The following is a 56,494-nucleotide window of genomic DNA, read 5'->3' as shown; positions in this document are numbered from 1 at the left end:
GCGTGCACCAGGCTCATGAATCCGTCGACCGGGGTGGGGAACGGTGGGGTGGTGTTGGAGGTGCCGGTGGCGTGGTCGCGTTTCCAGTCGGCGACCAGGGCGTCGCGGTGGGAGTGCAGGGCGGCCTGGAATTCTGCGGCTTCATGGTGGGGCAAGGTGATGTGCCAGGTGACCGACTGGTCGTCGCTGGTGTGGGTGATGGACCGCTTGGGTTGCCGGCGTGGCGGTTCCGGTCGTGACTCAGGCCCGGGTCTCGGTTCGGGCGGGGGTTCGGGTGAGGGCTCGGACGTCGATCCCGCTGTCAATTCCCAGGGCGCGGGCTGTGATTCCCAGGGCTCGGGTTGGTACTCCGGTTCCGGCTCGGGTTGCGGTTCGAGGGTGGGTGTGGGTTTGGATTCCAGGTTCACCGCATGGCGGAGTTGTTCGACGGTGGCGTGGGGGATCAGTTGGGCGTAGTGCTCATCGGAGCCGTTGGCGGCGCGCTCGGCGATGACCCCCATTTGATCCAGTGACACCCGGCCTTGCCGCACCATGGCCGTGCAGCGGGGGAATTCGGCGAGACGTTGCGCGATGGTGGTGAAGATGTCGGCGTTGCGCGGTGAGACCCCGAGTTTCCAGGCCACCAGTGCTGGTATGGATTTGGCGCCGGTCATACCGGCCAGTCCGTCACGGTCGATCTCGGCGATGATCTCCACGATGCGGCCGTCGATCGCATTGCGCTGTCCGGCCAACTCTGCAAACTCCTCGAACAACACATCGAGCCGCTCCTTGGGTGACACCTCCGGAGCGGCGAAAGATGTTGCGGTCGAGGACATGCCACCATCAAAGCAGAAGGGTACGACAAAAAACCTAGCGCTCCAAGGTCAGATACGCGTCGCGGCCGGCCAGGCTGACCGCCACGTCGGCGATCAGCGGATCGAAGAACCGTTGCCGATACAGGGGATCCACCGAGGTGCTCACGGTGAAGTACAGCCCGGACAACACGGACACGAACAGCGACGTGTGCACCACGGTCTGGGGAACCGGCACGTGCACGCCGAACCACGTTCCCGCACAGGGTGGCTCGCCTACCGGGCAGCTCTCCTGCGACGACCACAGCACCGTCACGTCATCGGGGACGGCGATGATGCCCAGCGCCAGGAAGAACGCGAAGATCCCGGCGGTGAAGAACACCACCTGGATCGCCTGGGACACCACCATGACGGCGACGACGTTGATCTGCTCGGCCACCGACAGTGGGGTGCGCTCGGAACGGCCGGACAGGTCCGCCAACGGCGTATCCACCAACAGCGCGGCCGGGTCGGACTGCTCGGAGCGGTCCTCGCGCAAGGCGCGCACCTCGTCACGAATCGTGGTGACCATGAACAGAAGTGCGATGATCGCCAGGAATCCGACTGTCTGCCAAAGTCTCTCGCGGCTCATGCGGGCGGCGAGCTGCCACAGTTCGCCGGTGAAGTACACCACCACGGTCAGCATCAGCACCGGCAGCGCGCGGCTCATCAGGTTCCCCAGGGCACCCAGCTGAATGGAGGCGAACCGGAAGGCCCACAACGCAATCGACCCGAATCCCAGGTAGGTCAGCCAGATCGTCAGCAGTGTCACCAGCAGGAACACCGGCGCTTCAGCCACCGCCGCGGCCGACCAGCCGTCGACGGTCACCGGCATCACCACCACGAACATGGCCATGACCAGCAGCGCGGCCGTGCGCCTGCCCCGCTCAGAGGCGGCAGTGTCGCGCTGGTGCAGCACATTCAACACGAACGGCGCCGCGATCAGCAGCACCGCGATGATGCCCAGCCGCACGATGTACCCGTAGTCCGGGTCGTCGCCCGTCCAGCGCGCCAGCGCCATCGCGGCCGCGGTCAGGGCGCCCACCCCGGCCACGGCGGGGGCCGACCGCTCGATCAGCGCGTGCGAGCGCACCCGCCGGGTCAGCACCAACGGCAGCCCCCGGTGCAGGAACCAGTCGTGCACGCGCTGCATGTCGGCCACGGCCATATTGTGTCAGCGCTCCGCGGTGACCGTCCGGTAGCGGTCGCGCGCCACCATCGTCAGCCGCAGGTCTTCGACCAGCGGGTCCAGAAAGCGGCTGCGCTGATCGGCATCGGCCACTGCACGGGCGCTGATGTACATGAACGTCAAGGCGCCCAGGAACATCGCGGTCTGGATCAGCGCATCCGGTGCCGGGATCGTCATGCCCAGGAACTGCCCGTCCGAGGTCCCGTTGCGTGTCCACGCGGCCAGCAGTTCCGGGCTCAACAGGATCAACCCGAGGGTGAAGAAGATCAGCGCCGTCACGATCGACACCGTCAGCACCTGCACGATCTGGCTCAGCGCCAGGACGAAGCCGACATTCAACCGTTCGGCACGCGACAGCGGCACCCGCCGCGGCCGGTCCGGCATGTCCTCGAACGGGGTGCCGACCAGGCTGGCGGCGTCCTCGGCTTTCTTGGCGTTCGGGTCGAGGATGGGCCGCACCCGCTCCATCGTGCTGGACACCAGGAACACCGCCGCGACGGCGAACAGGAACAGCAGCGCCAACCACAGGCGTGGCCGACTGACCGTCGACGCCATCACCCACACATAGGAGTTGAAGAACACCAGGACGGTCAGCAGCACCACCGGTAGAGCCCGGACGAACAGGCTGCCCACCGACGCCAGGTTCTCCATCGTCACCCGGGCCGACCACGCCAGGATGGCACCGACTCCTGTTGCGGTACAGACCAATATCAGGGCGACGACGATGGTGTCACCGATGATGTTGACCGGTTCGTGTGCGCTCACTCCACCGAAGAACGCGCCGGCATAGATCACCAGGATCGACAGGCCCGACGCGACGGTGCGCCAGCGAAAGTCCAACCGCGAGACCAGCCATCCCACCAGGGCGGCCACCGGCACCACGATCAGCAGCAGTCCCAGGACAAACCATTCGGTGCGGGTGGGCGCGCCATCGATGTCGATGGTGTGTTGCCCCGTGACCGCAACCACCAGTACCGAATTCGCCATGAGCACCGCGAAGCCGCTCAGCGCCGGCGCCGAACGCGGCCACACCCGGCGTACCAGCGAGCCCGGGCGAAGCACCGCCGGCAGGCCATGCCGCAGAAACCAACTCTCGGCGGCCACCCGCTCAGGGTTGTCTGTCATCAGGGCACCGTGAATCCGCCGCGGTTGCTGGCCGGCCGGCCGTCTTTGATCACCAACAGGATGTTCTCCGGCATGCCGAGGGAGTCGATGTCCTGGAGTGGATCACCGCGCGTCACAACCAGATCGGCGAGCTTGCCCGCGGCAACCGTGCCCAACCGGTCGGCGACACCGCACAGTTCGGCGGAGGCGCTGGTGCCCGCCACGATCGCCTGCATCGGGGTGAGCCCGCCGAACCGCACCAACAGTCCCAGCTCGGCGAGGTTGGTGCCGTGGGCAGGTGAGAGTCCGGCATCGGTGCCCACCGCCACGCGAACGCCGGCCGCCACCGACGCAGCCAACGAATCATGGGCCAGAGCGTGCCATTTGGCGCTCTTGGCGGCACCCTGAGGGGACGCCGTCACCGGCGTCATGGTCTCCAGCAGGGTCGGCACCAGGAAGGTGCCCTGCGCCACCATCTGGGCGCGCAGTTCGTCATCGATTTCGTAACCGTGCTCGATGCTGTGCACCCCGGCTTCCACCGCCGCGCGGATGCCGGCGTAGCCGATGGCGTGGGCGGCCACCGGCCGGCCGCCGAGGTTCTGCCCCTCTTCGACGATCGCGGCGATCACCTCGCGGCGCATACCCAGCCAGGACGGATCGTCGTTGGGGGAGGAGACACCGCCGCTGGAAGCCACCTTGATCACGTCGGCGCCGGCCCGGATGAGTTCGCGGGCACGAAGCCGGGCCGCATCCACCGAATCCACGAGGCGGGCGCCGATCAGCGGGCCCAGATCGAGACCTGACGGCAGATGGAGGTCCGCGTGCCCGGCCGTCTGCGACAGCATGTTGATCGCCACCAGCAGCCGCGGTCCTTCGATGAGCCCGTCGGCCACCGCCTCCCGCACGCCGGGGTCGATGCCCATCAGGTCACGGGCGGTGGTCACCCCGTTGTGCAGCGTCACCCGCAGTCGCTCGAGCAGACGGAACAGCTCGTACGAGGGCGGCTTGAGGGCATGCTCCAGTGGTGAGCCGCCGGCACCGGGCAGTGCGAAGTGCACGTGGCAATCGAAGAACCCGGGGCACACGGTGTGGCCGCCGAGATCAACCCGGGTGACGGGCTCCGCCGAGGTGTAGGTGGACTCGGCCCCGGCCCAGCCGATCCGACCGTCCTTCACGAGCACCGCGGCCTGCGTCACCGGGTCGGCGCCGGAGCCGTCGATGAGTGTCATGTTGTGCAACAGGTACGTGGTCATAACGTCCGTAACTGCACCACACAATCGCCGCACGAGTAGGCCCCTCGGGTAATCAGGGCCGGCCCTTCCTCCCCCTCGTACCTCGGGCTCGTCGACCGGCCTGGGTGCTTTGGGGCCGGCCCTTCCTCCCCCTCGTACCTCGGGCTCGTCGACCGGCCTGGGTGCTTTGGGGCCGGCCCTTCCTCCCCCTCGTACCTCGGGCTCGTCGACCGGCCCTAGGCTGGTCCCATGCAAAGGATCATCGGAACCGAGGTCGAGTACGGCATCTCGTCGCCGTCCGACCCAACGGCCAATCCGATCCTCACGTCGACGCAGGCGGTGCTGGCGTATGCGGCCGCCGCCGGAATCCAGCGCGCCAAGCGCACCCGCTGGGACTATGAGGTGGAGTCGCCGCTGCGTGACGCCCGCGGATTCGACCTGAGCCGGGCCTCCGGCCCGCCGCCGGTGGTCGACGCCGACGAGGTGGGCGCGGCCAACATGATCCTCACCAACGGCGCCCGCCTGTACGTCGACCACGCGCACCCGGAGTACTCCGCACCCGAGGTCACCGACCCGATGGACGCCGTCATCTGGGACAAGGCCGGGGAACGGGTGATGGAAGCCGCCGCCCGCCACGTCGCGAGCGTGCCGGGGGCCGCCAAACTGCAGCTCTACAAGAACAACGTGGACGGCAAGGGTGCTTCCTACGGCACCCACGAGAACTACCTGATGAGCCGCCAGACCCCCTTCTCGGCGGTGATCGCCGGTTTCACCCCGTTCCTGGTGTCGCGCCAGGTTGTCACCGGCTCGGGCCGGGTGGGTATCGGCCCGTCGGGCGACGAGCCCGGTTTCCAGCTGTCTCAGCGCGCCGACTACATCGAGGTCGAAGTCGGCCTGGAGACCACCCTCAAGCGCGGCATCATCAACACCCGCGACGAGCCGCATGCCGACGCCGACAAGTACCGCCGTCTGCACGTGATCATCGGCGATGCGAACCTGGCCGAGACGTCCACCTACCTCAAAGTCGGTACCTCGAGCCTGGTGCTCGACCTGATCGAAGAGGGGATCGACCTCTCTGATCTGGCGCTGGCCCGCCCCGTGCACGCGGTGCACGTCATCAGCCGCGACCCCAGTCTGCGGGCCACCGTCGCCCTGGCCGACGGCCGGGAGCTGACAGCGCTTGCGCTGCAACGCATCTACCTGGATCGGGTGGCCAAGCTGGTGGACAGCCGCGACCCTGACCCGCGTGCCTCGCACGTGGTGGAGACGTGGGCCAATGTGCTCGATCTGCTGGAACGTGACCCGATGGAGTGTGCGGACCTGCTCGACTGGCCGGCCAAGCTGAGGCTGCTGGAGGGGTTCCGCAACCGCGAGAACCTGGCCTGGTCGGCGCCGCGGCTGCACCTGGTGGACCTGCAGTACTCCGATGTGCGCCTGGACAAGGGGCTCTACAACCGCCTCGTCGCCCGCGGGTCGATGCAGCGGCTGGTCACCGAGCAGCAGGTCCTCGACGCCGTGGACAACCCGCCGACGGACACCCGCGCGTATTTCCGCGGCGAGTGCCTGCGCCGCTTCGGCGCCGACATCGCGGCGGCCAGCTGGGATTCGGTGATCTTCGATCTGGGCGGCGATTCGCTGGTCCGGATCCCCACGCTGGAGCCGCTGCGCGGTAGCAAGGCCCACGTCGGTGCGCTGCTGGACTCGGTGAACTCAGCCGTGGAGCTGGTGGAGCAGCTGACAAATTGATTTCACGGTGATCCGGGATGCCCGGCAATCCGGGCGCTGACCGGTACTGTGGAGGAACCTAGTTAGAGGAGGCAGCGATGGCTCAGGAGCAGACCAAGCGTGGCGGTGGCGGCGGCGATGACGACGATTCCACCGGCAGCACGGCCGCGGGCCAGGAGCGTCGCGAGAAGCTGGCCGAGGAAACCGACGACCTGCTGGACGAGATAGACGACGTCCTGGAGGAGAACGCCGAGGACTTCGTCCGCGCATACGTCCAAAAGGGCGGCCAGTGACCTGGCAGTTCAACAACCGCTTGAATACCAGTTCCCCCATCTCCGATCTCTCGTCTTTTTCTGACCATCTGCGCCGCGAAGCGCCGCAGTTGTTGCCGACGGGCGGTGTCCAACCGGTTGGCAGCGGTGCTGATCTGCCGCACGGGACCACGATCGTCGCCCTGAAGTACCCCGGTGGGGTGCTTATCGCCGGTGATCGGCGCGCCACCCAGGGCCACATGATCGCCAGCCGCGATGTGCAGAAGGTGTATGTCACCGACGACTACACGGCCACCGGCATCGCGGGCACCGCGGCCATTGCCGTGGAGTTCGCCCGGCTGTACGCGGTGGAGCTGGAGCACTACGAAAAGCTCGAAGGTGTGCCGCTGACGTTTGCCGGCAAGGTGAACCGCCTGGCCATCATGGTCCGCGGCAACCTCGGGGCCGCTCTGCAGGGCTTCGTGGCGCTACCGCTGCTGGTGGGCTTCGACGTCGACGACCCGGACCCGGCGGGCGCCGGGCGCATCGTGTCGTTCGACGCCGCGGGTGGCTGGAATCTCGAGGAAGAGGGCTACCAGTCGGTGGGCTCGGGCTCGATCTTCGCCAAGTCGTCCATCAAGAAGCTGTACTCGCGTGTCACCGACGCCGAATCGGCTTTGCGGGTGGCGGTCGAAGCGCTCTACGACGCCGCCGACGACGACTCCGCCACCGGCGGACCGGATCTGGTGCGGGGCATCTATCCCACCGCGGTGACCATCGGTGCCGAAGGGGCCGAGGAGATCACCGAGGCGCGGATAGCCGAACTGGCTCGCGAAGTGATCGCAAGCCGTTCCCGCACAGACACTTTCGGACCCGACGCCGGTGAGGCCCCAGTTTCATGAGTTTCCCGTATTTCATCTCGCCCGAACAGGCGATGCGTGAGCGCAGTGAGCTCGCCCGTAAAGGCATCTCTCGCGGTCGCAGTGTTGTGGTGCTGGCATACGCCGACGGTGTGCTGTTCGTCGCCGAGAACCCGTCGCGCTCGCTGCAGAAGGTCAGCGAGCTCTACGACCGGGTGGGCTTCGCCGCCGTGGGCCGGTTCAACGAGTTCGACAATCTGCGTCGCGGTGGCATCCAGTTCGCCGACACCCGCGGCTACGCCTACGACCGCCGCGATGTCACCGGCCGCCAGCTGGCGAACGTGTACGCCCAGACGCTGGGCACCATCTTCACCGAGCAGGCCAAGCCCTATGAGGTGGAACTGTGCGTCGCCGAGGTGGCGCACTACGGTGAGACCAAGGCGCCCGAGCTGTACCGCATCACGTATGACGGATCCATCGCCGACGAACCGCATTTCGTCGTGATGGGCGGTACCACCGAACCCATCGCCACCGCGCTCAAGGACTCCTACGCCGAGAACGCCAGCCTGGGCGACGCGGTGAACATCGCCGTCAACGCGCTGCAGGCCAGCGGCGCCAACGGTGAGCAGCGCACCCTCGGTCCGTCCACCCTCGAGGTGGCGATCCTGGACGTGAACCGACCCCGGCGTGCGTTCCGCCGCATCACCGGGGCCGCGCTCGATGCGCTTCTGCCGCAGGCGGAATCTGCCGAGTAGTCGGTCAGGCCGCTTCGGCCTTGTGGTCGGGCTTGTCGGCTGACTTGTCGGCGCGCGCCCGCTTCGAGGGCCGGTCGTTGTGCTCGTCGGAGCGCGATCGCTTCTGGGTGGCATCCGAGGTGGAATTGCGCTCGGCCTTGCGTTCCCCGGCGCGCTTCTTCACTGTCCGCTCAACGTCGTCCTCGTCGGAGTTCGCCTCGGCCGCCGGAGCGTCGTTACGCGAATAACCCGCGTCCACGATCTGTTTGAGCGGCTGCTCGATGGCCGACACGATCCGCTCGTCGACGTTGAGGTCTCGCAACGGTTGCAGCAGCGGAAGGCGGTCGTTCTGAATGAAGTACGACGTGGTGGTCCCGCCTAGGCTGTTGACCGTCTCGGTGACGTCCCGGTCCGGTATCGCCGAGAGATCGGCGTCGGGTCCGTAGGAGATGGGGTGCACGTAGACGATCCCGGCCAGCGCGTTGAGCGTGGCGATGAGATTCAGCGGACGGTCCGGGAAATCGGCCAGGCCGTCGTACTCACGAGTGACGATGATGGTGTCGTACGGTGTGTCCGGTGCGGGCAGGAACGTCACGCCGATGAACGGGACGTGCAGTCCCGGCAGCCTGCCGCCGATGCCGGTGGCCGAGCTGGGGTCGCCGACGGCCACGAACACCACGTCGTCGGCTGCTGGTCGGTCCTGCTCGTCGAGCGCCATGAGCGCGCGTTTGGCGTCGGCGATCGCGAGCGCGCCCTGCGATACACCGGCAATGCGCACCGGGCCGTCAGCATTGCCGAGGATGTCGACGATCGCGTCGGCGCCGACGTCGATGGAGGCGTCCATGTGGGTGTAGGCGCGGGGATAGGTGACGTTCTGGGCGCCGGTGAGGTAGCCGTCCAGCAGCCAGTTGATGTCACCGTCGGTGACGGTCCCGGTGCCGGAGAAATCCGTGCCGCCCAAGAAGTAGGTGGGTGTCGGGGGAGCGCTGACCGGGCTGAAAACCAACGCGGTGGCCAGGACGGTTGCGGCAGCGGACATCAGCATCTCCTGAATGTGTTGTGCGGCAGCCTCGTTGGCGGACCGCCGCGACCTTTCACGCCGACTCTAAGGTCGGGTGCAGCGCAAGAAGAGGACGTTAGCGCTCAGGTTTTGTGACCCAACCGCTCATTGGCCGCCGCGGTACGAGCTGGGCGGGCTGCCGGTCCACCGGCGAAACGCCCGACGGAACGCGCTGGGCTCGGAGAACCCGAGGCGTTCGGACAGGGCGTCGACGGTCTCGCGCCCACCCACCAGGCTGGCCACCGCCTCGTCCCGCAGCACGTCCTCTTTGAGCCGGCGGAACGAGGTGCCCTCGTCGTGCAGCAGCCGCCGCAGGTGCGGGGTGCTGACGGTCAGCAGTTTGGCGGCGGTCTGCAGGGAGACGGCTCCCGGTGTGCTGCTGTGCTCCAGGATCCTGCGGACCCGGCTGGCGGCGCTCGAACGGTAGTGCTGACGAAACAGCAGAGCACTGGGCGATTCTCGGATCAACTCGCGCAGGGTGTCTTCGCTCTGGACCACCGCCGAACGCAGGTACCGCTCATCGAAGGTGAGTGCCGCCGTCTCGGCGCCGAACTCCGGCGCCACGCCGTAAACCGATTGGTACTCCGCTGATTCGGCTGGACCGGGTCCGGGCAGTCGGATACTGCTCAGTTCGATGTGCTCGCCGATCAGCCAGCCGGCGAAGCGGTGCACCACTGCCAGGAATATCGCCGCGACGGGTTGGCTGAGGTGGGGGTGGGCCCGCCCCCCGAGCACCAGCCGGGCACCACCCTCGATTTCGACGAGCCCGACCTTGAAACCCATTCCGATACCCACGAATTCGGCCAGGCGTCGGAGCGCGTCGCCCAGTGTCGGGGAATGGATCAGACCCAGGGTCATCATGCGAAAGGTGCCGCGCGGAACGGGTTTCGGGCCGGCGCCCACCAACTCGTCATCCGAAATGTCCCACAGCGCCTGGACAAGGCGCGCCGCCTGCGCTTCGGTCACCCGGGCCGCGTCGGCGCTCACCAGTTCCGCCGGGATGGCGGCGATCTCCAGCGCCTCTCGCGCGTCGTACCCACCCGCGCGGGCCAGGTCCAGCGCGGCGCGCACGAACTGGATAGCGACGGTGCGGCCCCCCACGGTCGTGAAGTTATCACCCGGCAACGGCGCCGGTCAGCGCGCCAGATTGACCCCTTCGACATCAAGTGCTTTCCAGTCGCCGGTGATCACCGCCAGGATGTTGTGCCACGCATCCGACGGTTCGTTGATCACGGCGCTGTGCGCGGCGGGCCCGGCCATCGGGCTGCCGTCGAGGCGATAGCCGGTGTCGAGGCGCACCACACCAGGCATGGTGTCGGGATCGGCGCCGTGTGGGCTCAGCGGAAGTCCTTGTACCGCCTCGATCCAATCCCCGGGTGCGGTCATCGAGAACCGTTGCACCTCAGGGTTGCGGTTGTGCCAGTCGTCGGGGCCGTCGACACCGATACCCGCGCCGGCGGCAGCGACGTAGACCGTGCGATCGGCGGTCAGGCCCAACTGCTCGGCCGTACCCAGGATCGACCCGCCGTAAGAATGCCCGATATAGGTCACCGGGATGTCTCGGCCGGCGGCCGCCACCGCCCGGTGGACATCCTCACTGAACGCCACCAGTCGTGGGGCCATGTCCAGGGCATATGTGGGCTTTCCGGCGTCGATCACCCCGGCGGCCCAGGCACCCGTGGGGAACGGTCCACCCAAATAGGTGAGCATCGCGACGTCACCGCCGCCGGCCGCGACGAACCGCCGTGAGGTCTCGGTATCGGCTGCCGATCCCGCGATGGTGGTGTTCAGACCCGGAACCACCACGCCCACACTGGTGGCCGTGCTCAGATCGCCGGTGAGTTCCACGAAGGACGCGCGGTCGGGGTCGAAGGCGATGAGCTGACGGGGTACCTCGGCGCCGTCGCGGTTCGTGGGATCGGGCACATCGGCCAGCAGCCCCTCGTAGAAGTCGATGCGGGCCGCCGCTTCCCGGTCGTGGGTGGCCACGATCGCCGCCCGCACGGCGGGGTCGGCATGGGCGGCCAGCCACAGCCGTTCGGCACTGCCGTCGTCGAGTCCCAGTCCGGCGGCGAACATCCGGCGTACCTTGTCTTCGGCGGGTATGTCCACGATCCGGCGTTGCTCGAGGATGGCGTCCGCGACGTTGATCCGGTTGGCCGCCATCCGCATCGGCCACGGCACACCGTCGGTGTTGCCCACTTCTCGTGGCGCATCGATGACCAGCTGCTCGCGCTGCGCTGCGGGCATGGACGCCAACTGTTCGGCGATCCGGTCCTGGCTCATCCCGGACCACGCTCCTACGATCTCGCGCGGTGTCATGGTCCAGGCGCCGGCCGGCACCGTGGCCGCCGGCGGGGGACCGTGGGTGAACGCCACGTCGATCTCGCGTGCGGTCTCGCGGTCGGCAGCGCCGAGGCGATGCAGCGCTGTCACCAGTTCCCGGGTGAGTTCGGTTGCGCGCGTGGCCATCATCTCTGCCGCCACCGTCTCCGCCCCGCCACACAGCAGCCGCAGTAGCTCCGGCGCAGCGGCCGGAGCCGTCACCACCCCGTCCTCGGCCACGCCGTAACCTTCGGCGGCGGCGCTGTCGGCGATGTGCAGCGCATCGCGGCGGGCCTGCCCGATCTGCCGCGCACCGTCGCGGGCGGCCGCCGCCGCGGCGATCAAGGCGCGCGCGGCCCGGCGGCCCGGCGCCGTGAGCTCCTCGACGCGGGCACGGGCTTCCTCGGCCGCCGACCCCGACCAGAACTCCGTCGTGCCGAGCGCTGTGCGGGCCACCTGATCCAGGTGGATCTGCACCCCGCCTGCGGCGTGATCCCACGCATCGGCAAGGTCGGCGAGCGTCTCAGGCTGCCATGCGCGGGCCTGCGAAACCGACGGTCTTTCCGGCATGGCGCATGGTGGCACCGCGACCGGAGGGCAGGTCGACACTCATCCACAGGACGCGTCGACCGAACCGTTACGGCGTGCTTGCCCACCACCGTGACCGACCAGCTTGTACGCTCGAAGACGTGCAGCGACGAATCATGGGTATCGAGACCGAATTCGGTGTTACCTGCACCTTTCACGGCCACCGGCGGCTCTCGCCGGACGAGGTGGCCCGCTACCTCTTCCGCCGGGTGGTGTCGTGGGGCCGCAGTTCCAACGTCTTCCTCCGCAATGGCGCGCGCCTCTACCTGGACGTGGGCAGCCACCCGGAGTACGCCACCGCCGAATGTGACAGCCTGATCCAGCTCGTCACCCATGACCGTGCAGGTGAACGGGTGCTCGAGGACCTGCTGATCGACGCCGAACAGCGCCTGGCCGACGAAGGCATCGGCGGCGACATCTACCTGTTCAAGAACAACACCGACTCGGCGGGCAACTCCTACGGCTGCCACGAGAACTACCTGATCGTGCGCGCCGGCGAATTCTCCCGCATCTCCGATGTGCTGCTGCCGTTCCTGGTCACCCGCCAGCTGATCTGCGGTGCCGGCAAGGTGCTGCAGACGCCGAAGGCCGCCACGTTCTGCCTGAGTCAGCGCGCCGAGCACATCTGGGAGGGTGTCTCCAGCGCCACCACCCGCAGCAGGCCCATCATCAACACCCGCGACGAGCCGCACGCCGACGCCGAGAAGTACCGCCGGCTGCACGTCATCGTCGGTGACTCCAACATGAGCGAGTCCACCACCATGCTCAAGGTGGGCACCGCCGCGCTGGTGCTCGAGATGATCGAGGCCGGGGTGCCGTTCCGCGACTTCTCCCTGGACAATCCCATCCGCGCCATCCGCGAGGTCAGCCACGACCTCACCGGCCGGCGCCCGGTGCGGCTGGCCGGTGGCCGGCAGGCCAGTGCCCTGGACATCCAGCGCGAGTACTACGCCCGCGCCGTCGAGCACCTGCAGACCCGCGAACCCAACCCGCAGATCGAGCAGGTGGTCGACCTGTGGGGCCGTCAACTCGACGCGGTGGAGAGCCAGGATTTCGCCAAGGTCGACACCGAGATCGACTGGGTGATCAAGCGCAAGCTGTTCCAGCGCTACCAGGACCGCTACAACATGGACCTGTCCGACCCGAAGATCAGCCAGCTCGACCTGGCCTACCACGACATCAAGCGTGGTCGTGGGGTGTTCGACCTGCTGCAGCGCAAGGGTCTGGCGGCCCGGATCACCACCGACGAGGAGATCGAAGAAGCCGTCGAGACGCCGCCGCAGACCACGCGCGCCAAGCTGCGCGGTGAGTTCATCAGCGCCGCGCAGGAGGCCGGTCGCGATTTCACCGTCGACTGGGTGCACCTCAAGCTCAACGACCAGGCGCAGCGCACGGTGCTGTGCAAGGACCCGTTCCGGGCCGTCGACGAACGGGTCAAACGGCTGATCGCGTCGATGTAAGCCTGGCGCGGGGCAGACCTCTAAGGTCTCATCCGTGGGGATCTCCAAAGTCGAACGCCTGATGAACCTCGTCATCGCGCTGCTGTCGACTAACGGTTACATCACCGCGGAGCGGATCCGCCGCAGCGTCGCCGGGTACAGCGACAGCCCCAGTGACGAGGCGTTCTCGAGGATGTTCGAACGCGACAAGAACGAACTGCGCGACCTGGGCATCCCACTGGAGACCGGTCGGGTGTCATCGTTCGACCCCACCGAGGGGTACCGGATCAACCGGGATGCCTACGCGCTGCCCGATATCGAGCTGACCGCCGACGAGGCGGCCGCGGTCGCGGTGGCCACCCAGCTGTGGGAGTCACCCGAACTCGCAACCGCCACCCAGGGTGCACTGCTGAAACTGCGCGCGGCGGGGGTGGCCGTGGAACCGGAGACGGCCGCCGGCGTCGCCATTTCCAGCGCCGCTGGACTGCCCGGTTTGCGGGGCTCCGAGGACGTGCTCGGCGTGCTGTTGGCGGCGACCAATTCGGGTCGCGCCGTTCAGTTTCCGCACCGGGCGTCGCGCACCGACCCCTACACCGTGCGTACCGTCGAGCCGTGGGGTGTGGTCACCGTCAACCGGCGGTGGTACCTGGTCGGCCATGACCGTGACCGCAACGCCACCCGTACCTTCCGGCTGTCCCGCATCGGAGATGACGTCAAGGCCGTCGGCCCGGAGGGCGCGGTGACCAAACCCGACGGAATCGATCTGCGCGCCATCGTCACCCAGGTGGTCGGTGAGGCGCCCAGCGGCCTGCTGGCCCGGGTGTGGGTGGCCGACGGCCGCGCCACCGCGTTGCGCCGGGCCGGAACCGCGGTCGGACCGCACACACTCGGGGGCCGCGCCGGGGAGATCGTCGAACTCGACATCGGGTGGCGGGACCGATTGGCCCGCGACGTCGCCGGTTACGGCCCCGACGCGGTGGTGCTGGAGCCGGCGTGGCTGCGCGAGGACGTGATCGAACGACTGAAAGCGCAAGTGCCCCTAGCAGGAGCGGATCGCCCATGAGCAACGTGTCGACTCGGTTGGTCCGGCTGCTCAACATGGTCCCGTACTTCCAGGCCAACCCGCGGATCACTTTCGCCGAAGCGGCCAGCGATCTCGGCGTGACCACCAAACAACTGCGTGACGACATCAACCAGCTGTGGATGTGCGGCCTGCCCGGTTACGGCCCGGGCGACCTGATCGACTTCGCCTTCCCCGGCGAGGACACCATCGAAGTGACGTTCTCGGCCGGCATCGACCAACCGCTGCGGCTGACTTCCCCGGAGGCCACCGGCCTGCTGGTGGCGTTGCGCGCGCTGGCCGATGTGCCGGGTGTGGTGGATCCCGAGGCGGCCCGCAGCGCCATCGCCAAGATCGAGTCGGCGGCCGGAGCGGTGTCGCACGGCGTATCGGCCGAGGCGGAACCCGCACCCGCGGAGAGCCGTGCTGCCGCGACCGTCCGCGAGGCGGTGCGCAGGGAGAGAGCTCTGGTCATCGAGTATTACTCGGCCTCGCGGGACACGCTGTCGAGCCGGCTGGTCGACCCGATCCGGATCCTGCTGGTGGGAGACCACAGTTACCTGGAGGCGTGGTCCCGCGAAGCCGAAGGGGTGCGGTTGTTCCGCTTCGACCGGATCGTCGACGCCACCGCTCTGGAGGAGCGGTCGGCGCCGCCGGAGCCGGTGCTGCAGAACCCGCCGGACACCTCGCTGTTCAGCTCCGACGCGGACTCGACGCTGGACCCGAGCCTGCAGTCGGCGACACTGCGGATCGCACCGGCAGCGTCGTGGATGTTCGAGTACTACCCGCTGCGCTCGATCCGGGAGTTGCCCGACGGTCATTTCGAGGCCGAGATGACCTATGGCAGCCCGGAGTGGATGACGCGGCTGGTGCTGGGTCTCGGGGACGTGGTGACCGTCCTGGCGCCAGCGGAATTGGCGACGCAGGTGCGTGACGCCGCGGTCGCCGCACTGGGCGCATACGCGGCAGCGGGGTAGCATCGCAAGCGCACGGCCCGAACAATCTGGAGGTAACCGAAGTGGGTGCTCTGCAACCCTGGCACTGGATCATCTTGATCGCGGTGTTCGTGCTCTTGTTCGGCGCGAAGCGGCTGCCGGATGCGGCTCGCTCGTTGGGCAAGTCGATGCGCATCTTCAAGTCCGAGGTCAAGGAACTTCAGAACGACAAGGAGCAGCCGACGGTGACGCCGCAGCCTCCGACGGTGACGCCGACTGTGGTGCAGTCCGAGCGGGTGGACACCCCGCAGCCTGCCCCGGCTCCGAGCCCCACCGACGCCCGCCCCGCCTGACCACTGCGGACACCAGCCAGCCCACCCTCGGGTGCGGCTGGCTGACCGTGTCTTGACGACGCGAAAAGCTTGAGACTGTGAAGACCCCCGGCGTGTTCAAACGGCTCGACCCTCGTCGACGTCGCGCCAAGACGAACCCCGACGGCACGATGTCGTTGGTCGACCACATCCGGGAGTTGCGTACCCGGATGCTGATCTCGGCTGCCGCGGTGGTGGTCACCACCATCTTCGGGTTCTGGTGGTACAGCCACGGTCTGTTCGGCTTGGACAGCCTGGGTGAGTGGTTACGCGGCCCGTATTGTGCGCTGCCGGCGTCGGCGCGCGCCGAGATCACCCCCGACGGCGGGTGCCGGCTGCTGGCGACGGCGCCGTTCGACCAGTTCATGCTGCGGTTGAAGGTCGCGCTGCTGGCCGGCATCGTGCTTGCCTGCCCGGTGTGGTTCTACCAGTTGTGGGGTTTCATCACGCCGGGGTTGTACGCCAAGGAACGCCGGTTCGCCGTCGGGTTCGTGGTGTCGGCCGCGGTGCTGTTCATCGGTGGCGCACTGCTGGCCTACTTGGTGCTGTCGAAGGCGTTGGCCTTCCTGCTGACCGTCGGCAGCGACGTGCAGGTGACCGCGCTCTCCGGTGACCAGTACTTCAGCTTCCTGATCAACCTGCTGCTGGTGTTCGGTGTGGGTTTCGAGTTTCCGTTGCTGATCATCATGCTCAACCTGGTCGGTGTGCTGCCGTACGAGAAACTGAAGGCGTGGCGGCGTGGGCTGATCATGGCGGTGTTCATCTTCGCGGCGTTCGCCACGCCCGGTTCGGACCCGTTCTCGATGCTGGCGCTGGGGCTGTCGCTGACGCTGTTGATGGAGTTCGCCATCCAGATCGGCCGCATCCACGACAAGCGCAAGGCCAAACGGGAGGCCCGAGAAGAGCTGGCCGACGACGAAGCGTCCACCATCGGAACACCGAGCCCCGTCGAGGCGCCCACCCCGGTGCCCGCCCACGATGACATCACCTGAGGTGGCCACGCCCGGCGAACTGGCGAAATTCAGCGCGGAACTGCCTTTTCCGCTCGACGGTTTCCAACAGCGTGCGTGCGTGGCTCTGGAGAACGGTCACGGCGTGCTGGTGTGCGCCCCCACCGGTGCCGGCAAGACGGTGGTCGGTGAGTTCGCCGTCCACCTGGCGTTGGCGGCGGGCCGGAAATGCTTCTACACCACACCGATCAAAGCGCTGAGCAACCAGAAACACACCGACCTGGTGCGCCGCTACGGTCCGGAACGCATCGGGCTGCTGACCGGCGACGTGTCGATCAACGCCGACGCGCCCATCGTCGTGATGACCACCGAAGTGTTGCGCAACATGCTGTATGCGAATTCTCATGCGCTGCAGGGTCTTTCGTACGTGGTAATGGACGAGGTGCACTTCCTGGCAGACCGGATGCGCGGCGCGGTCTGGGAAGAGGTGATCCTGCACCTGCCTGACGAGGTGCGGCTGGTCAGCCTGTCGGCGACGGTGAGCAACGCCGAGGAGTTCGGCGGCTGGATCCAGACCGTGCGCGGCGACACCACGGTGATCGTCGACGAGCACCGTCCCGTGCCGCTGTGGCAGCACATGTTGGTGGGCAAGCGGCTGTTCGACCTGTTCGACCTCGACAAGCACCGGCCCGAGGTGAATCAGCAGCGCCTGCTGGTCGATCCGGAGCTGGTCCGCCACATCGCCCATCGGCGCGAAGCCGAGCGGCTCACCGATTGGCAGCCTCGCGGCCGTGGTCGCTCGCCCCGCGACCGGGACCGGGGCCGGCCCAGCTTCTTCCGCCCGCCGAGCCGGCCCGATGTCATCGCCACGCTGGACCGCGAAGGCCTGCTGCCCGCCATCACCTTCGTGTTCTCGCGGGCCGGTTGTGATGCCGCGGTCAAACAATGCCTGCGTTCGTCGCTCCGGCTGACCACCGACGAGGACAGGGCGCGCATCGCCGAGGTCATCGACCGGCGCTGCGGTGACCTGCCCGACGCCGACCTGGCCGTCCTGGAGTACTACGAGTGGCGGGAAGGCCTGCTGCGTGGTCTGGCCGCCCACCATGCCGGGATGCTGCCGATCTTCCGGCACACCGTGGAGGAGTTGTTCACCGCCGGCCTGGTCAAGGCGGTGTTCGCCACCGAGACGCTGGCGTTGGGCATCAACATGCCGGCCCGCACGGTGGTGCTGGAGAAGCTGGTCAAGTTCAACGGTGAGCAGCACGCGCCGCTGACACCGGGGGAGTACACCCAGCTGACCGGGCGCGCCGGCCGCCGCGGTATCGACGTGGAGGGCCACGCGGTGGTGGTGTGGACCCCGGAGGTGGAACCCGCCGAGGTAGCCGGCCTGGCGTCCACCCGCACCTTCCCGCTGCGGAGTTCGTTCGCGCCGTCGTACAACATGACCATCAACCTGGTGCAGCAGATGGGGCCCGAGCAGGCCCGTCGGCTCCTCGAGAAGTCGTTTGCGCAGTACCAGGCGGACAGGTCGGTGGTCGGTCTGGTGCGCGGTGTCGAACGCGGCGAACGCATGCTCGACGAGATCGCTGCCGAACTCGGTGGTCGCGACGCGCCGATGCTCGACTACGTCCGGCTCCGCGGTCAGATCTCCGAAAAGGAGCGCGCGCAGGCCAGGTCCTCGCGGCTGCAGCGCCGCCGGGCCGCCAGCGACGCCCTGGCCTCGTTGCGCCGCGGCGACATCATCACGATCACCGGGCGGCATGGTGGTCTGGCGGTGGTGCTGGAATCCGACAAGGACAGCGACGAACCCCGGCCGCTGGTGCTCACCGAACATCGGTGGGCCGGTCGCATCTCGTCGGCCGACTACGCCGGCGGTCCCGGTCCGATCGGCACCATGGCGTTGCCCAAGCGCGTCGAGCACCGGCAGCCGAGGGTCCGTCGTGACCTGGCGTCGGCGTTGCGCTCGGCGGCCGAGGGGTTGGTGATCCCCGGCGGGAAACGAGGCCGCGGCCAGGCCGCTCAGGAACGTGATGTCGACCCCGAGCTGATCGAGTTGCGGGAACGGATGCGGCAGCACCCGTCACACGGTGCCGGCGATCGCGAAGCCAGGACACGGGTCGCCGAGCGGTATCTGCGGGTCGAGCGGGACAACGCGCTGCTGCAGAAGAAGATCGGCGTTGCCACGAATTCCCTGGCGCTGACCTTCGACCGGATCGTCGGGCTGCTCACCGAACGCGGTTTCATCACAGAAACCGGCACCGACGCTGCCGATCTGAACGTCACCGAGGACGGCCGGTTGCTGGCCCGGATCTACAGCGAGAGCGACCTGCTGGTCGCCGAGTGCCTGCGCACCGGGGCGTGGGACGGTCTGGCGCCGGCCGAACTGGCCGCGGTGTTGTCCGCGGTGGTGTTCGAGACCCGTGGAGGTGACGGTCCCACGGCACGGGCGTACGAGGTGTCCAGCGCGGGGGTGCGGCGCGCGCTGGCACAGACCCGCCGATTGTCCGGGCAGCTGCGCGCCGACGAGAACCGGCACCGGATCGCGCCGTCGCGGGAGCCCGACGAGGGCTTCGTCAACACGATGTACCGCTGGGCCACCACCGGTGACCTGTCCTCGGCGCTGGCGGCTTCCGATGAGGCCGCCGCAGGTTCGACCTTGTCTGCGGGCGATTTCGTGCGGTGGTGCCGGCAGGTCCTCGACCTTTTGGACCAGGTGCGTAACGCCGCCCGTGAACCCGCGCTGCGAACCGCGGCAAAACGTGCGATCAACGACGTGCGGCGCGGCGTCGTGGCTGTTGATGGCGGGTAGGGTGTTGCCAGCGATACGGTTGGATGCGGCAAGCCGAGCGCCTGGCGGATGGCTATGTCGAGCGCCAGTGGAAGAGGATGAGGAGAGACGATGACCGGACCTCAGGGAACCGATCCGACGCAGCCCTGGCAGGGGCAGCAAGGTCAGGATCAGCCCTCCAGTGGTTCGTCCGACCAGCCCACCGGCGACGCCCCGCATTGGCAGCAGCCGTCGAACGAACAGCCCACCACGGCCACTCCCGCGTGGCAGCCGCCCAGCGGCGGGCAGTCGGTTCAGCCCACCCAGCAGGCGCCCAGCTGGCAGCCGCCGGCGTATCCGCCTCCGCAGCAGCAGTATTCGCCGTATCAGTCGCCGGCCAGCGGCCAGACCTCGGGATACAACCCGCAGCAGTACCCGACGCAGGGCCAGCCCGGTTACCCTCAGCCCGGCGCCTACCCGCAGTACGGGCAGCCCGGCCAGTACGGCCAGCCCGGGCAGCAGCCGCAGTACGGCTACCCGGGCCAACAGCCGCAGTACGGTCAGCCCGGCCAGCCCCAGTACGGTCAGCCGGGGCAACCGCAGTACGGCCAGCCCGGGCAGTATCCCTACGGTCAGCAGCCCGGTGACGAGGGTTCGAAGAAGTCGATGGCCGCGGTCGGCACCATCCTGGGCGTGCTCGGCGCCATCATCGTGGCCGTCGTCCTGGTACTCGGCTTCTGGAAGCCGGGCTTCTTCGTCACCACCAAACTCGATGTGACCAAGGCTCAGGAGGGTGTGCAGCAGATCCTCACCGATGAGGCCAATGGCTACGGCGCCACCAATGTCGAGGACGTCACCTGCAACGGCGGCGAGAGCCCGACGGTGAAAAAGGGCGACACCTTCGACTGCGAGGTGAGCATCGATGGAACCAAGCGCCAGGTGACGGTGACGTTCCAGGACGACAACGGCACCTATGAGGTCGGCCGGCCCCGCTGATCCCGCTAGTCCAGCTGGTCCAGCGCCTGCTGTAGCCGGCCGATCGACGAACTGACCCCGTACGCCTTCGCGAGGTCGGCCACCTTGCGGGGATGTGCGGCGGCCAGCGGCAGCGCATCCGTGTCGGTGGACAGCGTGACGGGTGCGTCGGTGGCCACCCGCACCACGGTCCCGGCCACCTCCAGATAGTCGGCAGCCGCCTTCAGCTTGGTCCGAACACCTTTCGGCACAGACGATTTCGGGTCTTCGGCGGCACTGAGAATGCCGTCGAGGGACTTGTGCTGTGCCAGCAGTGTCGCCGCGGTCTTCTCGCCGATGCCCGCAACGCCGGGCAGTCCGTCGGAGGGGTCCCCGCGCAGCACCGCCAGCTCCGCGTAGGCCGCACCGGCGCGTTCGGCGGGCAGCGCGTACTTGTCCGCCACCTCTTTCGGACCCCACAGCACCGCCTTGGCCAGCCCCTGGCCGAGATAGAGCACCCGCACCGGCACCGGCTCGTCGGTGACCACCTGCAGTAGATCGCGGTCGCCGCTGACCACCACCACCGGATCGCGACGTTCGCGGGCAGCCAGCGTGCCCAGCACGTCGTCGGCTTCGAACCCCGGCGCCCCCGCGGTGGCGATCCCGAACGCGTCGAGCAGTTCCATGATCATCTCGACCTGCGGGGTCAGCTCATCGGGAACCTCTTCGACATCCGGTGTGCCGTCCGGGTTTTCCTGCTCGACGCGGTGCGCCTTGTAGGACGGGATGAGGTCCACCCGCCATTGCGGCCGCCAGTCCAGGTCCAGGCACACCACCAACCGTCCCGGCCGCTGCTGGGTCACCAGGGTGGCTATCGCGTCGAGGAATCCGCGCACCGCGTTGACCGGGCGGCCGTCCGGGGCCTTGATCGAGGAGGGCACCCCGAAGAAGGAGCGGAACCACATGCTGGCGCCGTCGAGCAACAGGACCGGAGAGGAAGTGGCGGGCACGCGCTCATCCTGCCAGCCGGGTTCGGACGCCATCTACGGTTCTGGTCAGTAGAAGTGCCACTCGGCGGGTTCCATAGGTTAGCCTTGCTTCACACTCAACCCGGCCCAGCGGCTCGAGTCCTCGGAGAAGGGAACTGCGATCGTCACCGTGCTCAAACGCGTGTGGCTGCCGCTGGTGTTGGTGGTGGTTCTCGCTCTCGGAGGATTCACCGTGTCACGGGTACGGGGGATCTTCGGCTCAGAACAGTTACCGACGTACGCCGGCAGCATGGTCGATGCCGGCACCAACTCCGACCCCAAACGGGTCACCTACGAGGTGTTCGGAAACCCCGGCGCCACCGCCGACATCAACTATCTGGACCCGGACGGCGAACCGGTGCAGGTCGACGGCGCGACGCTGCCCTGGTCGATCGAGCTCGAGACCAACGCGCCGTCCATGGCGGCCAACATCGTCGCCCAGGGCAGCTCCGACTACATCGGCTGCCGCATCACCTCTGACGGCAAGGTTCACGATGAGCGGAGCACCAGCGCTGTGAGCGCCTACGTCTATTGCCTGGCGAAGTCCACCTGATGCGTCGAGCGCAGCAGAATGTGAACGCCGAACCCACGGCGCTGGCACGCTGGATCAGGCGCCTGGCCGTCCCGATCGTGATCGGCTGGGTGGCGCTGGTCGCGGCCGTCGCGGTGCTGATCCCACCGCTGGAAACGGTGGCCGCCCAGAACTCGGTGCCGCTGAACCCCACTGACGCGCCGTCGCTGCAGGCGATGACCCAGATGGGCAAGGTGTTCGAGGAGTCCAACTCCGACAGCATCGCCCTGATAGTCCTCGAGGGCACCGAACCCCTCGGTGAGGATGCCCACGAGTACTACGACGGACTGATCGAGCGCTTGCGGGCTGACACCGCTCACGTCCAGAACGTCCAGGACTTCTGGGGCGACCCGCTGACCGAATCCGGCGCGCAGAGCACCGACGGCCGCGCCGCGTACGTGCAGTTGTTCCTCGCGGGCAACATGGGCGAGACGCTGGCCAACGAGTCCGTCGACGCGGTGCGCGCCGCCGTCGAAGCCGTCCCGCCGCCGGCCGGGGTCACCGTCCACGTCACCGGGCCCGCCGCGTTGCAGGCCGACCTGAACCACGCCGGCGAACGCACGGTCCTGCTGATCACCGTGGTGACCTTCTCGGTCATCATCGTGCTGCTGCTGTTCTTCTACCGCTCCATTGTCACCGTGGTGATCGGGCTCGTCGTCGTCGGAATCCAGCTCGCGGCGGCCAGCGGTGCGGTCGCGACGCTGGGCCATTTCCAGGTCATCGGATTGTCGACGTTCGCGGTGAACCTCGTGGTGGCGATGGCGATCGCGGCGGGAACCGATTACGTGGTGTTCCTGGTGGGGCGCTACCAAGAGGCGCGCGCGGCGGGCGCCGACCCCGAGGCTGCGTACTACGAGATGTTCCGCGGTACCGCCCATGTCATTGCGGGTTCCGCGCTGACCATCGCCGGTGCGGCGTTCTGCCTGAGCCTGACCCGGATGCCGTACTTCCAGAGTCTCGGTATCCCATGTGCGGTGGGCATGCTGGTCGCGGTCTCCGTCGCGCTGACCCTGGGCCCGGCCGTCATCACCATTGCCAGCCGGTTCGGTCTGTTGGAACCCAAGCGGGCCATGCGAATCCGGTTCTGGCGCCGCATCGGCACCTCCGTGGTGCGCTGGCCGGTGCCGATCCTGCTGGCCTCGCTGGCCGTGGCCCTGGTCGGTTTGGCGGCGCTGCCGTTCTACCAGCCCAGCTACGACGACAAGCAGTTCATTCCGCAGGACATTCCCTCCAACGAGGGCTATCTCGCCGCCGACGAGCATTTCTCGGCCGCCCGGATGAACCCCGACATCCTGTTGATCGAGGCCGACCACGATCTACGCAACTCGGCGGACTTCCTGGTGCTCGACAAGGTGGCCAAGGCCGTGTTCGCGGTGCAGGGGATCTCACGGGTGCAGGCCCCCACCCGGCCGCAGGGCACGCCGATCGAGAACACCTCGATTCCGTTCATGATCAGCATGCAGGGCGTCGGCATGGCACAGAACATGGAGTTCATGTTCGACCGGCTCGACGAGATGAAGGCTCAGGCCGAGGATCTGGGCAACACGATCCAGATCATGAAGAACATGCAGAGCATCATGACGCGCATGTCCGGGATCACCACCGACATGCTCATCGACGTCAACGATCTGCAGGACACGGCCAAGGAACTGCGCGACACCATGGCCAATTTCGACGACTTCTTCCGGCCCATCCGCAATTACTTCTACTGGGAACCGCACTGCTACAACATCCCGTTGTGCTGGTCGCTGCGTTCGGTTTTCGACAGCCTGGACGGGATCAGCGTGATCACCGATCAGATGGACCGGATGGTGCTCGGCTTCACCGACATGAACGCGCTGATGCCGGAGATGCTGGCGCAGTTCCCGCCCATGATCTCCACCATGGAGAACATGCAGCACATGATGCTGACCATGCACCAGACCATGTACGGCATGTACTCGGCCATGGACGAGGCCGGCGAGGGCGCCACCGAGATGGGCAAGGCCTTCGACGCGGCCAAGAACGATGACTCGTTCTACCTGCCGCCCGAGGTCTTCGACAATCCCGACTTCCGGCGCGCGATGGACCTGTTCGTCTCCCCGGACGGCAAATCGGTGCGGATGATCATCTCGCATCGCGGCGATCCCGCCACCCCCGAGGGACTGTCCCGGGTGGAACCCATCAAGGTCGCCGCGATCGAGGCCATCAAGGGCACCCCTCTGGAGGACGCCCGGGTGTCCTTGGGCGGCATGGCCGCCACCTACAAGGACCTGTCCGAGGGCTCCAAGTACGACCTGTTGATCGCCGGGATCGCCTCGGTGTGCCTGATCTTCGCCATCATGCTGTTGGTGACCAAGAGCCTGGTCGCGGCGATGGTGATCGTCGGAACGGTGCTGACGTCGCTGGGTGCCTCGTTCGGACTCTCAGTGGTGTTGTGGCAGTACATCATCGGGCTGCCACTGCACTGGATGGTGGTACCGATGGCGGTGATCGTGCTGCTGGCGGTCGGTGCCGACTACAACCTGATGATGGTGGCCCGGTTCAAAGAGGAGATACCGGGCGGGTTGAAGACGGGCATCATCCGCGCCATGGGCGGTACCGGCAGCGTCGTCACGATCGCCGGTGTGGTGTTCGCGTTCACCATGGCGTCGCTGGTGGTCAGCGATCTCAAGACCATCGGCCAGATGGGCACGATGATCGGCATCGGCCTGTTGTTCGACACCTTCGTGGTGCGCTCGTTCATGGTGCCGTCGATCGCCGCGCTGCTGGGCCGCTGGTTCTGGTGGCCACTCAATCCTCCGACCAGACCGGCGCGGGAGCGGCAAGCTAGCCTGACTGGATGAGCTCCAGTCGCTTCGCATCCACCGTCTACTCCGACCGGTTGCAGGCCGCCGCGGCGGCCGCGGGCCAGGCCGGGCTGGCCGGCCTGGTGATCACGCCGGGCTATGACCTGCGCTACCTGGCGGGTTCGCGCGCCGAGACGTTCGAGCGGCTGACCGCGCTGGTGATTCCGGCGGCGGGGGAGCCGACGGTGGTGGTGCCCCGGATGGAGCTGGCCTCACTCAAGGAATCCGCCGTCGTCGAGCTCGGGCTTGCGGTGCGCGACTGGGTGGACGGTGACGATCCGTACGCGCTGGTGGCGGAGGTCTTGGGCGAGGCTCCCGTGAAGGTCGCGGTCACCGACGCCATGCCCGCGCTGCACCTGCTGCCGCTGGCCGAGAAGTTCGGCGTGGTACCGGTACTGGCCACCGATGTCCTTCGCGCGCAGCGGATGATCAAGGACGCGAGCGAGATCGACGCCCTGCGCAAAGCGGGTGCGGCGATCGACCGGGTCCATGCCCGCGTACCGGAGTTCCTGGTGCCGGGCCGCACCGAAGCTGACGTCGCCGCCGACATCGAGAAAGCCATTCTGGCCGAAGGGCACTCGGCCGCGGCGTTCATCATCGTCGGCTCCGGCCCGAACGGCGCCGACCCGCACCACGAGGTCTCCGACCGCGAACTGCAGGCCGGCGACATCGTCGTCGTCGACATCGGTGGACCGTACGAGCCCGGCTACAACTCCGACTCCACCCGCACCTACAGCCTCGGGGAACCCAATCCGGAAGTCGCTCAACAATATTCGGTCCTGCAGCGCGCGCAGCGCAAAGCCGTGGACGCGGTGCGCCCCGGTGTCACGGCCGAACAGGTGGACGCCGCGGCCCGCGACGAGCTGGCCGAGGCCGGGCTGGCCGGGTACTTCGTACACCGCACCGGCCACGGAATCGGGCTGTCGGTACACGAAGAGCCATACATCGTCGCGGGCAACAGCCTTCCGCTGGAGCCGGGCATGGCGTTCAGCGTGGAACCCGGGATCTACTTCCCGGGTAAATGGGGTGCCCGCATCGAGGACATCGTGATCGTCACCGCCGACGGCGCCGAACCCCTCAACACCCGACCGCACGATCTGATCGTGGTGCCCGTCGAAGGTTAGGGGCGGTTGTCGAGAATCACCTTGCCCACGGTCTTCTTGGACTCCAGCAGCTGATGGGCGCGCCATGCCTCGGCCAGTGGGACCACCGTGTCCACCGGTACCCGCAGCGCTCCGGCCTCGTAGAGCGGTAGGACCTCGCTCCTGACCCGGGCGACGATGTCTGCTTTCTGGCCGGCCGGTCGCGCCCGCAGCATGGTGGCCGTGACACTGGCCCGTTTCGACATCAGCAGACCCAGATCCAACAGAGCCGGCGTGGTGGAGCCGCCGATGATCACCAGATGGCCGTCGGCGGCCAGGCATTCGACGTTGCGCCACAGGTAATCCGAACCCACCACGTCCAGGATCGCATCAACGCCGCGGCCGTCGGTGGCGGCCAGCGTCGCAGCGACAAAATCCTCCCTGCGGTAGTTGATCGCCGTCTGCGCGCCCAACTCCCGCCCGACCCGGGTCTTCTCGTCGCTGCCCGCCGTCGTGATGACCCGTGCCCCAATGGCTTTGGCCCACTGGATGGCGAAGGAACCGATACCGCCGCCGGCGCCGTGGATCAAGACGTTCTGGCCTGCGGTCAGTCCGGCGACCATACCGAGATTCGAATACACCGTGCACGCCACTTCCGGTATCGCCGCGGCCTCGAGCAGCGTCAACCCGGCGGGAACGCGCATCACCTGCGTGGCGAGCACCGCGACCTCGTCTGCGTAGCCCCCGCCGTCGAGCAGGGCGCACACCCGATCACCCGGTGACCAGGCGCTGACATCGGCTCCCGTTGCCGTGATGATGCCGGCGCACTCCAGTCCCAGCGGTCGCGGTGCACCCGCAGGCACCGGATAACGGCCGCGACGCTGCAGCAGGTCGGCGTTGTTGACACCGGCCGCGTGCACGCTGATCACCACCTCCTCGGGGCCGGGCACCAGCGGATCGACCGGACTCCAGCGCAAGACCTCTGGCTCACCGGGATGGTCGAACAGAACTGCGGAGGACATCATCAGCCCTTCAGGCGGCGCTGGAGGCGGAATGTGAGATCGCCCGTCGGGCAATGCTTTCGGCGTACAGGGGCGTCTCGACGGCGCAGTGGCGCCCCGATGCGTCCTGCCGCGCCGCGGCGGCCTCCTCGAATGTCTGGCCGTGCCGGCCGATGAAATCGAGGAAGTGCTCGGTGGGGTGCGACGTCACGGTGTTGGTGTAACGGCAGTGCTCGCCGTCGAGCCGCTCCATCTTCAGTTCCCAGACCACCTGTGTCGACGTCCACCCGTGGGGTGTCAACACATCGGAGAGGGAGACCATCTTGCAGTAGTGCGGATCGGCGACCTCGAAGCGGTACTGCTGTACCACCAGGCCGGTACCGATCATCTCCACGTTGATCGACATCGGGGTGCCGTCGTCGTCCGTCGTGTAGCCGGCCGCCTTGTGATCTCCGGGCGCGCAGCGCTGATATTCGTGTGTGGGAAGGGTTTTCAGCCAGTCGGCGATGTCCACATCGTTGAAACGAACTTCTACGTCCGCGGTGAATTCGGCATGGGAGAGAATCAGATCTTCGCGAACTCTGGTGGTCATCGACTGCTCCTTGGTGAAGTGGCCTCGGGTGCGGTGTGGCCTTGCGCAGTCGATGGTGCCGTGCAGACAACGGCGCTGCTACGCCGCTAGCGGCACTCAAGAAGTGGTGCTAGCCCCCACCCGAGCGGTCCAGCAGGTCGGAGCTGCCCAGCACGCGTTCGATGTGAACCTCGATGACCACTCGGCGTGGGTTGACCCGCGGGGTGCGGTAGCGCTGGGCGTAGCGCAGTTCGGCATCGCGCACCGATTCGGCGTCGGTGAGCACGCTGGCCCGGCCCTCCAACGACAGCCAGCGAGCGCCGTCGACCTGGCTCAGTACCGCCACACCACCGCGTTCGGCGTTGACCGCCTTCTGGGTGCCACCGGAGGTGATGACGCGGGCGATGTGGGTTTTGGGGTCGAAGGTGAATCCGACCGCTACCACATGCGGGGAGCCGTCGGCCCGCAATGTGGTCAGCATGGCGAGGTGGCGCTCGGTCAGAAAAGCCAGCGCGTCGTTGGTCAGCCGGGTCGTTGCGTTCGCCATCGGCACCCACGCTAGCGCAGGACATAATCGCTGGTGTGGAGGACACGGGTGTGGTGGTGATTTTCGGGGGACGCAGCGAGATCGGTACCGAGCTCGCGCTGCGGTTGGCACGCGGAAACGCCGTGGTGCTGACCACCCGCGGTGGTCACGTTCTGGATGCGCAGGTGTCCGCGCTGACGGCGGCAGGCGCGCAGTCCGTGCACGTGTTGGCGTTCGACGCCGACGATCTCGGTAGCCACCGCCGCATCCTCGACGAGATCGTCGCCGAGCACGGACCCATCGGCACCGCGGTGGTGGCGTTCGGCATCCTCGGTGATCAGGCCCGCGCGGAGACCGACGCCGACCATGCGGTGGCCATCGTGCACACCGACTACGTGGCCCAGGTGAGTCTGCTGACCCACCTTGCCGACCGGATGCGGGCCGCCGCCCGTGGGCGGATCGTGGTGTTCTCCTCGATCGCCGGTAACCGGGTGCGCCGGGCCAACTACGTGTACGGCTCGGCGAAGGCGGGACTCGACGGGTTCGCAGGAGGGCTGGCCGACGCGCTGCACGGCAGTGGGGTGCACCTGTTGATCGTGCGGCCCGGGTTCGTGATCGGCCGGATGACCGAGGGGATGGATCCTGCGCCGCTGTCCAGCACGCCGCCGCAAGTGGCGGAAACGGCCGCTCGCGCTCTGGCGAAAGGCAAGCGGTCGGTGTGGGTGCCGGGCTCCTTGGCGGTGCTTGCCTTCGTGATGCGGTTGCTGCCGCAGTCGGTCTGGCGCAGGATGCCCAGATGAGCACCAGGCGGGTGGTGATCCTCGGTATCGGGGCCGACGGGATGGCCGGGCTCGGCCAAACCTCACGCACCGAGCTGGCAGGGGCGAAGGTCGTTTTCGGTGCACATCAGCACCCAGTCCATCCGCGCCATCACCGTGGCCGCTCTGGCGCCGAAACCCGGCGAGTTGCTGTGGGACGTCGGTGCCGGCGCCGGCAGCATGGCGATCGAATGGTGTCGTGGCGCGCCACGGTGTCAGGCCATTGCCTTCGAGAAGGATGAGGTGCGCCGGCAGCGGATCATCGACAACGCCCTCAGGCACGGCGTCGACATCGAAGTGCGCGGCGAGGCGCCCCGAGCGTTCAGGGAGGCGACCCTGAGTGAAAGTGGCGTCGACGGCGTGCAGAGACCGACGGCGATCTTCGTCGACGGCGGCGCCGTCGGGTACATGCTGCTGACCAGGAGCTTCGAGAATCTGCGGTCCGGCGGCAGGCTGGTCGCCAACGCCGACACCACCGCAGGTGAGGTCGCACTCTTGTCGTTGCACTCCCGCCTCGGCGGACGGCTGCGTCGTTTTCAGCACTCGGAAGGCGACACCACCCGCTGGCGCACCGAAGTGCCGATCACTCAGTGGGTGGTGCAGAAACCCTGACCGGCTCGAGCATCCGGTGTGGTTGCTGCAAAGCGATACTCACCGGGTCGTCGCGGCGCACCCGCGTTTTTCGGGGTGCCACCGTGATCAGGTCGGCGACCTGGGGGCGTTCCCCGCACTCCTTGCACACGCCGCCAACCACGCGTCCACCGCAGTCGACGTGCTCGAACGCGCGGCGGTAGTCGGCATCCAGGTAGTGCCGGCCACCCCAGTTGCCCAGCGCGTCGAGCACCGGCCACAGCGCCAGGCCCTTGTCGGTGAGCGCATACTCCCCGTCCTCGGAGGTCAGTACTTCCTCCTGTGTCAGCCGGGAAAGGCGCTGAGACAGCACGGCTTTGGGGATTCCCAGGTGAACTTGGAAGTCGCTGAACCGGCGCACGCCGTAGAACGCGTCACGCAGGATCAGCAGCGTCCACCGCTCGCCGACGATCTCCAGTGACCGGGCGATCGGGCAGTTCTCGGTGGTGTATTCGCGGGGGAGAGCCACATCTCCATTGTGACACCTTGCGGGTTCATTGACTGAACCATATTCTGGCCATGAGGTGGTTCATTCACTGAACCATGACATTGGAGGTGCACCATGGACGCTGCCGAAATCAACACCACCGACCACGTCATGACTCGGGTTGATGTCGCGACGGGAATTCCCTACGACGAATTCCGGGCCGCTTTCGAGCGGGCAGCGCCGGCCTTCGATCCCGGCCCGTTCCAGTGCATCGCCGACGTGGGCGGTTCCTGGCCCGATGTGGAGGCGGCGGTGGCGGAGATGGCACCGCATCAACTGATGGTGTACGCGACGATCGACGCGTCGCCTCTGTTGGCCCTGGCCGGACATCGGACCAGAGCTGTGGAGTACCTGTTGGGCAATCACGTCATTGCCGAGAGCATGTTCCGCCACGATCCGCACGCGCTGCTGTACGCACCACTGCGGGTGCTGGTGTACAGCGATGACGCCGGGAACGCGGTCTGGAGTATGGACAGGCCCAGTGATGCCTTCGGCAGCCTCGGTCATGACGACATCACCGCGGTAGGTCGTGGCCTCGACGCCAAAGTGGTTGCGCTACTGCGGGCGCTCGGCGTGGACGCCGCAGACGGTTTCGCCGGTCAGCCGGCATGAGAACCCTGGTCGTCGGGGCGGGTGCCACCGGCGGATACCTTGCCGCGCTGCTGAGCGCCGGCGGTCGTGATGTGACGCTGCTGGTGCGCGACACCACCCGCGGCGTCGCACTGCGGGACGGATCCACCGTCACCGGTGTGCAGATCCCGTCGCTCACCCGCGACCAGCTTCGCTTCCCGTTCGACATCGTGGTGCTCGCGGTGCGCAGCGATGCCGTCGCCGACACCATCGGCGACATCATTCCCGCGGTGGCAGAGCACACGCGCGTGCTGGCGTTGACCAACGGCCTGCGGCATATCGACTGTCTCACCCAGGCTTTCGGTGACGTCCGTACGGTAGGTGCCGCCGCTCGGATGGCGACATCGCTGGCGTCGGACGGGATCGTCGACGTCATCAGCCCCGGTGTCGAGCTGCAGCTCGGAACGCTCGACGATGCACCGCCGGAGTCGTTGTCGCCGTTGGTATCCGAGTTCACGGTCCCTGGTGTGGACGTCGGCGTGGTCGACCACATCCGAGACGCGCTGTGGGTGAAGTTCATGTTCATCACCTCCACCGCGGTGCTCACGTGCCTGGCGCGCGGCGCCATCGGCGACGTCGTATCCGCGCCGGGCGGTCCTGCCGTCGCCGAGCGGATTCTGCGCGAGGTCGGCGCTGTCGCCGCAGCCGACGGTGGGCCGGACATTCCGGCAGCGTTGCGCGACACACTCACCGATCCGGCCTCGCGTTTCGGGCCGTCGATGTACCGCGACCTGATGGCCGGTCGCCCCGTCGAGGTCGCTGTGGTGCGCGAGCTGGCGCAGCGGGCCGAGCGGCACGGCATCGACACCCCGGTGCTGACCGCTGCCGTGGTGGGCCTCGAAGTGCACAACAGCCGGATCGGACGGGGCAGCTTCTCCGACTGCCGGGCCGGCTTCGCGGAAGCACCCGATCAGCGGGTGCGGTAACCGTCGCCGGTGGCCACCAGCACCTGTCCGGTCGACGGGCTGCCGCAGGCCCGTTCACAGCCCACGTAGTGGTGGTGTCCACTGCCCAACTCGCCCGACTCGACGGCCGCGGTCGCATCGGCACGCACGTCGGCGGCGGAGCGTTCACAGCCTGGGCTGCCCACACACGCGCTGACATCCAGCCACGGCGAGTTTGCGTCGAACACCAGCCCTTGTGGCGCGAGCACGCGCAGCGAGACGTCCGCGATCTCCTCGGACAGGTCACACACCAGCAGCGAGCGCCACGGCGTGATCACGATCGGTGCGGAAATGGCCGCCAGGTACTCCGCGGTCCGCGACGGCAACACCCCGAGCGGCACGCCCGCGCCGAGTGCGATCCGGCCGTCACGCTGCCCGAGCCACCCGATGGGGCCCTTGGTCTGTGCGGGCCAGCTCCGGCCGGGTTCGGCGTCGACGGCCAAACCCCGCAGCAGCTCCCCGGTATCGGCCAATTCACTGACCCGCCAACTGTTTTCCCTGATCTCGACGAACCGGCGCGCCACCGTGATGAGGGTGCGGATCACCTGCTCGGGGCGCAGCCGCACCCCGGTGTCGGTGCCCGACAGCAGCAAAGCGACGGTCTGCTCGTCGAGGACGTGGGCGCCGACGTCGGCGTGCAGCCCGGACACGTCAGCGCTGCCGTCGTCGAGGCTGAACCAGAACCGCCCGGGCAGTCCGGCCAGCGCCGGGTCGGCGCAGACAGCGGCATCGAGCTCGCTGACCCATGCCCGCACGTCGAGCAGGCCCCCGATGCGCCCAGACAGTGGCGAGGCCACGATATTGCGCACCCGCTCGTGGGTGGGTGACGGCAGCAGGCCCGCCTCGGACACGGCGGCGGCCACCGGTGCGGTGTCGGCGATACCACGCAGCTGCACGCTGCCGCGTGAGGTCAGCTCCAGAGCCGCCGAGCCGTGTTCAGCCGCGGCGTGCGCCAGAGCTTCCAGCTGACCGGCGTGCAGCATACCGCCGGGCAGCCGGATTCGGATCAGGGCGCCGTCGGCGGCCTGGTGCACCTGGAGGGCGCCTGGGCAGGCGTCCTGCTCACGTTCTCGGGCCACCCGTCCACGATAAAGGTCAGGCAGGAACCGCCTGCAGAATCGGCGAGTAGTGCGACGCGTCACCGGCGATGACCCGGCTGGGCTGACCGAAGACGTCGACGGGCACATCACCGGACAGCGTGACCCGGTTCAGCCTGCGGTACTGGTCGTCGTAGTCGGAGACCGCGTAGTGCTGGGTGGCGCGGTTGTCCCAGATGGCGAGGTCGCCGAGCCGCCAGTTCCACCGCACCGTGTTCTCCAACCGGGTGACCCGCGCCTGGAGCAGATCGAACAGCGCCCGCGACTCGGCCGAGCCCAGGCCGACGAACCGCTTCACGAAGTGGCCCAGCACCAGCACCCGGCGCCCGGTCTCGGGATGTACCCGCACCACCGGATGCTCGGTCTCGAAGTAGGTGGATTCGAACTCCTCGCGGTATTCGCGGGTGGAGTCGGGCACCGTCTCGTCGATGTCGGAGGGGTGTTCGGCGGCATAGTCGTACTGGTTGGTGTGCACGGCCCAGAGGTTCTCCGCCAGGGCCCGCAGCGGGGTGGGCAGTTGCTCGTAGGCGGTTTCGGTGTTGGCCCACACCGTGGTGCCGCCGTACTCGGGCAGGGTGACCGCCCGCAGCAGGGACGCTTTGGGAATGCGGTCGACGAAGGTGACGTCGGTGTGCCAGCTGTTGGCTTTGTCGTAACGCGAATCGATGGGAAGTACCTGGTGGCCGCGCGAGGTCACGGTCGGATGGGCGATGGTGGGGGTGCCGAGCAGTCGCGCGAACGCCAGCTGACCGTCGTTGTCCAGGTGATGCTGATCGCGGAAGAAGATCACCTTGTGCTCGAGCAGCGCCGCGTTGACCGCGGCCACGGTGTCGGCGTCCAGGTCACCCGAGAGGGTGATGCCGTCGATCTGAGCACCGATGTGCGCACCGAGTTTCTTGATGTCCAAAGCCATGCGCGCGATGCTGGCCTTGTCGGGTTCGGCTGTCCACCGTTTGAATACGCCAGATTGAAACTCTCACAGCGTGCGCAGACCACGCAGGATCCGCTGAAAAGGCACCATCGCGGCCATGCCGCGCCGGAGGCTGGGCTGGAGTGCGCTCATATCGCACACCACCATGTGCTGCACGCCGTGATCACGCCACACCCGTGCCTGCTCGAGCACGTCCTCGGGGCGGCCGGTCAGCAGCACCGACTGCATCAGCGCCGAGGGCACCGTGGCGAGGTACTTCAACACCGTCGCCTCGTCGAGGATCTGTGGAATCAGGTCTTGCGCACCCCCGAAATCGTCGCCCATCGGGTGGCTGGCACCGTGCTCGGTCCACACCGCCGCGGGAATGTTGAGCGCGAAGGTCTTCAAAGCCGTCGACTCCAACGCCTCGTTCACCTGTTCGCGGCTGCGACCGGTGACCACGAACAGCCACACCGCGGCGGTGATGGCTTGCGGGTCGCGTCCCGCGTTTTCCGCGGCGGATCTGACCTTCTCCAGTCCGGTCGCGTATTTCCGGGGGTCGACGATCATCCCGGGAAACCAGGCGTTGGCGTAGCGGCCGGTGGCCCGCAGCATCCGGGGTCCATGGGAGGCGATCCAGATCTCGGGCCGGCTCCCCTTGTAGGGCGGCAGATCGAAAACGGCATTGTGCAGGGGGAAGAACTCCGAGTCCCGGGTAACGAGCTCTCCGCCCGAATTCCACAGCGCCCGAATGGTGGCCAGTGCTTCTTCGAACCGGGCCACCGGCCGCGACCAGTCGACGCCGTAGGGTTCGTTGCCCTCGCGCTCACCGGTGCCGATTCCCAGAATCGCGCGACCTTTGGTCAGCAGATCCAGCGTGGCCGCCGCTTGCGCGGTGACGGCCGGATTCCGGCGGCCGGTATCGGTGACGCCGGTTCCGAGCCGGATGCGGGATCGCCGGTGCCGCGCGGCGAGGTGTCCCAGCACCGTCCAGGGTTCCAGGCAGGCGTCGATCTTGGGAACCAGCCGAGCCGCGCCGCTGTACTGACTCGTCATCACGGACCGCGGTACCAGCGCGTTCAGATGATCCGGTACCCAGAAGGAGTCCACCCGCGCTGCTGCCGCGGCGCGGTAAGGACCCTCGACAAACGGCGTCGGCCCGAACCGGGTGTTGACCGGGAGCGCACCGACGCCGACCTTCATGGTGGAAGCGTCACACGAACCGCCGCACCCCCGTGGCGTAGTGGACTACCCCATTCACGCCACCGGGTTGGTGAGCTCGGCCAGCCCGTCGCCCAGCTCGCAGCGCACGGTGTCACCGGGCACGATGCCCACCGCACCCGGCGTGCCGGTGGACAGGATGTCGCCGGGGTAGAACGGCATCACCTGGCTGTGGAAGCTGAGCAGTTCGGCGGGGGAGAACGTCATCCCGGACACCGTGTCTTTACGGTGCACGGCGCCGTTGTGAATGGTGCTGACCTGCAAGTCTTCCAACGGGCCGTGCGACAGCAATTCATCGAGGGTGATCAGGTCGGGCCCGAACGAGAAGAACGTCGGATAGTTCTTCACCCGGGTCAGGTACCGCGGGTTCTCCAGCAGGATGCCCTCGGCGGTCTGGTCCAGGACCGGTACCACACCCGCTACGTACTCCATCGCCTCCTCGACGCCCACCTGGTAGCAGGTGCGCCCGATCACCAACCCCAGTTCGGCTTCGGCAGTGACCTTCCCGATGTTCGGGGGAACGACGATCGGTTCACCGGGGCCGACGATGGTGTGGTCACCTTTGAGGAACGACGCGGGCGTGGTGCGGGGCGCGGTCTCTCCGAGGTCGCCGGCATGTGCGCCGTAGTTCAACCCGATGCCGAAGATCTTGCGCGGGCTGCGCCACGGTGCCAGGACCGGTGCATTCGGGTCGACGCAGTGGCTGTCGTCGACGCCGGCGTTCACAGCGGTGGCCAACTCGCCGATCCGGCCGGTTTCCAACAGCGACATCAAATCGCTGGGCCCACCGGCCAGGACCTGATCGACCCGGGCGAGGCGGCCGTCGGGCAACGAGATGCAGGCGGTCGGTTGCCCGGCCACCTCCACAGTACGGAGACGCATGAAACTCCTTGGGTGAGTGTGTGTTCAGACGATGCTGCGGATCAGTCCGCCGTCGACGCGGACGACGGACCCGGTGATGTAGGAGGCACGGTCGCTGCACAGGAAGGCAGCGACATCGGCGTACTCGTCGGGACGGCCGTACCGGCCCAACGCCATGGTGGCCGCGCTGTCGCGGGCCACCTCCTCGATGCTGCGGTTCTCCCGGCCGGCCCGCTTCTCGTCGAGGAAGCGGGTGCGGTCGGTGGCGATACGGCCGGGCACGATCACATTGCTGGTGATGCCGTCCTTTCCGACCTCCTCGGCCAGTGTCTTCGACCACGCGTGCAGGCTCGCGCGCAGGGTGTTGGACAGGCCCAGGTTGGGGATGGGGGTCAGGGCCCCCGACGACGTCGACGTCAGGACGCGGCCCCAATGACGTTCGCGCATACCGGGAATCACCCGGTCGGTGAGCGCGATGACGGACAGGATCATCTGTTCGAAACTGGTCCGCCATGTCGCGGTGTCCTGGCCGGCCACCGGGGTAGGGGGCGGGCCGCCGGTGTTGTTCACCAGGATGTCGACGCCACCGAGTTCTTGTTCCACCGTGGACACCACGGCGTCCACCCGGTCGAGGTCGCCGAGATCCCACACCACGGGTAGTGCCTTGCCGCCTCCTGCTTCGACGCGAGAGACGGTGGCGGCCAATCCCTCACTGGACCGGCCGGCCACCGCCACCTGGGCGCCTTCCTGAGCCAGCCGCTCCGCGATGGCGGAGCCGAGGCCGCCGCTGGCGCCGAGCACCAGGGCGGTCCGTCCGGTGATACCGAGATCCATGTTTGGCTGTTCTCTCTCTATCGGGCTGTGTAGGTGGGCAGGGTGGCCAGGTGCTGGTCGAGCATCGGCACCAGCGACGCCGGCAATGTGCGGGCGGGTTTACGGACCCGGCTCGAGGCGATGACACCGCGGCGGCGCAGCACCTCCTTACGGATCGCCAAGCCCACCTTGAGTTGGCCTTCGAAATTGGCCAGTGGCAGCCATGGCGCGAAAACCTCACGGGCGGCGACGAATCCACCGTCGCGGTAGGCGCGCAGCACTGCCGCCAGTACCGCCGGATGGCTGAAGCCCGTCATCGCACCCGCCGAGCCTGCCGCCAGTTCGTCGAGCAGACCCACCCCGCCCAGGCCGCCGAACACCGGCACGCCGACGCGCGGGGCGAGGTGGGCGATGGCGACCGACGTCGGCGGCGTCTCGGCTTTCACGCCCACCGCGAATGGGCAGGCCTGGACCAGCGCCACCACCTGCTCGTCGGACACCGACACCCCGGACACCACCGGATAGTCCTGGATCAGGATGCCCACCCCCGTCGCGTCATACAGGCGCCGCAACGATTCGGCGGCCACCGCAGGGTTGGCGTCGGGAATCTGCGCCATCAGGGCCACCGGCGGCCGCGAAGTCACCGCCAGCAGTCGTTGCGCCTGCCGCACAACGCCGTCGGGGTCACGTTCGGACAACCCCAGCACGAACGGCAGATCCGAGTCTCCTGCCACCGTGCGTGCCACCGCGTCGGCTTCCTCGTCGCTCAACGACGCCGCCTCACCGAACACCCCGAGCGCCACCACACCGTCGCAGCCGTCGGCCGCGAACGATCTCAGTTCACTCCGGAACGACTCCAGGTCAACGGCGAGCCCGTCGTCGAACGGGGTGGCCAGTACGCCCCACAGACCGGGAAACAAAGCGCTCACGTCTCAGATCTCCGATGCGTCGATGGTGGAGACAACGTGCTCGGCGATGGCCAGCGCTGAGGTGGCCGCCGGGGACGGGGCATTGCGCAGCACGACGATCCGGTCCCGGATGCTGATCCGGAAATCGTCGACCAGGCCGCCGTCGGCGTCGAGCGCCTGGGCGCGGATACCGGCGGGACCGGGCACCACGTCGTCGTCCTCGATGTCCGGGACGTACGCGCGGGCCGCCGCGACGAACCGCTTTTTGCTCAGCGATCCGTACATCTCACGGATTCCGGTGCGCCAGTGCACTTTCGCGAAACGCCAGAACGCCGGCGTGCGGGCCACTCCGGCGAGGTCCTTGGGCGAAACGGTACGCCAGTTGTAGCCCTCCCGGGCCAGCGCCAGCACCGCATTGGGCCCGATGTGCACCTGCCCGTCGACCCGTGGCGTGACGTGCACACCGAGGAACGGATACCGCGGATCGGGCACCGGATACACCAGGCCGTTGACCAGGTGCCGCTTCTCGGGTTTGAGCGCCCAGTACTCGCCGCGGAACGGCATGATCACCGGATCGGGTCCGTCGCCGGCCAATTCGGCCAGCCGGTCACTTTGCAGACCGCCGCACGCCACCACCTGGTCGAACGCGTTCTCCGAGGTGCCACCGTCGGTGCGGGCGGTCACCACCACCTCCGAACCGGCGGGGCGCAGCCCGATGACTTCATGCCCGAGCAGGATCTTGGCGCCCGCTGCCGAGGCGTCCACCGCCAGCGCCTGGGTCACCTGGGCGTAGTCGACGATCGAGGTGGACGGCGAATGCAGAGCGGCCACACCGCGGACGTGGGGCTCGATCTCACGGAGTTCGTCGGGCCCGATGGTGCGGATCCCCGGAACGCCGTTGGCGATCGCCCGCTCCTCGATGTCGGCAAGCCGGCCGCGTTCCACCTCGTTGAGCGCCACCAGCACCTTGCCGCAGGCGATGTTGGGGATGTCGCGCTCGGCGCAGAACTCCTCGAGCAGCCCGACACCGCGACGGCACAGCAGTGCCTTGGCCGAACCCGGTACGTAATAGAGCCCGGCGTGCACGACGCCGCTGTTGCGTCCGGTCTGGTGTGCGGCGAGGCGGTCCTCCTTCTCGAAGACGGTCACTTCGGCGTCGGGATGACGGTTGAGGATCTCGCGGGCGATCGCGATCCCGACAATTCCGCCACCGACGACGGCCACCCGATTACTGGTCATCAAAACCCCTGTGCATGAGCGTATTCAGAAAAGACCTCGTCCTGGTGTGCACCCAGACCCGGAGGTGCCTCGCGGCGCGGCTCGCGATGTTCCGACAGGTTCAGCGGGGAACCGGGCACGTCCAGATCGCCCAGCGTCGGATGCGGCAACGTCAACACCATCGAATCACGGACGTGCTGCCAGTCATACACCTCGGGGATGGTGCGGATGCGGCCCGCCGGCACACCCGCGGCGTCGAGGGCGGCGAGCACCTCGTCGGCGGAGCGGTCGGCCAGCAGGTCGTCGATTTCCTTCTGCAGCGCCTCGGCCCGGGCCACCCGGTCGATGTTGGTGGCGATATCGGCGCGGTCGGGGTCCAGGCCCACGATCGGGGCGAACCGCTTCCACAGCGACTCCGAGCCGACGGCGATGACGATATCTGCGTCGCCACAACCGAACACACCGTACGGCGCGATCGACGGATGCCGGTTGCCTGTCATCACCGGCTCGACACCGGCGGCCAGCCAGCCGACGCCGTGGAAAACGTGCACACCCACGACGGCGGCCAACAGCGAGGTGTCGATGTGCTGGCCACGACCGGTGTTCTCGCGGTCGCGCAGCGCGGTCACCACACCGAAAGCACCGAACATGCCGGCCAGGATGTCGGCGATCGGCAGGCCCACCCGGTTCGGCGGGCTGCCCGGTTGACCGGTCAGCGTCATCAGACCGCCTTCGGCCTGCACGATCTGGTCGAAGCCGGGCCGTTTGCCGTCTTTGCCACCGCTACCGAAGCCGGTGATCGACAGGGTGATCAGCCGCGGATTGAGCTCGCGCAGCTGCTCGAGTCCCAAACCGAGCCGGTCCAGTACCCCCGGCCGGTAGTTCTCCACCAGAACGTCGGCCTGGCTGACCAGCCAGCGCAGCTTGTCGGCGCCGTCGTCGGACTTCAGGTCCAACACCACCGACCGCTTGTTGCGGTTGGCGCTCATGAAGTACGCCGACTCGCGGTGGCCGTCGCGCTCGACATAGGGCAGCCAGCCGCGGCTGTCGTCACCGCCGGGTGGTTCCACCTTCACCACGTCGGCGCCGGCATCGGCGAGCATCATGGTGGCGTACGGTCCGGCGAGCGCCCGGCTGAGGTCGACCACGCGAACGTCGGCCAGCGGTCTTCTGCTCATCAGACGGACTCCTTCTCTTTCTCGGCTGCGGCTTGGGCCCGCTTCTTGTACGAGATCATCTGCAGCGCACTGTTTGTCGCGTTTCTCAGCGGTGTCTTGATCACCGGGATCAGGAACAGGAACACGATGAAGCACAGGATGCCCACCGAGGTGCCGCGCTCCACGAACACACCCAGGCTGCCACCGGAGATCACCATGGTCTGGCGCAGCGTCTCTTCGGCCAGCGGGCCGAGAACCAGCGCGATCACCAGGGCTGCGGGAGACAATCCGTAGATCCGCATGAAGAACCCGAGAACACCGCACACCAGCATGATCTGGACGTCGAGCAGGCTCTTGTTGACCGCGAAGGTGCCCAGCACACACAGCAGCAGGACAATCGGACCCAGCACCCGGAACGGCACGCGGGCGATGCTCGCGAAACCGGGGATGCAGAACACGTTGACCAGCAGCAGCATGATGTTACCCAGGAACATGCTGGCGATCAGGCCCCAGGCGAACTCCGGGTTCTGCGTCATCAGCAGCGGACCGGGCTGCAGGCCCCACATCAGGAAGCCGCCGAGCAGCACCGCGGTGGCACCGCCGCCGGGGATGCCGAGTGTCAGCAGCGGCACCATGGCGCCCGAGGAGGCCGCGTTGTTGGCGGCTTCCGGGCCCACCAGACCGGGCATGGCACCCTTGCCGAACTTCTCCGGTGTCTTGGATACCGACTTCTCGACGTTGTAGGCCATCAGCGAGGCGATGGTGGCGCCGGCGCCGGGTGTGACGCCCACCCCGAATCCGAGGAACGAACCGCGCAGGGCCGGGCCGGTGGACTCCTTGAAATCCTTCTTGTTGGGCCAGAATCCGCGACTGCGTGCGGAGACTCCGAAGAAGTCCAGCTTCTCCAGGTGCCCGCCACGCCACAGCGTGTGCAGCACTTCACCGACGGCGAACAGGCCGATGGCCACCGGGATGAAGTCGATGCCGTTGATCAGGTTGACCGACCCGAAGGTGTAGCGCTGCTCTCCGCCACCGATGTCGATGCCGACGGTGCCGATCGCGAAACCGATGAGCGCCGACAGTGCCCCGAGGAGTTTGTTGCCCTTGAGGATCACGATGACGGTCAGCAGGCCGGCCATCACGATGAGGAAGTACTCCGGCGGCCCGAAGGTCTTGGCGAACTCCGCGGTGATCGGTGCGGCGAACGACAGCAGGACCGCGCCGATGGTGCCCGCGACGAACGAGGCGATGGCCGCCATCACCAGAGCGGGCCCGGCCCGCCCCTGCTTGGCCAGCGGATACCCGTCGAATGTGCTTGCCACGGTCGCGGATTCACCCGGAGTGTTGATCAGCACGGAGGTGATGGTGCCGCCGTACATCGAGCCGTAGTAGACCGCGGCCAGCATCACGATGGCTCCGGTGGGATCCAGTCCGAAGGTGACCGGCAACAGGATCGCCAGGCCGGCCGACGGTCCCACACCGGGGATCACGCCGACCACCATGCCGATGAGCACACCGCCGGCGAGCAGAAGCAGGTTCTGCAGCGTCAGGATCGCATAGATCCCATCCAACAATTGACCCATGAAAGTTCCTTAGCCGATCGGCAGAATGCCCTGTGGCAGACCGACATTGAGTCCGGTCTGGAAGGCGAGGTAGAGAAGGACGGGGACGGCCACCGCGATGATCACCGAGCGGATGCGATGTTCGGGATCCAGGAACCACAGCGTCGCCGCGAGGAACAGGATGCCGGACAGCGCGGCGCCCAGCACGCCGAACAGGCCGACGAACACCGCGGCGGCGACGACGAACGCGGCCAGCGTGACCGGGTGGCGGCCCAGATCAGGTTCGGCGGCTTCCTCGGCCGCCTCCACCGCGTCGACCTCTTTCTTCTCCTTCGGTTTGGCCAGGACTTCGGTGATCAGCGCCAGGACGGTCACCGCGATGGCGACACCGCCGAGGATGCGGGGGAAGAAGCCGGGGCCGATCCGACCGGCCGCCGTGCGCCACTCCATGCCCATGGCCTGTTCGGTGTAGAACGCGAACGCCAGGAGGATGATGCCGAGGAAAGCCAGCTTCGGCCAGTTCACCTCCCGCTTCGGCTTCGCGGCGGCCACGCTCATTGCCGGCACCGGGCCGGAGGTGGCCGCATGAGATGTTGTGGTCACAGCGCCCCCTGCTCCTTGAGCGTCTCTTCGAATTCGTTGGTGGTCTCTTCGAGGTACTTGGTGAAGTCGTCGCCCCACTTGAGGTCCTCGGTGAGGTAGTTGTCGGCCAGGAAGGTCTGCCATTCCTCTGACTTGACCACTTCCTGCATGGTCTTGATCCACCAGTCCTTGGCGTAGTCGGGCACTTCGGGCGGCAGGATCAGCCCGCGCGGCATGGACGGCAGATCGGTGATGCCCTTCTCCTCACCGGTCGGCACGTCCGGCAGCGCTTCGAGGCGCTCGTTGCCGGTGAACAGCACTGGCTGCATGTCACCGGATTCGACCTGACCCAAAATGGATCCGGGGTTGGAGATCATCGCGTCGAGCGCACCGGAGAGCAGCGAGGTCTGGACCTGGCCCTCTTCGTTGTAGGGCACGTACTCGATCTCGTAGCCGGCGTGCTCGGCAATCAGCGACTGCAGGATGAAATCGACGTTGACGGTGCCGATTCCGCCGACCACCACGGTTCCCTTGTTCTTGGCGTAGTCGACCCAGTCTTCATAGGTCTCGATGTTGTTGCTGCCGTTGACCAGAAGCAGTGCGTCGTCGGTGGCCAGCAGACCCACGTGGGTGAAGCTCTCGTAGGTCCAGCCCGGGTCGGCCTGCAGGGGAGTGGTGAGGAACGAGCCCGACGTGGTCGAGACGTTGTAGGGGTTGCCCTTCTGCGACAGCAGGTAGCCCCAGCCGGTGGCGCCGCTGCCGCCTTCGCGGTTCTCGACGGCGATGTCGTTGGGGTAGAGGCCGCCTTCCTGGATGATCTTCACCAGTTGGCGGGCCATCAGGTCGTTGCCGCCGCCGGGACCGAAGGCGACGGTCCAGTCGAGCGTCTCCGACGGGTAGTCCTCGGCGGAGCCGGTGTTGGTGGACCCGCCGCTACAGGCCGGTACCACGAGCGCCACAGCGGATACCGCCGCAGCCAGAGCGATTCTCAGTCGCATGATGTCTCCTCGTTGAGTCACGTTGATGGGGTTTGGTTTTCAGCTTTTTGCGTCGTGGCGGAACCACGAACCGGTGGCCAGTGCGGCCAGGCGTCCGGAGTCGTCGTAGAGCCGCGATTCGAGTTGGACGACCCGTCGGCCGCCGTGCAGGATGCGGCCGGTGCACACGCTGTCGGTGCGCACGGGTCGCATGAAGCGCACCGACATGTCGATGGTCGACCCTGCCGAGAGGTACTTCTGGCACGCGTGGCCCATCGAGATATCGAGCACGGTGGTCAGCACTCCGCCGTGGATGCCGCCGCCGGCGTTGCACAGATGGTGGGCGAACGGCAGCCGGACGGTGCACGACTTGTCCTCGTCGAGGTAGTCGATCGACAACCCGAGGAACTGGATGAGGAAGTACCGGCCGAACGCCGATTCGGAGGTCTCGGCGGCGAATTGCGCGGCCTCGACCGGATCGGTGAGCCGGCGTCCTGGATCGATGGTGGTCATGACCAGGTGAACCTCGGCGGCCGCTTTTCCAGGAACGATCGCACACCCTCGGCGTAATCCTCGGTGTCGAAGGACGAGTTGCGAATGTCGATCGTCACCTCGTCGTCGTCGACCTGCCCGCCCAGCACCAGGTTCACGATCCGCTTCGAGGACCGGACGCTGAACTGCGCGCGGGTGGTGACCAGACGCGCGAACTCGTAGGTGTGCTTCTCCAACTCCTCGCTGGGGATCAGTTCGTCGATCAACCCCAGCCGCAAGGCGTCCTCGGCCATGACGTGCTGCCCGGAGAACAGGATCCACTTGGCCCGCGACGGGCCCACTGTGTCGATCAGTCGCTTGGTTGATTCCAGGCTGTAGACCAGCCCGAGCTTGGCCGGGGTGATGCCGAACCGGGACCGCTCGTCGGCGAAACGGATGTCGCAGGCCAGCGCCAGGCCGCAGCCACCGCCGATGCAGTAGCCGTGCACCATGGCGATCAACGGCTTGGAAAAGCGTTCCAGCGCATGCTCGGTGGACGCGACGTCCTCGTTGTAGGCCTTGGCCGACGCGCTGTTTCCCCGGACCTGCTCGAACTCGCTGATGTCGGCGCCCGAGGCGAAGCTCTTGGAGCCGGCGCCGCGGAGGACGACCACCTTCACCGAGGGGTCGGAGTCCAGTTCATCGAACACCTCGGGGAGGCGCCGGTACATTCCCTGGGAGATGGCGTTGTGGCTGTCGGGTTTGTTGAGGATGACGGTCGCGATGGCTTCATCGCGATCCACCAGAATGTGGTCGCTCATTTGTGTCCTTCCTGGAGCTCGGCGTGTGCGTCGAACAAGATGCCTTCGGTGAAGAGTCGGTCGATTTCGTCGGCGTCCACACCGAGTTCGGTGAGGACGGAGGCGGTGTGCTGGCCGAGCCAGGGCGCCGGTGAGCGGACGTCGAATTCGAGATCGGAGAACCGCGTCGGCGGGGCGATGGTCTTCATCGGACCGATGATCGGGTGGTCCACCTCGGCCACCATGCCGCGGGCCAGCACATGCGGATCCTCCAGTGTCTCTTGGTAAGTGAGCACCGGGCCGCCGGGAACGCCGGCGACATCGAGGCGGTCCACCCAGTCGTTGGTGGGCAGCGTGGTGGTGATGGCCTCGATCTCGACTTCGAGGTCGTCGATATGGGCCATGCGTGCATCCAAGTCGATGAAGCGGGGATCGTCTGCCCAATCGGGTCGTTTGAGGACGTCGTTGATCAGCCGCTGCCACAGCCGTTCGGTGTTGGCCCCGATGGTGACGTAACCGTCGGCGGTCCGGTACGCCTGGTACGGCGTCGACCGGCGATGCCGGGTTCCGGTCTGAGCCGGCTGCTCGCCGCTGCCGAAATACGCCCCGGACTCCCACACCGTCCAGGCCAGGCCCGCATCCACCAGGCCGATGTCGATGTACTGGCCCTTGCCGGTCTGCCTGCGGTTCAACTCCGCGGCCAGGATCGAGTAGATGGCAGTGGCGCCGGCGGCGATGTCGTTGATCGCGATGCCGACCTTGGTGGGCTTGCCATCGGGCTGGCCGGTCATCCGCAGGAACCCGCCGATGCCCTGCGCCATGATGTCGAAGCCCGGGCGGTCGCGGTAGGGCCCGGTTTGACCGAAGCCGCTGATCGAGCAGTACAGGATGTCGTCACGGATCGCGCGCGCACTGTCGTAGTCGATGCCGAGGCGTTTGGTGACGCCGGGCCGGAAGTTCTCGATGATCAAGTCCGCGCTGGCCGCCAACTCGAGGAACAGTTCCTTGCCCCGGGGTGACTTCAGGTCCAGCGCCACCGAGCGCTTGCTGCGGTTGGGCATCGCGAACGGGTAGCTCTCGCCGTTGACCTTCGGCGCCATCCGCCGCGAGTCGTCGCCGGTGCCCGGTTGCTCGATCTTGATGACGTCGGCGCCGAGTTCGGCCAGCACCATCGTGCAGTAGGGGCCCGAGAGGAATCTCGTCAGATCGAGAACTCGGAAGCCGGTGAGGGGTCGCATGTGGTCCTTCCCGTTGGGTGTTCTTCGTTGTGCATTTCCCGCTTTGTGGGATACGCTTCACGCAATACGGAAAGGCTATGCAGTGAGCGCCATCACGTCAATACCGACATGCAATGTGGGTCACGTGTCGTGGTCGGCCCCCTGTTCGGTCTCTGAACGAAAGGGAGAAGATGGGCGACGTGGACGGGGCGGAAAAGGAAAAGGACTCGCCGCGGCGAAACGGCGTGCAGTCGATCGACCGGGCCGTGGCGATTCTGCGGTGCTTCGATGGGCGAAAGCCCGAACTCGGGATCAGTGAGTTGTCGCGGTCGACGGGGCTGTCGACGAGCACGGTGCACCGGCTCCTGACGGCGATGCAGGCCAATCACCTTGTCCGGCAGACCGGAACCAAGCGCTACGGGTTGGGTCCGTTGCTGCTGCAGCTGGCGAATTCCGGCGCGATGCCGCGTAGCCTCCGCGAGGCCGCTCTACCGTTCATGACCGATCTGCGCGACGAATTCGACGAGACCATCGGTTTGCACGAGTTGCTTGCCTCCGGGCAGCGCATCGTGGCCGCGCAGGTCGAGAGCCATCAGGAGTTGCGGCGTACCTACACCGATATCGGCGTACCCATTCGATTGGTGTACGGCGGTCCCGGCAAGGCCATTCTGTGTGCGATTCCCGAAGATGAGTGGCCGCGCCACCTCGACGGTGCCATCGATGCGGTGACCACCAAGACCACTGTTGATCCCGCCGAGATACAGCGTGAACTCCGCGCCGGCCGGATGCGCGGCTACATCCAGTCCCGCGGGCAACGCACTGTCGGCATAAGTGCGGTGGCCGCACCGATTTTCGATCACACGCAGCGGGTGGTCGGCGCTCTGGGTGCCTCGGTGCCCGAGGCTCGCATGACCTCCGATCGTGAAGATCACCTGGGCGCCAGGGTGCGTCAGGTCGCCTGGGAACTGTCGACGGCCCTGGGTGCCACCGCCGACGGCGTGCACGCGTTGGTGCCTGACATCAGACTCGGCTGACCACAAGCCTTCGGCGCCAAATGCACGCGAAACCCACGATCGCTCATGGGGTTCCGTTCCCGGCCGCAGGTGCTCGCGGTGTGGTGAGGTCTTTACCATGGTGATCTGCGTGTGGGTTTGCCCAGCGCACGTTGTAGCGCGTTGTGTTCTCGTTCGGCGTTGATGTTTTGTTGGCGGTCTTGGTCGCGGGTGCGTTTGCGGGTGGGCATGGTGATGCCCGGGTGCGCTGTGCGGCGTCTTGTGGGTGTCGGGGGTGGCAGGGCGGCGGTGGTGCAGTCCCAGTCGGGGAACAGCAGTCTGCTCGTCGGTTGCGTGATGTAGGTGTGGCCGGTGGGTGCGGTCCAGCGGACGTCGCCGTTGGGCAGTTGCTCGTCGCGCCAGCCGTCACCAAAGGTCTTCGCGAGGTGGTGTTCTCGACACAACACCTTGCCGTTGGAGGGATGGGTGGGTCCGCCGTCGCCGTGCGGGACGGTGTGGTCGATGTCGGCGTATTCGGCTTTACGGGTGCAGCCCGGGAACCGACATCGCATATCCCGGCATCGGATGAACTCGCGGGCCTTGCCGGTGAACCTGTAGCCGCGGGCAGGTGCCGCGGGCGGGATCGGAACGGCTTTGACGGTGGCGCCGTCGCGGAGCATCGCGGCGAGTTGGTCGAGTGGGATGAGGGTGCCACCGAGGGTGACTGCAGGGCGGGGCCGCCGTGGTGGGGTGTACGCGGCCGGTGCCTGCGGCAGATCCTGGGTCCAGACCTGCTCGGAGGCAGCGTCATTCACCCGGTCGGCCGCGTCGGGGGTGGCTGCGGTGGTTCCGCCGCCGGTGTCCGGGGTGGTGGGTCCGGGTGGGGGTGGCGGGGCACTGCCGGTGCCCCACGGCGGCTCGCCCTCGTCCCCGGGGTCGGTGCCGTCGTCGCCGACGGCGTCGGCCTCGGTGTCGTCACGGGGTGAGGTGGTCAACCAGTGCGACCAGTCGACGCCCCCGTCATCGGCGGCCGGTTCGTCGGGCTGCCCAGCCTCAGTCTCCGACTCGGGTTCGGGTTCGGTGGTGGGGGTGTTGTTTTCCCACGGTGGTGGCGTGGGTGGGGTGGGGATGCGGGTGGCTTCGGCGGCCGCGGCCTGGCGGGCCAGCCCCGGGTAGTCGATGGCCGGCGCCACCACCGCCGGGTCCCCGGACGAAGATTGGCGCAACGCGTCGAGGTGGGCCAGCACCTGTTCCAGGGCGCCTTGTTCGGCCAGCACATGAATCACCGCCGCGGGCACCGCCGACGGCAGCGTCGCGGCCACACAGTCGCCGGCACCGCACTGGCACACCAACCGGTCCCGCCGGGCGTAGACCGCCCCTTGCGCCGCCGCCCGCAGCTCGCCTTTGCTGCGGGGATCGTTGCTGCAGACGGTGGCGGCCAGTGCATCCAGCACCCGCATCCCCAACTCCGCATCAGCTGCCGAGATCCGCCCATACATCGACGCGGTGCCGGTGGCGTCATCGCGTTTACCGAACCCCACATCACAGCCTTGGGCGGCCTCACGGTAGCGCCGCACCGCATCGGGGTCGTGTTCTTCGATGATGGCATCCACGGCCAGCACCAGGTCATCGTCGGAGAGCAGGGTGTAGCCGCCGGCGTGGGCGGCGAGCTCGGCATCGACGGTGGCCTGCACCGACGGCAGCAGCAGCTCGGTGCGGTAGATCAGGGTTTCGGCGACTCGGGTGTTGATCACCCCGGCCGCCAACAGTGCCGCGATCTTCGGGGACCGGGCCAGTCCTTCGGCCAGCCGCATCTGGGTGGCGGCGCGCCGTGCGCTCAGCCGCATCACCGGGCCCACCTGATCCCGCACGGCGTTCCATTCGTCGTAGGCCCAGGTTTTTTCTTCGGCGGCGGCGTGGTCTTTGTGGTGGGCCAGCAGGCGGGCGATCATCATCCATTTGTGCGCGACCATGGTGGCCTCGGCGCGGTGGAAGGCGCCGATGGCATCGACCATCGCCGCGGGGGACAAATCCCCGCAAGTGGTCGGATCAATCACGCCTTCGAACATACATTCGACACTACCCACGCCCACCGACAAGACATGCGCCACAAGGCAATCCACCACGACAAGCGCCTACTTATCCACAGTCAGCACTTTCTCCACAACCCGACACCACGGGCCTTGACGCAAGGCAACAACCGTGTTCCCCCGCTTCAAGAAGCATGTCCGGCGGGGGCGGGTCGCCTGCTGGGCACCACATCAAGGTCGTCAGCTTCGGTGAGGGTTGGCCGCACTGGCTTTGATCCGCTCGCGAAGGAAATGAACCTTTGCTCCAACAGCTGTGACAGCCTGACCTGGGAGGCCGGGGTCATCACCGGCACCCCCCGACCGCACGACACAAAATACCCATCATGGAGGGCCGGCGACGAGGCCCAGCTCAGAAAGCTCCTTCTCGCGAGACACCCGGTCAATTCGCGGACGGCGCTCGTCAATCACCCGAACTCGGCCGGTAGGTCCCGAAGCTCCACACATTGCCGTGCGGATCGCGAGCGGCGAACTCGCGAGACCCGTAGTCCTGGTCGGTGGGCGGCATGATGATCTCAGCGCCGGCATCAGAAGCCGTGGCGTGCAAAGCATCTGGATCGTCGACCACCACGTAGACCACCACCGGTCCCGGCAGTGCGAACGGACTGTCGGTGCGTTCGGCGTCGTCGACCATCACCAGCCCGGTTCCTACCGCCACCTCGGCGTGGATCAACGGCTGATCTTCTTCGGGCGGCACCACCAGCGTGGGGGTAGCGCCGAATGCCTTCTCCAGCCATTGGATGGCCGCGCGCGGGTTGCGGTAAGGAACGATCGGAACAGCACCATTGAGTTTCATGTCCCAGACGCTAGGACGGCACGCCCGCGTCGTCTTGGACAAAATTGACCAGCGACGCCCGCAGCTCGGTCGGTGTCTGGCCCGTCAGTTCGCGCACCTCACGCGACAAGTGGGCCTGGTCGAAGAAACCGCAGTCAGCGGCCAACTGAGCCCAGCCGACGTGGCCCGGGTGGGTCAGGCGGGCGGTCAGCGACTCGAAGCGGACGATCCGTGCCACAGTCTTGGGTGGCAGACCCACCGCGTCGCGATAGCGTGCGATCAGACGCCGGTGGCTCCACCCCAATTCGGCTGCCAGCCCGCCGATCGAAGCATTGCCCGCAGTGCTGGCGATCCGCTGCAGCGACCACGTTAGGCCGGCGTCGACCTCGGCCACCTCAGCGAACCGTGCCCGCAGCATCTGATCCACCACGGCGAAACGGCTGGGCCAGTCCGGCGCCGACCCGATCCGATCGACCAGCTGCTGCCCACCACGCCCCATCACGTCGTCGAGGGCGATGGTGCGGTTCGCCAGTTCGTGCATCGGCATCCCGAGCAACTGGCGTGCGCCGATGGCGGTCAGGTTGATCTGGAGGCAACTGGCGCTCCCGTCATGTCGGACCCACACCGGCTCCTCGGTGATCCCGCCGATGAACGAACCCAGTCGACTCGCGGACCTACCAGAGTGAGTGACGGTCCAGCCCTCATCGAGGTCGACGATGATCGGCACGAAGCTGCACGGCAATTCGCGGAACACCACCGGATGGCGCGCTTTCTCCGTGTAACCCTCGTACCGCAGCACCACCGACCGCAGCGAGTGGTGCGGTGAACCGGTGGCGAAGGTGACGCCCACCTGTCCAGCGTAGATCGCTTGTCACCTGATCCCATTACATTGATGCCCATGGCAGTCACCTTCAGCGAAGTCGCGACATCCGAGTACATCTTGCTGACCACGTTCACCAAGGACGGTCGGCCCAAGCCCACCGCCATCTGGGCCGCCCCGTCGGATGGCGGCCTGCTGGTGATCACGCAGGCGAAGTCCTGGAAGGTCAAGCGAATCCGCAACACCCCGCGGGTCACCATCGCCAAGTGCGACCGTAGCGGTAATCCGAAAGGTGAGCCCGTGGAGGCCATCGCCACCATCCTCGACCCGTCGCGCACCGCTGAGGTTTACGACGCCCTTGGAAAGAGGTACGGACTGCTCGGCAAGACGTTCAACTTCGTCTCGAAGCTGCGCGGTGGGATGAAGAACAACGTGGGACTCGAACTGAGAGCAGTGGACAGTGCCTGACACCTTCAGCGATGTCGCCAACGCGAAGTACCTGCTGTTGACCACCTTCACCAAAGACGGCAGGCCCAAGCCCACCGCAGTCTGGGGTGTCCCCGAAGGTGACAAGCTCGTCATCATCACCGATGACGGTTCCTGGAAGACCAAGCGGATCAAGAACACTCCGCGTGTCACCATCCAGAGAAGCAGTGCGCTGGGCAAACCGAAAGGCGAGCCCGTCGAGGCTGTTGCCCGCAATCTGCCGCAAACCGAGACGCGGCGGGTGTTCGACAAGGTGACCAAGCGCTACTGGTATCACGCCTGGTGGTGGATTCCGCAGGCCTTGGTGCGCGGTGGCATCAACAAGGTGCACAGCGCCATCGAGGTCGAACCCGCGCCGTGACCGGAACCCTCGCGGGGTCTCGCTCGTTGGTCGGTACATGGTGATGCGGTTCTTTCTGCTTTACGTCATCGTCGAGATGGCGGTCATCGTCGGGCTGACGGCGACCATCGGCTTCGGCTGGACCCTGCTGGCGCTGATCGGCACGTTCTTGCTGGGTATTGCGCTGGCCGGTTCGCAGCTGCGCCGCCAACTCGCCAAGTTGCAGCAGGGCATGAAAGACCCGCAGGGCACCATCACCGACAGTGCCCTGGTGGCGCTCGGTTCGGTGTTGGTCTTCATCCCCGGCATGGTCACGACGGTGGTGGGTCTGCTGATGCTCGCTCCGCCCACTCGCGCCGCGATGCGGCCGCTGGCCGGTCTGGTGGCCGCCCGCGGCATCGCCCGCCAGGTCACCTTCGTCAACCTCGGCGGCGCTCCGGGCCGCACCAGAGGTCGCGGTCAGTACATCGACGGCGAGGTCATCGATGTGCACGACGACGTCCCGGTCGACCGACCCCTGGAGCGCAAACCGGAGTAGGTAGCGTGTCTGCGTGACGCAGCTGCTGCTCAACGGGCGGATCCACAGTCCGACGCACCCTGACGCGACCGCGATGGCGGTACGTGGCGAGACCATCGCCTGGCTGGGAAGCGACGACGTGGCGCGTACCCAGTTTCCCGACGCCGACATCGTCGACCTGGGCGGCGCCTTCGTCGCCCCCGCTTTTGTCGACAGTCACGTGCACGTCACGTCGACCGGACTGCTGCTGAGCGCATTGGATCTGCGCGCCGCGACTTCCCGTGAACACTGCCTCAGACTGCTGGCCGACCATGCCGCCGCAGCACCCGAGGGCATCATCTGGGGACACGGCTGGGACGACTCCACCTGGCCGCAGCCGGGTGCTCCCAGCACCGCGGAGATCGACGCCGCCGTCGGCGCCCGGCCCGCCTACCTGTCGCGTATCGATGTGCACTCCGCGCTGGCCTCCACTGCGCTGCGCAACCGTGCGGCCGGGTTGCGCAGCGCCGACGGTTTCGACGAGACCGGCCCGCTCAGTGCCGATGCGCACCACCTGGTGCGAGCCGAGGCCCGGGCCCAGCTCAACGACCGGCAACGACAGCAGGCCCGCAGCGCCGCACTGGACGCGTTCGCCGCAGCCGGGATCGTCGCCGTCCACGAATGCGCCGGCCCCGAGATCGGCGGCCTCGACGACTGGCAGCAGCTGCGCGCCACCGACCACGGCGTCGACATCGTCGGGTACTGGGGCGAGGCTGTCGACTCCGCGGCACGCGCCCGCGAGCTCCAGGAGACCACCGGTGCGCGGGGCCTGGCGGGCGACCTGTTCGTCGACGGCGCGCTCGGCTCCCGGACCGCCGCCCTGTCCCAGCCGTACGCCGACGCCGCGCACTGCGGACGCACCTATCTGGACGCCGACGCCATCGAGGCCCACGTGCGGGCGTGCACGGAAGCCGGTGTGACCGCCGGTTTTCACGTGATCGGCGACGCGGCCGTCACCTCCGTGGTCGACGCACTCGAACGCGTGGTGGGCGACCTCGGAGTGCCCGCCGTCGCGCGCTGCGGACATCGGCTGGAACACCTGGAGATGGTCAGCAGGGAACAGGCGGCCAAGCTCGGAGCCTGGGGCGTGATCGCCAGCGTGCAACCCAATTTCGACGCGCTGTGGGGTGGCACGGACGGTATGTACGCCCGACGACTCGGTGCTGAACGAGCGAAAAAGCTCAACCCGTTCGCGCTGTTAGCATCGGCGGGCGTGCCACTCGCCTTCGGTTCGGACAGCCCGGTCACCGGAATGGATCCGTGGGCGACCGTCCGCGCCGCCACCACCCATCAGACCGAGGGGTCCGCCGTCTCGGCCCGCGCCGCGTTCTCGGCCGCCACCCGCGGCGGCTGGCGTGCCGGCGGTGTCCGCGACGGCGTGACCGGCACCCTGGCCGCGGGCGCACCTGCCTCGTACGCCGTGTGGGCCGCCGATGACCTGGAAGTGGCGGCGCCGGCCGATTCGGTGCAACGGTGGTCCACCGACCCCCGCTCCCGCGTGCCCGCGCTGCCCTCGCTGGCACCTGGTCGCCCCACTCCCCGTTGTGTGCAGACCGTGCACCGTGGCCGCGTCATCTACGGCCAGGGCAATGACTAGAGCGCTGGACTGGCTGAAACTGCGCGCGCTGCGCCTGGCTGCGGCCATCGCGGCGGGTCTGGTGCTCTGCGCCAGTTTCCCGCCGCTCGGCTGGTGGTGGGCGGCGATCCTGGGCGCCGCGCTGTTGATCGTCGTGCTGCGTGACGAGGCCACCACGGCCGCAGGCGGTTTCGGTTACGGATTCGTGGCGGGCTCAGCGTTCTATCTGCCGTTGCTGCCATGGATCAGCGGTCTGGTCGGGGCGGCGCCCTGGGTGGCCCTGTCGTTGGTCTGTGCGTTGTTCCCGGGATTGTTCGGGTTGTTGGCTGTCGCGGTGCGGCGACTGCCGGGCTGGCCGTTGTGGCTGGCGGCGGTGTGGATGGTGCAGGAGTGGGCCAAGAACTCAGTGCCGTTCGGCGGGTTCCCTTGGGGTGTGCTGGGTTTCAGCCAGACCAACGGGCCGCTGTTACCGCTGACGCGGCTCGGCGGTGTGCCACTGGTGTCCTTTGCGGTGGTGCTCATCGCGGCCTCAGCGGTGGCCATCGGGGTCGAGGTCATCGCCTGGTGGCGCCGGTCCTCCGCGGAGGCGGACCGGCCGCCCGCGGTGGTACTACCGGGCCTGTGCATCGCCGCGGTGCTGCTGGCCACTGCCGTCGTACATCCTGGGGTCCGGCAATCCGGCACCGGCTCCGACAGCGAGCCGGTGGTGACGGTCGCCGCGATCCAGGGCAATGTGCCGCGCCTGGGCCTGGACTTCAACGCCCAGCGGCGCGCGGTTCTCGACAATCACGTCAAGGAGACGCTGCGGCTGGCCGAGGACGTGCGCGCCGGGCGGCGGCCGCAGCCGCAGTTCGTGGTGTGGCCGGAGAACTCCTCCGATATCGATCCGCTGGCCAACGCCGATGCCGGCGAGCAGATCACGATGGCTGCCGAGGCCATCGGCGCGCCCATCTTGGTGGGCGGGGTGGTGGCGCACCCCGGCAGCACGCGGGACAACCCCGCAGCACTCAACACCGTCATCGTGTGGGATCCGGTGGACGGCCCGGGGGAGCGGCACGACAAGAAGATCATCCAGCCCTTCGGTGAGTACCTGCCGTGGCGGGGTTTCTTCGCCAAGCTGTCGTCCTACGCCTCTCGGGCCGGTTACTTCGTGCCCGGCGACGGCAATGGTGTGGTGCATGCGGCCGGCGTGCCCATCGGCATCACCACATGCTGGGAGGTGATCTTCGACAGGGCCGCCCGGGAGTCCGTTCTCAACGGTGCGCAGGTTCTTGCCGTACCCACCAACAACGCGACCTTCGACCAGGCGATGAGTGAACAGCAGCTCGCCTTCTCCCGGGCCCGGGCAGTCGAACACGATCGCTACGTGGTGGTCGCCGGAACCACGGGAATCAGCGCGGTGATCGCTCCCGACGGCCGCGAACTCGCACGCACCGAGTGGTTCCAGCCCGCGGTGCTGGACATGCCGGTGCGGCTGAAAACCGTGATCACGCCGGCCACCCAATGGGGACCTGTTGTGCTGTTGGTGCTGGTCGCGCTGGGGGTGGGTGCTGTGGTGGCAGGAGCATGGCTGCGGGTGCGGCACAATGGAGGGTTATTGCGTCCGACTGCAATGTCGGCCCCGTCCGATGTGGCCACCCCAGGAGCTTCATGACCATCCCCGGCGAACAGCCCAGCCAGCGCACCTTGGTGATCGTCCCCACCTACAACGAGTTGGAGAACCTCCCACTCATCGTCGGGCGCATCCACTCTGCCCAGCCGGACGTCCATGTGTTGGTCGTCGACGACGGCAGCCCGGACGGTACGGGCCAACTGGCCGACGAACTGGCCCTGGCCGACCCCGACCGGGTGCACGTCATGCACCGCACGGTCAAAGACGGACTCGGTGCGGCCTACCTGGCCGGGTTCGCGTGGGGGCTGAACCGTCAGTACTCGGTCCTGGTGGAGATGGACGCCGACGGCAGCCATGCGCCCGAGCAGTTGCATCGCCTGCTCGACGCCGTGGATGCGGGCGCGGATCTGGCGATCGGATCGCGGTACGTGCCCGGCGGCACGGTGCGCAACTGGCCGACCAGGCGGCTGGTGCTGTCCAAGACCGCCAACACCTATTCGCGGGTGCTGCTCGGCGTCGGTATCCACGACATCACCGCGGGCTATCGCGCTTACCGCCGCGAGGTGTTGGAGAAGATCGACCTGGCCGCGGTGGATTCAAAGGGCTACTGCTTCCAGATCGACCTGACCTGGCGCGCCATCAACAGCGGCTTCCGGGTGGTGGAAGTGCCCATCACCTTCACCGAGCGCGAACTCGGGGTATCGAAGATGAGTGGGTCGAACATCCGCGAAGCGCTGGTCAAGGTGGCCCAGTGGGGTCTGGGTGGACGCCTCGACCGCGCCCGCGGCGTGGTTCGCTAGCCGGGGCTCAGCCCCGGCGTTTGGTCTTGATGATGTCGAGGCGCTCCTTGAGGAGCTCCTCGAGTTCCTCGACCGAACGGCGCTCCAGCAGCATGTCCCAGTGGGTACGCGGCGGCTTGACCTTCTTGGGCTCGGGCACATCGCCGTCGATCAGCGTGCCCTCCATGCCGTTCTTGCAGGGCCAGGTGCCGGGAATCTCGGCGTCGTCGGCGAACGGAACGTCGAACACCTCGCCGTTGTCGGTGCGGTACCGCGCGATCTGACGCGGCGCCAAATCATGGTTGCGGTCGGTCTCGTAGCTCACAGCTCCGAGGCGACTACCTCGCAGGACACGATCAGCCATCGTCGTCAACTCCTTAAGCACAAATGTTCCGCGTCTATCAACGCATCAGCGCCCATGGCAGTTCCCTGTCTGGCGACGCGACTGTCCAGAATACCCGTGATCCGGCACGTGCCGCCAAAGCGCGTCTACAGTTCTGGGTCGTGAGCCCGCAGAGTAGACGGCGTCAGCAGCCGTGCCGGTGGTGTGGCCGCGAGGTTCCCGACGCCGGCCTGGGGCGGCGCAGGCAGTACTGCAGACAGTCATGCCGCCAGCGCGCGTACGAACAGCGCGCCCTGGTCAAGGGGTCTGCGGTGCCCGAGGACGCCGTGGTGTTGTCCGCCGACGAAGCGGCTCAACTGTCCGACCGGGTGTTCCAGGTGCGCTGCGCCGCCGAAGACGTGGCGACTGCCGTCGACGAAGGCGCCGACGGCGCCGAATTGCGGGAGTTGTGCGACGCGCTGGTGCAGGCGGCCAAAGCTGCCGACGGCTGGCGGTGACCCGCCTCAGAGGCCGGCGCGCCGGCGCAATGCCCGAGCGGCCGCGCGCGCCTCACCGGCCAGCGTCGCCGGATCGGCGTTGCGCAGCGCACCGTCGCTGACCACTGTCTGACCGCCGACCAGCAACCGGCGCAGGGGCGCGGGCGGGCCGAAGACCAGCGCGCACACCGGGTCCTCGATATCCGCGTGGCCCAGACCCGTCAGGTCCCACAGCGCGATATCGGCGAGCTTGCCTTTCTCCAGCGATCCCAGTTCCGCATCACGCCCCAGGCACCGGGCGCCGCCCATGGTGCCCATCTGCAGACTTTGCCGGGCGCTCAACGCCAGCGGGCCGAGCCGGAACCGCG

Annotated in this window: 57 protein-coding genes (2 of these 57 only partly in view); 26 read left to right on the top strand and 31 right to left on the bottom strand. The window is 67.5% G+C overall.

All coding sequences use genetic code 11. From position 1 onward, the window contains the following. The 4 genes in view from NL241_RS21025 to NL241_RS21010 are tightly spaced (at most 34 nt apart) and all read right to left on the bottom strand, a layout consistent with a single transcriptional unit that may run on beyond the window. A protein-coding gene (locus NL241_RS21025) for an HNH endonuclease signature motif containing protein (protein ID WP_494394938.1) crosses the window boundary here: on the bottom strand, positions 1-815 show its 5' portion. Its footprint begins 580 nt before the window's first position; only the first 815 of its 1,395 coding nucleotides appear in the window; it begins with the start codon at positions 813-815; the stop codon falls past the left edge of the window. Positions 816-849: 34 nt separating this feature from the next. Beyond that, entirely contained in the window at positions 850-1,998 is a 1,149-nt protein-coding gene (locus NL241_RS21020) for a hypothetical protein (protein WP_494394937.1), read from the bottom strand. A 6-nt stretch (positions 1,999-2,004) separates the two neighbouring features. Then, a complete protein-coding gene (locus NL241_RS21015; RefSeq protein WP_494394936.1) occupies positions 2,005-3,144 on the bottom strand; it encodes a hypothetical protein in 1,140 nt (379 codons plus the stop codon). Beyond that, positions 3,144-4,376, bottom strand: coding sequence for a metal-dependent hydrolase family protein (locus NL241_RS21010; protein ID WP_494394935.1), 1,233 nt, complete (start codon positions 4,374-4,376; stop codon positions 3,144-3,146). Before NL241_RS21010 ends, NL241_RS21015 begins: the two co-directional genes overlap by 1 nt. Positions 4,377-4,604: 228 nt before the next feature. Between NL241_RS21010 and dop the strand changes: the two genes are divergently transcribed. From dop to prcA, 4 genes are all read left to right on the top strand, one after another. Then, positions 4,605-6,101, top strand: coding sequence for a depupylase/deamidase Dop (gene dop / locus NL241_RS21005; RefSeq protein WP_487694912.1), 1,497 nt, complete (start codon positions 4,605-4,607; stop codon positions 6,099-6,101). A gap of 77 nt (positions 6,102-6,178) precedes the next feature. Then, complete coding sequence (locus tag NL241_RS21000) at positions 6,179-6,373, top strand: ubiquitin-like protein Pup (protein WP_487694910.1); 195 nt, start codon at positions 6,179-6,181, stop codon at positions 6,371-6,373. Continuing rightward, positions 6,370-7,233: a proteasome subunit beta gene (gene prcB / locus NL241_RS20995; RefSeq protein ID WP_494394934.1), complete on the top strand. Its 864-nt coding sequence runs from the start codon at positions 6,370-6,372 to the stop codon at positions 7,231-7,233. Before NL241_RS21000 ends, prcB begins: the two co-directional genes overlap by 4 nt. Beyond that, complete coding sequence (gene prcA, locus NL241_RS20990) at positions 7,230-7,946, top strand: proteasome subunit alpha (RefSeq protein WP_487694907.1); 717 nt, start codon at positions 7,230-7,232, stop codon at positions 7,944-7,946. The genes prcB and prcA overlap by 4 nt, the downstream gene beginning before the upstream one ends. A 4-nt stretch (positions 7,947-7,950) precedes the next feature. Here the strand turns inward: prcA and NL241_RS20985 are convergent, their stop codons facing one another. The 3 genes from NL241_RS20985 to NL241_RS20975 form a co-directional block, all read right to left on the bottom strand. Beyond that, positions 7,951-8,964: a PE-PPE domain-containing protein gene (locus tag NL241_RS20985; protein ID WP_487694906.1), complete on the bottom strand. Its 1,014-nt coding sequence runs from the start codon at positions 8,962-8,964 to the stop codon at positions 7,951-7,953. 126 nt (positions 8,965-9,090) lie between these two features. Then, complete coding sequence (locus tag NL241_RS20980) at positions 9,091-10,086, bottom strand: AraC family transcriptional regulator (RefSeq protein ID WP_494394933.1); 996 nt, start codon at positions 10,084-10,086, stop codon at positions 9,091-9,093. 33 nt (positions 10,087-10,119) lie between these two features. Continuing rightward, positions 10,120-11,880, bottom strand: a complete 1,761-nt coding sequence (locus NL241_RS20975; RefSeq protein ID WP_494394932.1) for an alpha/beta hydrolase — start codon at positions 11,878-11,880, stop codon at positions 10,120-10,122. Between the two features lie 119 nt (positions 11,881-11,999). Here NL241_RS20975 and pafA point away from each other — a divergent pair, with 119 nt between their 5' ends. From pafA to NL241_RS20940, 7 genes are all read left to right on the top strand, one after another. Then, on the top strand, positions 12,000-13,358 hold the full coding sequence (gene pafA, locus NL241_RS20970; RefSeq protein ID WP_487694902.1) for a Pup--protein ligase: 1,359 nt from the start codon (positions 12,000-12,002) through the stop codon (positions 13,356-13,358). A 61-nt stretch (positions 13,359-13,419) separates the two neighbouring features. Continuing rightward, entirely contained in the window at positions 13,420-14,400 is a 981-nt protein-coding gene (locus NL241_RS20965) for a helix-turn-helix transcriptional regulator (RefSeq protein WP_487694987.1), read from the top strand. Beyond that, positions 14,397-15,374, top strand: coding sequence for a helix-turn-helix transcriptional regulator (locus NL241_RS20960; protein WP_487694901.1), 978 nt, complete (start codon positions 14,397-14,399; stop codon positions 15,372-15,374). The genes NL241_RS20965 and NL241_RS20960 overlap by 4 nt, the downstream gene beginning before the upstream one ends. A gap of 41 nt (positions 15,375-15,415) precedes the next feature. Next, positions 15,416-15,685, top strand: coding sequence for a Sec-independent protein translocase subunit TatA (tatA, locus tag NL241_RS20955; RefSeq protein WP_487694900.1), 270 nt, complete (start codon positions 15,416-15,418; stop codon positions 15,683-15,685). A gap of 77 nt (positions 15,686-15,762) precedes the next feature. Further along, a complete protein-coding gene (gene tatC / locus NL241_RS20950; protein WP_487694899.1) occupies positions 15,763-16,695 on the top strand; it encodes a twin-arginine translocase subunit TatC in 933 nt (310 codons plus the stop codon). Continuing rightward, on the top strand, positions 16,682-19,462 hold the full coding sequence (locus NL241_RS20945) for a DEAD/DEAH box helicase (protein ID WP_494394931.1): 2,781 nt from the start codon (positions 16,682-16,684) through the stop codon (positions 19,460-19,462). Before tatC ends, NL241_RS20945 begins: the two co-directional genes overlap by 14 nt. A gap of 90 nt (positions 19,463-19,552) precedes the next feature. Next, positions 19,553-20,416: a DUF4333 domain-containing protein gene (locus tag NL241_RS20940; RefSeq protein ID WP_487694895.1), complete on the top strand. Its 864-nt coding sequence runs from the start codon at positions 19,553-19,555 to the stop codon at positions 20,414-20,416. 5 nt (positions 20,417-20,421) lie between these two features. Here NL241_RS20940 and NL241_RS20935 read toward each other — a convergent pair whose 3' ends face one another. Continuing rightward, a complete protein-coding gene (locus tag NL241_RS20935) occupies positions 20,422-21,384 on the bottom strand; it encodes a 5'-3' exonuclease (protein WP_487694894.1) in 963 nt (320 codons plus the stop codon). A 148-nt stretch (positions 21,385-21,532) separates the two neighbouring features. Here NL241_RS20935 and NL241_RS20930 point away from each other — a divergent pair, with 148 nt between their 5' ends. The 3 genes from NL241_RS20930 to NL241_RS20920 are packed head-to-tail and all read left to right on the top strand — an operon-like array spanning position 21,533 to position 25,925. Then, positions 21,533-21,955: an MmpS family transport accessory protein gene (locus NL241_RS20930; protein ID WP_487694892.1), complete on the top strand. Its 423-nt coding sequence runs from the start codon at positions 21,533-21,535 to the stop codon at positions 21,953-21,955. After that, a complete protein-coding gene (locus NL241_RS20925) occupies positions 21,955-24,798 on the top strand; it encodes an MMPL/RND family transporter (protein ID WP_487694891.1) in 2,844 nt (947 codons plus the stop codon). The genes NL241_RS20930 and NL241_RS20925 overlap by 1 nt, the downstream gene beginning before the upstream one ends. After that, on the top strand, positions 24,795-25,925 hold the full coding sequence (locus NL241_RS20920) for a M24 family metallopeptidase (protein WP_494394930.1): 1,131 nt from the start codon (positions 24,795-24,797) through the stop codon (positions 25,923-25,925). The genes NL241_RS20925 and NL241_RS20920 overlap by 4 nt, the downstream gene beginning before the upstream one ends. Here the strand turns inward: NL241_RS20920 and NL241_RS20915 are convergent. The 3 genes from NL241_RS20915 to NL241_RS20905 form a co-directional block, all read right to left on the bottom strand. Then, the gene (locus NL241_RS20915; RefSeq protein ID WP_494394929.1) at positions 25,922-26,905 is read right to left on the bottom strand and encodes an NAD(P)H-quinone oxidoreductase; all 984 of its coding nucleotides are present in this window, start codon (positions 26,903-26,905) and stop codon (positions 25,922-25,924) included. The two genes, NL241_RS20920 and NL241_RS20915, sit on opposite strands and share 4 nt — an antisense overlap. A gap of 10 nt (positions 26,906-26,915) precedes the next feature. After that, the gene (locus tag NL241_RS20910; RefSeq protein WP_494394928.1) at positions 26,916-27,476 is read right to left on the bottom strand and encodes a hypothetical protein; all 561 of its coding nucleotides are present in this window, start codon (positions 27,474-27,476) and stop codon (positions 26,916-26,918) included. 109 nt (positions 27,477-27,585) lie between these two features. Continuing rightward, positions 27,586-28,008, bottom strand: a complete 423-nt coding sequence (locus NL241_RS20905) for a F420-dependent biliverdin reductase (RefSeq protein WP_487694887.1) — start codon at positions 28,006-28,008, stop codon at positions 27,586-27,588. A gap of 29 nt (positions 28,009-28,037) precedes the next feature. Between NL241_RS20905 and dprE2 the strand changes: the two genes are divergently transcribed. Together dprE2 and NL241_RS20895 are read left to right on the top strand one after the other, a co-directional pair. Beyond that, on the top strand, positions 28,038-28,781 hold the full coding sequence (gene dprE2 / locus NL241_RS20900) for a decaprenylphospho-beta-D-erythro-pentofuranosid-2-ulose 2-reductase (protein WP_494394927.1): 744 nt from the start codon (positions 28,038-28,040) through the stop codon (positions 28,779-28,781). A 99-nt stretch (positions 28,782-28,880) separates the two neighbouring features. Further along, positions 28,881-29,411, top strand: coding sequence for a bifunctional cobalt-precorrin-7 (C(5))-methyltransferase/cobalt-precorrin-6B (C(15))-methyltransferase (locus NL241_RS20895; protein ID WP_494394926.1), 531 nt, complete (start codon positions 28,881-28,883; stop codon positions 29,409-29,411). Here the strand turns inward: NL241_RS20895 and NL241_RS20890 are convergent. After that, a complete protein-coding gene (locus tag NL241_RS20890) occupies positions 29,383-29,898 on the bottom strand; it encodes a winged helix-turn-helix transcriptional regulator (protein ID WP_494394925.1) in 516 nt (171 codons plus the stop codon). The two genes, NL241_RS20895 and NL241_RS20890, sit on opposite strands and share 29 nt — an antisense overlap. Positions 29,899-29,991: 93 nt before the next feature. Here NL241_RS20890 and NL241_RS20885 point away from each other — a divergent pair, with 93 nt between their 5' ends. Then, positions 29,992-30,528 (top strand): DUF302 domain-containing protein, encoded by a 537-nt coding sequence (locus NL241_RS20885; RefSeq protein ID WP_494394924.1) that lies wholly within the window; start codon positions 29,992-29,994, stop codon positions 30,526-30,528. Then, positions 30,525-31,472, top strand: a complete 948-nt coding sequence (locus tag NL241_RS20880) for a ketopantoate reductase family protein (RefSeq protein WP_494394923.1) — start codon at positions 30,525-30,527, stop codon at positions 31,470-31,472. Before NL241_RS20885 ends, NL241_RS20880 begins: the two co-directional genes overlap by 4 nt. On the opposite strand, the gene cobG is transcribed toward NL241_RS20880, so the two are convergent. From cobG to NL241_RS20810, 14 genes are all read right to left on the bottom strand, one after another. Then, positions 31,457-32,569, bottom strand: coding sequence for a precorrin-3B synthase (cobG, locus tag NL241_RS20875; protein ID WP_494394922.1), 1,113 nt, complete (start codon positions 32,567-32,569; stop codon positions 31,457-31,459). The two genes, NL241_RS20880 and cobG, sit on opposite strands and share 16 nt — an antisense overlap. A gap of 16 nt (positions 32,570-32,585) precedes the next feature. Next, entirely contained in the window at positions 32,586-33,500 is a 915-nt protein-coding gene (locus tag NL241_RS20870; RefSeq protein ID WP_494394921.1) for a TauD/TfdA dioxygenase family protein, read from the bottom strand. Positions 33,501-33,563: 63 nt separating this feature from the next. Next, positions 33,564-34,700, bottom strand: a complete 1,137-nt coding sequence (locus NL241_RS20865) for an LLM class flavin-dependent oxidoreductase (RefSeq protein WP_494394920.1) — start codon at positions 34,698-34,700, stop codon at positions 33,564-33,566. Positions 34,701-34,754: 54 nt separating this feature from the next. Further along, entirely contained in the window at positions 34,755-35,600 is an 846-nt protein-coding gene (locus NL241_RS20860) for a fumarylacetoacetate hydrolase family protein (protein WP_487694875.1), read from the bottom strand. 24 nt (positions 35,601-35,624) lie between these two features. Continuing rightward, positions 35,625-36,413, bottom strand: coding sequence for an SDR family oxidoreductase (locus tag NL241_RS20855; protein WP_487694874.1), 789 nt, complete (start codon positions 36,411-36,413; stop codon positions 35,625-35,627). A 17-nt stretch (positions 36,414-36,430) separates the two neighbouring features. Continuing rightward, positions 36,431-37,321, bottom strand: a complete 891-nt coding sequence (locus NL241_RS20850; protein WP_494394919.1) for a dihydrodipicolinate synthase family protein — start codon at positions 37,319-37,321, stop codon at positions 36,431-36,433. A 3-nt stretch (positions 37,322-37,324) separates the two neighbouring features. Continuing rightward, positions 37,325-38,539, bottom strand: coding sequence for an L-2-hydroxyglutarate dehydrogenase (gene lhgO / locus NL241_RS20845; RefSeq protein ID WP_487694871.1), 1,215 nt, complete (start codon positions 38,537-38,539; stop codon positions 37,325-37,327). Then, positions 38,539-39,696, bottom strand: coding sequence for a CaiB/BaiF CoA transferase family protein (locus NL241_RS20840; protein ID WP_487694870.1), 1,158 nt, complete (start codon positions 39,694-39,696; stop codon positions 38,539-38,541). Before NL241_RS20840 ends, lhgO begins: the two co-directional genes overlap by 1 nt. Next, complete coding sequence (locus tag NL241_RS20835; RefSeq protein ID WP_487694869.1) at positions 39,696-41,258, bottom strand: tripartite tricarboxylate transporter permease; 1,563 nt, start codon at positions 41,256-41,258, stop codon at positions 39,696-39,698. Before NL241_RS20835 ends, NL241_RS20840 begins: the two co-directional genes overlap by 1 nt. 9 nt (positions 41,259-41,267) lie before the next feature. Continuing rightward, positions 41,268-41,840 (bottom strand): tripartite tricarboxylate transporter TctB family protein, encoded by a 573-nt coding sequence (locus NL241_RS20830; protein ID WP_494394918.1) that lies wholly within the window; start codon positions 41,838-41,840, stop codon positions 41,268-41,270. Then, a complete protein-coding gene (locus NL241_RS20825; RefSeq protein WP_494394917.1) occupies positions 41,837-42,817 on the bottom strand; it encodes a Bug family tripartite tricarboxylate transporter substrate binding protein in 981 nt (326 codons plus the stop codon). The genes NL241_RS20830 and NL241_RS20825 overlap by 4 nt, the downstream gene beginning before the upstream one ends. A 39-nt stretch (positions 42,818-42,856) precedes the next feature. Beyond that, positions 42,857-43,309, bottom strand: coding sequence for a PaaI family thioesterase (locus NL241_RS20820; protein ID WP_494394916.1), 453 nt, complete (start codon positions 43,307-43,309; stop codon positions 42,857-42,859). Next, the gene (locus NL241_RS20815; protein WP_487694864.1) at positions 43,306-44,088 is read right to left on the bottom strand and encodes an enoyl-CoA hydratase-related protein; all 783 of its coding nucleotides are present in this window, start codon (positions 44,086-44,088) and stop codon (positions 43,306-43,308) included. Before NL241_RS20815 ends, NL241_RS20820 begins: the two co-directional genes overlap by 4 nt. Next, on the bottom strand, positions 44,085-45,305 hold the full coding sequence (locus NL241_RS20810; protein WP_487694862.1) for a CaiB/BaiF CoA transferase family protein: 1,221 nt from the start codon (positions 45,303-45,305) through the stop codon (positions 44,085-44,087). Before NL241_RS20810 ends, NL241_RS20815 begins: the two co-directional genes overlap by 4 nt. Before the next feature lie 179 nt (positions 45,306-45,484). Here NL241_RS20810 and NL241_RS20805 point away from each other — a divergent pair, with 179 nt between their 5' ends. Then, positions 45,485-46,318: an IclR family transcriptional regulator gene (locus NL241_RS20805; RefSeq protein ID WP_494394915.1), complete on the top strand. Its 834-nt coding sequence runs from the start codon at positions 45,485-45,487 to the stop codon at positions 46,316-46,318. Positions 46,319-46,410: 92 nt separating this feature from the next. Here the strand turns inward: NL241_RS20805 and NL241_RS20800 are convergent, their stop codons facing one another. The 3 genes from NL241_RS20800 to NL241_RS20790 all read right to left on the bottom strand — a co-directional run bounded on the left by NL241_RS20800 (position 46,411) and on the right by NL241_RS20790 (position 49,988). After that, positions 46,411-48,333, bottom strand: coding sequence for an HNH endonuclease signature motif containing protein (locus tag NL241_RS20800; RefSeq protein WP_494394914.1), 1,923 nt, complete (start codon positions 48,331-48,333; stop codon positions 46,411-46,413). A 433-nt stretch (positions 48,334-48,766) separates the two neighbouring features. After that, positions 48,767-49,159: a VOC family protein gene (locus NL241_RS20795; protein ID WP_494394913.1), complete on the bottom strand. Its 393-nt coding sequence runs from the start codon at positions 49,157-49,159 to the stop codon at positions 48,767-48,769. A 10-nt stretch (positions 49,160-49,169) separates the two neighbouring features. Further along, a complete protein-coding gene (locus NL241_RS20790; protein ID WP_494394912.1) occupies positions 49,170-49,988 on the bottom strand; it encodes a helix-turn-helix domain-containing protein in 819 nt (272 codons plus the stop codon). Positions 49,989-50,036: 48 nt separating this feature from the next. Between NL241_RS20790 and NL241_RS20785 the strand changes: the two genes are divergently transcribed. The 6 genes from NL241_RS20785 to NL241_RS20760 all read left to right on the top strand — a co-directional run bounded on the left by NL241_RS20785 (position 50,037) and on the right by NL241_RS20760 (position 55,328). Beyond that, complete coding sequence (locus NL241_RS20785; protein WP_487694852.1) at positions 50,037-50,426, top strand: PPOX class F420-dependent oxidoreductase; 390 nt, start codon at positions 50,037-50,039, stop codon at positions 50,424-50,426. Next, the gene (locus NL241_RS20780) at positions 50,419-50,805 is read left to right on the top strand and encodes a PPOX class F420-dependent oxidoreductase (protein ID WP_487694850.1); all 387 of its coding nucleotides are present in this window, start codon (positions 50,419-50,421) and stop codon (positions 50,803-50,805) included. The genes NL241_RS20785 and NL241_RS20780 overlap by 8 nt, the downstream gene beginning before the upstream one ends. A gap of 37 nt (positions 50,806-50,842) precedes the next feature. After that, positions 50,843-51,322 (top strand): FxsA family protein, encoded by a 480-nt coding sequence (locus NL241_RS20775; RefSeq protein ID WP_487694848.1) that lies wholly within the window; start codon positions 50,843-50,845, stop codon positions 51,320-51,322. A gap of 73 nt (positions 51,323-51,395) precedes the next feature. Continuing rightward, the gene (locus tag NL241_RS20770; RefSeq protein WP_494398353.1) at positions 51,396-52,937 is read left to right on the top strand and encodes an amidohydrolase; all 1,542 of its coding nucleotides are present in this window, start codon (positions 51,396-51,398) and stop codon (positions 52,935-52,937) included. After that, the gene (gene lnt, locus NL241_RS20765) at positions 52,930-54,570 is read left to right on the top strand and encodes an apolipoprotein N-acyltransferase (RefSeq protein ID WP_494394911.1); all 1,641 of its coding nucleotides are present in this window, start codon (positions 52,930-52,932) and stop codon (positions 54,568-54,570) included. The genes NL241_RS20770 and lnt overlap by 8 nt, the downstream gene beginning before the upstream one ends. Further along, complete coding sequence (locus NL241_RS20760) at positions 54,567-55,328, top strand: polyprenol monophosphomannose synthase (RefSeq protein WP_487694844.1); 762 nt, start codon at positions 54,567-54,569, stop codon at positions 55,326-55,328. The genes lnt and NL241_RS20760 overlap by 4 nt, the downstream gene beginning before the upstream one ends. Before the next feature lie 7 nt (positions 55,329-55,335). Here the strand turns inward: NL241_RS20760 and NL241_RS20755 are convergent, their stop codons facing one another. Continuing rightward, positions 55,336-55,671, bottom strand: a complete 336-nt coding sequence (locus tag NL241_RS20755; protein ID WP_487694842.1) for an RNA polymerase-binding protein RbpA — start codon at positions 55,669-55,671, stop codon at positions 55,336-55,338. 140 nt (positions 55,672-55,811) lie between these two features. Between NL241_RS20755 and NL241_RS20750 the strand changes: the two genes are divergently transcribed. Continuing rightward, positions 55,812-56,147 carry a hypothetical protein gene (locus tag NL241_RS20750; RefSeq protein WP_487694841.1) on the top strand — a complete coding sequence of 112 codons (336 nt, stop codon included), beginning with the start codon at positions 55,812-55,814 and terminating at the stop codon, positions 56,145-56,147. 6 nt (positions 56,148-56,153) lie between these two features. On the opposite strand, the gene NL241_RS20745 is transcribed toward NL241_RS20750, so the two are convergent. Continuing rightward, positions 56,154-56,494: the 3' portion of an 8-oxoguanine deaminase gene (locus NL241_RS20745; protein ID WP_494394910.1), read on the bottom strand. Its footprint extends 1,018 nt past the window's final position; the window shows 341 of its 1,359 coding nt (coding positions 1,019-1,359); its start codon lies beyond the right edge, outside the window; the stop codon is at positions 56,154-56,156.

The sequence above is a fragment of the Mycolicibacterium sp. SMGY-1XX genome (genome assembly GCF_059132455.1).
The sequence above is the reverse complement of the archived record's forward strand: the minus strand, read 5'-3'. Positions and strand labels throughout refer to the sequence as shown.

Excerpts from the sequence above, each read along its gene's own strand:
- NL241_RS20810 (WP_487694862.1), bottom strand. The coding sequence starts at position 45,305 with ATGCGACCCCTCACCGGCTTCCGAGTTCTCGATCTGACGAGATTCCTC.
- NL241_RS20870 (WP_494394921.1), bottom strand. The coding sequence starts at position 33,500 with ATGGCTTTGGACATCAAGAAACTCGGTGCGCACATCGGTGCTCAGATC.
- NL241_RS20775 (WP_487694848.1), top strand. The coding sequence starts at position 50,843 with ATGGTGATGCGGTTCTTTCTGCTTTACGTCATCGTCGAGATGGCGGTC.
- NL241_RS20865 (WP_494394920.1), bottom strand. The coding sequence starts at position 34,700 with ATGAAGGTCGGCGTCGGTGCGCTCCCGGTCAACACCCGGTTCGGGCCG.
- NL241_RS20855 (WP_487694874.1), bottom strand. The coding sequence starts at position 36,413 with ATGGATCTCGGTATCACCGGACGGACCGCCCTGGTGCTCGGCGCCAGC.
- NL241_RS21015 (WP_494394936.1), bottom strand. The coding sequence starts at position 3,144 with ATGACAGACAACCCTGAGCGGGTGGCCGCCGAGAGTTGGTTTCTGCGG.
- NL241_RS20885 (WP_494394924.1), top strand. The coding sequence starts at position 29,992 with ATGGACGCTGCCGAAATCAACACCACCGACCACGTCATGACTCGGGTT.
- NL241_RS20910 (WP_494394928.1), bottom strand. The coding sequence starts at position 27,476 with ATGACCACCAGAGTTCGCGAAGATCTGATTCTCTCCCATGCCGAATTC.
- prcA (WP_487694907.1), top strand. The coding sequence starts at position 7,230 with ATGAGTTTCCCGTATTTCATCTCGCCCGAACAGGCGATGCGTGAGCGC.
- NL241_RS20880 (WP_494394923.1), top strand. The coding sequence starts at position 30,525 with ATGAGAACCCTGGTCGTCGGGGCGGGTGCCACCGGCGGATACCTTGCC.
- NL241_RS20795 (WP_494394913.1), bottom strand. The coding sequence starts at position 49,159 with ATGAAACTCAATGGTGCTGTTCCGATCGTTCCTTACCGCAACCCGCGC.
- NL241_RS20860 (WP_487694875.1), bottom strand. The coding sequence starts at position 35,600 with ATGCGTCTCCGTACTGTGGAGGTGGCCGGGCAACCGACCGCCTGCATC.
- NL241_RS21000 (WP_487694910.1), top strand. The coding sequence starts at position 6,179 with ATGGCTCAGGAGCAGACCAAGCGTGGCGGTGGCGGCGGCGATGACGAC.
- NL241_RS20940 (WP_487694895.1), top strand. The coding sequence starts at position 19,553 with ATGACCGGACCTCAGGGAACCGATCCGACGCAGCCCTGGCAGGGGCAG.
- NL241_RS20840 (WP_487694870.1), bottom strand. The coding sequence starts at position 39,696 with ATGAGCAGAAGACCGCTGGCCGACGTTCGCGTGGTCGACCTCAGCCGG.
- NL241_RS20760 (WP_487694844.1), top strand. The coding sequence starts at position 54,567 with ATGACCATCCCCGGCGAACAGCCCAGCCAGCGCACCTTGGTGATCGTC.
- NL241_RS20975 (WP_494394932.1), bottom strand. The coding sequence starts at position 11,880 with ATGCCGGAAAGACCGTCGGTTTCGCAGGCCCGCGCATGGCAGCCTGAG.
- NL241_RS20945 (WP_494394931.1), top strand. The coding sequence starts at position 16,682 with ATGACATCACCTGAGGTGGCCACGCCCGGCGAACTGGCGAAATTCAGC.
- dop (WP_487694912.1), top strand. The coding sequence starts at position 4,605 with ATGCAAAGGATCATCGGAACCGAGGTCGAGTACGGCATCTCGTCGCCG.
- NL241_RS20920 (WP_494394930.1), top strand. The coding sequence starts at position 24,795 with ATGAGCTCCAGTCGCTTCGCATCCACCGTCTACTCCGACCGGTTGCAG.
- NL241_RS20825 (WP_494394917.1), bottom strand. The coding sequence starts at position 42,817 with ATGCGACTGAGAATCGCTCTGGCTGCGGCGGTATCCGCTGTGGCGCTC.
- NL241_RS20785 (WP_487694852.1), top strand. The coding sequence starts at position 50,037 with ATGGCAGTCACCTTCAGCGAAGTCGCGACATCCGAGTACATCTTGCTG.
- NL241_RS20985 (WP_487694906.1), bottom strand. The coding sequence starts at position 8,964 with ATGTCCGCTGCCGCAACCGTCCTGGCCACCGCGTTGGTTTTCAGCCCG.
- NL241_RS21010 (WP_494394935.1), bottom strand. The coding sequence starts at position 4,376 with ATGACCACGTACCTGTTGCACAACATGACACTCATCGACGGCTCCGGC.
- NL241_RS20770 (WP_494398353.1), top strand. The coding sequence starts at position 51,396 with ATGGCGGTACGTGGCGAGACCATCGCCTGGCTGGGAAGCGACGACGTG.
- NL241_RS20965 (WP_487694987.1), top strand. The coding sequence starts at position 13,420 with ATGAACCTCGTCATCGCGCTGCTGTCGACTAACGGTTACATCACCGCG.
- NL241_RS20925 (WP_487694891.1), top strand. The coding sequence starts at position 21,955 with ATGCGTCGAGCGCAGCAGAATGTGAACGCCGAACCCACGGCGCTGGCA.
- lnt (WP_494394911.1), top strand. The coding sequence starts at position 52,930 with ATGACTAGAGCGCTGGACTGGCTGAAACTGCGCGCGCTGCGCCTGGCT.
- NL241_RS20960 (WP_487694901.1), top strand. The coding sequence starts at position 14,397 with ATGAGCAACGTGTCGACTCGGTTGGTCCGGCTGCTCAACATGGTCCCG.
- NL241_RS20915 (WP_494394929.1), bottom strand. The coding sequence starts at position 26,905 with ATGTCCTCCGCAGTTCTGTTCGACCATCCCGGTGAGCCAGAGGTCTTG.
- NL241_RS20815 (WP_487694864.1), bottom strand. The coding sequence starts at position 44,088 with ATGAGCGACCACATTCTGGTGGATCGCGATGAAGCCATCGCGACCGTC.
- NL241_RS20755 (WP_487694842.1), bottom strand. The coding sequence starts at position 55,671 with ATGGCTGATCGTGTCCTGCGAGGTAGTCGCCTCGGAGCTGTGAGCTAC.
- lhgO (WP_487694871.1), bottom strand. The coding sequence starts at position 38,539 with ATGACCAGTAATCGGGTGGCCGTCGTCGGTGGCGGAATTGTCGGGATC.
- NL241_RS20820 (WP_494394916.1), bottom strand. The coding sequence starts at position 43,309 with ATGACCACCATCGATCCAGGACGCCGGCTCACCGATCCGGTCGAGGCC.
- NL241_RS20835 (WP_487694869.1), bottom strand. The coding sequence starts at position 41,258 with ATGGGTCAATTGTTGGATGGGATCTATGCGATCCTGACGCTGCAGAAC.
- NL241_RS21020 (WP_494394937.1), bottom strand. The coding sequence starts at position 1,998 with ATGGCCGTGGCCGACATGCAGCGCGTGCACGACTGGTTCCTGCACCGG.